Source organism: Streptomyces sp. NPDC053665 (assembly GCF_055585285.1).
This window is the reverse complement of the sequence record NZ_JBVJKK010000003.1, coordinates 784707-841497: the sequence shown is the minus strand read 5'-3', so window position 1 is coordinate 841497 and position 56791 is coordinate 784707. Positions and strand designations below refer to the sequence as shown.

Annotated in this window: 50 protein-coding genes and 1 tRNA gene (2 of these 51 only partly in view); 19 read left to right on the top strand and 32 right to left on the bottom strand. The window is 72.1% G+C overall.

Translation table 11 applies throughout. From position 1 onward, the window contains the following. From atpB to ACZ6ZN_RS16715, 19 genes are all read right to left on the bottom strand, one after another. Positions 1 to 216, bottom strand: the start of a protein-coding gene (gene atpB / locus ACZ6ZN_RS16805) for a F0F1 ATP synthase subunit A (protein ID WP_469646934.1). It extends 552 nt beyond the left edge of the window; only the first 216 of its 768 coding nucleotides appear in the window; its start codon is at positions 214 to 216; the stop codon falls past the left edge of the window. Between the two features lie 273 nt (positions 217 to 489). After that, entirely contained in the window at positions 490 to 927 is a 438-nt protein-coding gene (locus ACZ6ZN_RS16800; protein ID WP_469646799.1) for a hypothetical protein, read from the bottom strand. Between the two features lie 392 nt (positions 928 to 1319). Beyond that, positions 1320 to 1736: a hypothetical protein gene (locus tag ACZ6ZN_RS16795; protein ID WP_469646798.1), complete on the bottom strand. Its 417-nt coding sequence runs from the start codon at positions 1734 to 1736 to the stop codon at positions 1320 to 1322. Between the two features lie 406 nt (positions 1737 to 2142). Continuing rightward, positions 2143 to 3480 (bottom strand): MraY family glycosyltransferase, encoded by a 1338-nt coding sequence (locus tag ACZ6ZN_RS16790; RefSeq protein WP_451876186.1) that lies wholly within the window; start codon positions 3478 to 3480, stop codon positions 2143 to 2145. A 128-nt stretch (positions 3481 to 3608) separates the two neighbouring features. After that, positions 3609 to 4847 carry a serine hydroxymethyltransferase gene (locus ACZ6ZN_RS16785; RefSeq protein WP_469646795.1) on the bottom strand — a complete coding sequence of 413 codons (1239 nt, stop codon included), beginning with the start codon at positions 4845 to 4847 and terminating at the stop codon, positions 3609 to 3611. 193 nt (positions 4848 to 5040) lie between these two features. After that, positions 5041 to 5721 carry an arsenate reductase/protein-tyrosine-phosphatase family protein gene (locus tag ACZ6ZN_RS16780; protein ID WP_451876185.1) on the bottom strand — a complete coding sequence of 227 codons (681 nt, stop codon included), beginning with the start codon at positions 5719 to 5721 and terminating at the stop codon, positions 5041 to 5043. Continuing rightward, positions 5718 to 6365, bottom strand: a complete 648-nt coding sequence (locus ACZ6ZN_RS16775; RefSeq protein WP_369193700.1) for an L-threonylcarbamoyladenylate synthase — start codon at positions 6363 to 6365, stop codon at positions 5718 to 5720. The genes ACZ6ZN_RS16780 and ACZ6ZN_RS16775 overlap by 4 nt, the downstream gene beginning before the upstream one ends. A 61-nt stretch (positions 6366 to 6426) precedes the next feature. Further along, positions 6427 to 7272 carry a peptide chain release factor N(5)-glutamine methyltransferase gene (gene prmC, locus ACZ6ZN_RS16770; protein WP_031117480.1) on the bottom strand — a complete coding sequence of 282 codons (846 nt, stop codon included), beginning with the start codon at positions 7270 to 7272 and terminating at the stop codon, positions 6427 to 6429. A 50-nt stretch (positions 7273 to 7322) separates the two neighbouring features. Next, entirely contained in the window at positions 7323 to 8399 is a 1077-nt protein-coding gene (prfA, locus tag ACZ6ZN_RS16765; RefSeq protein WP_451876184.1) for a peptide chain release factor 1, read from the bottom strand. 105 nt (positions 8400 to 8504) lie between these two features. Then, positions 8505 to 8726 carry a 50S ribosomal protein L31 gene (gene rpmE, locus ACZ6ZN_RS16760; RefSeq protein ID WP_333933958.1) on the bottom strand — a complete coding sequence of 74 codons (222 nt, stop codon included), beginning with the start codon at positions 8724 to 8726 and terminating at the stop codon, positions 8505 to 8507. Between the two features lie 172 nt (positions 8727 to 8898). Beyond that, complete coding sequence (locus ACZ6ZN_RS16755) at positions 8899 to 10035, bottom strand: LCP family protein (RefSeq protein ID WP_469646792.1); 1137 nt, start codon at positions 10033 to 10035, stop codon at positions 8899 to 8901. 205 nt (positions 10036 to 10240) lie between these two features. After that, on the bottom strand, positions 10241 to 12022 hold the full coding sequence (locus ACZ6ZN_RS16750; RefSeq protein ID WP_469646932.1) for a trypsin-like serine protease: 1782 nt from the start codon (positions 12020 to 12022) through the stop codon (positions 10241 to 10243). A 126-nt stretch (positions 12023 to 12148) separates the two neighbouring features. Then, positions 12149 to 14203, bottom strand: a complete 2055-nt coding sequence (gene rho / locus ACZ6ZN_RS16745; protein WP_469646789.1) for a transcription termination factor Rho — start codon at positions 14201 to 14203, stop codon at positions 12149 to 12151. Between the two features lie 402 nt (positions 14204 to 14605). Beyond that, a complete protein-coding gene (thrB, locus tag ACZ6ZN_RS16740; RefSeq protein ID WP_398106546.1) occupies positions 14606 to 15535 on the bottom strand; it encodes a homoserine kinase in 930 nt (309 codons plus the stop codon). Positions 15536 to 15894: 359 nt separating this feature from the next. Next, positions 15895 to 16953: a threonine synthase gene (thrC, locus tag ACZ6ZN_RS16735; RefSeq protein WP_398106547.1), complete on the bottom strand. Its 1059-nt coding sequence runs from the start codon at positions 16951 to 16953 to the stop codon at positions 15895 to 15897. A gap of 6 nt (positions 16954 to 16959) precedes the next feature. After that, on the bottom strand, positions 16960 to 18252 hold the full coding sequence (locus tag ACZ6ZN_RS16730) for a homoserine dehydrogenase (protein WP_398106548.1): 1293 nt from the start codon (positions 18250 to 18252) through the stop codon (positions 16960 to 16962). Between the two features lie 153 nt (positions 18253 to 18405). Then, entirely contained in the window at positions 18406 to 19797 is a 1392-nt protein-coding gene (gene lysA / locus ACZ6ZN_RS16725) for a diaminopimelate decarboxylase (protein ID WP_469646787.1), read from the bottom strand. A 25-nt stretch (positions 19798 to 19822) separates the two neighbouring features. Beyond that, positions 19823 to 20875 (bottom strand): ArgS-related anticodon-binding protein NrtL, encoded by a 1053-nt coding sequence (gene nrtL / locus ACZ6ZN_RS16720; RefSeq protein ID WP_469646783.1) that lies wholly within the window; start codon positions 20873 to 20875, stop codon positions 19823 to 19825. A 203-nt stretch (positions 20876 to 21078) separates the two neighbouring features. Next, entirely contained in the window at positions 21079 to 21669 is a 591-nt protein-coding gene (locus ACZ6ZN_RS16715; protein ID WP_451876204.1) for a response regulator, read from the bottom strand. 176 nt (positions 21670 to 21845) lie between these two features. Here ACZ6ZN_RS16715 and ACZ6ZN_RS16710 point away from each other — a divergent pair. Beyond that, positions 21846 to 21917, top strand: a tRNA-Arg gene (locus ACZ6ZN_RS16710). Between the two features lie 204 nt (positions 21918 to 22121). Here ACZ6ZN_RS16710 and ACZ6ZN_RS16705 read toward each other — a convergent pair. Further along, a complete protein-coding gene (locus ACZ6ZN_RS16705) occupies positions 22122 to 22517 on the bottom strand; it encodes a hypothetical protein (protein WP_469646781.1) in 396 nt (131 codons plus the stop codon). A gap of 127 nt (positions 22518 to 22644) precedes the next feature. On the opposite strand from ACZ6ZN_RS16705, the gene ACZ6ZN_RS16700 reads away from it, so the two are divergent. Then, positions 22645 to 23118 (top strand): Asp23/Gls24 family envelope stress response protein, encoded by a 474-nt coding sequence (locus ACZ6ZN_RS16700; protein WP_469646779.1) that lies wholly within the window; start codon positions 22645 to 22647, stop codon positions 23116 to 23118. A gap of 255 nt (positions 23119 to 23373) precedes the next feature. Here the strand turns inward: ACZ6ZN_RS16700 and ACZ6ZN_RS16695 are convergent, their stop codons facing one another. Together ACZ6ZN_RS16695 and ku are read right to left on the bottom strand one after the other, a co-directional pair. Then, positions 23374 to 24270 (bottom strand): MBL fold metallo-hydrolase, encoded by an 897-nt coding sequence (locus ACZ6ZN_RS16695; protein ID WP_469646776.1) that lies wholly within the window; start codon positions 24268 to 24270, stop codon positions 23374 to 23376. Between the two features lie 98 nt (positions 24271 to 24368). Beyond that, positions 24369 to 25394 (bottom strand): non-homologous end joining protein Ku, encoded by a 1026-nt coding sequence (gene ku, locus ACZ6ZN_RS16690; protein ID WP_451876176.1) that lies wholly within the window; start codon positions 25392 to 25394, stop codon positions 24369 to 24371. Positions 25395 to 25457: 63 nt separating this feature from the next. On the opposite strand from ku, the gene ligD reads away from it, so the two are divergent. Beyond that, the gene (gene ligD, locus ACZ6ZN_RS16685) at positions 25458 to 26339 is read left to right on the top strand and encodes a non-homologous end-joining DNA ligase (RefSeq protein ID WP_469646773.1); all 882 of its coding nucleotides are present in this window, start codon (positions 25458 to 25460) and stop codon (positions 26337 to 26339) included. Positions 26340 to 26392: 53 nt separating this feature from the next. Here ligD and ACZ6ZN_RS16680 read toward each other — a convergent pair whose 3' ends face one another. Beyond that, on the bottom strand, positions 26393 to 27196 hold the full coding sequence (locus ACZ6ZN_RS16680) for a nuclease-related domain-containing protein (RefSeq protein ID WP_469646770.1): 804 nt from the start codon (positions 27194 to 27196) through the stop codon (positions 26393 to 26395). Positions 27197 to 27353: 157 nt separating this feature from the next. Here ACZ6ZN_RS16680 and ACZ6ZN_RS16675 point away from each other — a divergent pair, with 157 nt between their 5' ends. The 9 genes from ACZ6ZN_RS16675 to ACZ6ZN_RS16635 all read left to right on the top strand — a co-directional run bounded on the left by ACZ6ZN_RS16675 (position 27354) and on the right by ACZ6ZN_RS16635 (position 37461). After that, positions 27354 to 27872: a protein-tyrosine phosphatase family protein gene (locus ACZ6ZN_RS16675; RefSeq protein ID WP_398106572.1), complete on the top strand. Its 519-nt coding sequence runs from the start codon at positions 27354 to 27356 to the stop codon at positions 27870 to 27872. 273 nt (positions 27873 to 28145) lie between these two features. Beyond that, positions 28146 to 28961 carry a hypothetical protein gene (locus ACZ6ZN_RS16670; RefSeq protein WP_469646768.1) on the top strand — a complete coding sequence of 272 codons (816 nt, stop codon included), beginning with the start codon at positions 28146 to 28148 and terminating at the stop codon, positions 28959 to 28961. Further along, positions 28958 to 30262, top strand: a complete 1305-nt coding sequence (locus ACZ6ZN_RS16665; protein WP_469646766.1) for an ATP-binding protein — start codon at positions 28958 to 28960, stop codon at positions 30260 to 30262. The genes ACZ6ZN_RS16670 and ACZ6ZN_RS16665 overlap by 4 nt, the downstream gene beginning before the upstream one ends. A 696-nt stretch (positions 30263 to 30958) precedes the next feature. After that, positions 30959 to 32323, top strand: coding sequence for an FtsW/RodA/SpoVE family cell cycle protein (locus tag ACZ6ZN_RS16660; protein WP_469646764.1), 1365 nt, complete (start codon positions 30959 to 30961; stop codon positions 32321 to 32323). Continuing rightward, entirely contained in the window at positions 32320 to 33780 is a 1461-nt protein-coding gene (locus ACZ6ZN_RS16655; RefSeq protein ID WP_469646762.1) for a penicillin-binding transpeptidase domain-containing protein, read from the top strand. The genes ACZ6ZN_RS16660 and ACZ6ZN_RS16655 overlap by 4 nt, the downstream gene beginning before the upstream one ends. 127 nt (positions 33781 to 33907) lie before the next feature. Beyond that, positions 33908 to 34846, top strand: coding sequence for an AurF N-oxygenase family protein (locus tag ACZ6ZN_RS16650; protein WP_398106577.1), 939 nt, complete (start codon positions 33908 to 33910; stop codon positions 34844 to 34846). Between the two features lie 249 nt (positions 34847 to 35095). Continuing rightward, on the top strand, positions 35096 to 35749 hold the full coding sequence (locus ACZ6ZN_RS16645) for a TetR/AcrR family transcriptional regulator (RefSeq protein ID WP_451876171.1): 654 nt from the start codon (positions 35096 to 35098) through the stop codon (positions 35747 to 35749). Positions 35750 to 35759: 10 nt separating this feature from the next. After that, positions 35760 to 36068 (top strand): hypothetical protein, encoded by a 309-nt coding sequence (locus tag ACZ6ZN_RS16640; protein ID WP_398106579.1) that lies wholly within the window; start codon positions 35760 to 35762, stop codon positions 36066 to 36068. A 109-nt stretch (positions 36069 to 36177) separates the two neighbouring features. Continuing rightward, positions 36178 to 37461: a C40 family peptidase gene (locus ACZ6ZN_RS16635; protein WP_469646760.1), complete on the top strand. Its 1284-nt coding sequence runs from the start codon at positions 36178 to 36180 to the stop codon at positions 37459 to 37461. On the opposite strand, the gene ACZ6ZN_RS16630 is transcribed toward ACZ6ZN_RS16635, so the two are convergent. The 5 genes from ACZ6ZN_RS16630 to ACZ6ZN_RS16610 are packed head-to-tail and all read right to left on the bottom strand — an operon-like array spanning position 37425 to position 43118. Beyond that, entirely contained in the window at positions 37425 to 38687 is a 1263-nt protein-coding gene (locus tag ACZ6ZN_RS16630) for a styrene monooxygenase/indole monooxygenase family protein (protein WP_469646757.1), read from the bottom strand. The two genes, ACZ6ZN_RS16635 and ACZ6ZN_RS16630, sit on opposite strands and share 37 nt — an antisense overlap. A 13-nt stretch (positions 38688 to 38700) precedes the next feature. Next, positions 38701 to 39348, bottom strand: a complete 648-nt coding sequence (locus ACZ6ZN_RS16625; protein WP_398106582.1) for a GTP-binding protein — start codon at positions 39346 to 39348, stop codon at positions 38701 to 38703. Continuing rightward, positions 39329 to 39751 carry a DUF742 domain-containing protein gene (locus ACZ6ZN_RS16620; protein ID WP_376328609.1) on the bottom strand — a complete coding sequence of 141 codons (423 nt, stop codon included), beginning with the start codon at positions 39749 to 39751 and terminating at the stop codon, positions 39329 to 39331. The genes ACZ6ZN_RS16625 and ACZ6ZN_RS16620 overlap by 20 nt, the downstream gene beginning before the upstream one ends. Continuing rightward, positions 39748 to 40272, bottom strand: coding sequence for a roadblock/LC7 domain-containing protein (locus ACZ6ZN_RS16615; protein WP_451876168.1), 525 nt, complete (start codon positions 40270 to 40272; stop codon positions 39748 to 39750). The genes ACZ6ZN_RS16620 and ACZ6ZN_RS16615 overlap by 4 nt, the downstream gene beginning before the upstream one ends. After that, positions 40269 to 43118 (bottom strand): sensor histidine kinase, encoded by a 2850-nt coding sequence (locus ACZ6ZN_RS16610; protein WP_469646753.1) that lies wholly within the window; start codon positions 43116 to 43118, stop codon positions 40269 to 40271. Before ACZ6ZN_RS16610 ends, ACZ6ZN_RS16615 begins: the two co-directional genes overlap by 4 nt. A gap of 356 nt (positions 43119 to 43474) precedes the next feature. Here ACZ6ZN_RS16610 and ACZ6ZN_RS16605 point away from each other — a divergent pair, with 356 nt between their 5' ends. Continuing rightward, the gene (locus ACZ6ZN_RS16605) at positions 43475 to 44260 is read left to right on the top strand and encodes a protein phosphatase 2C domain-containing protein (RefSeq protein ID WP_451876166.1); all 786 of its coding nucleotides are present in this window, start codon (positions 43475 to 43477) and stop codon (positions 44258 to 44260) included. A gap of 22 nt (positions 44261 to 44282) precedes the next feature. Here the strand turns inward: ACZ6ZN_RS16605 and ACZ6ZN_RS16600 are convergent, their stop codons facing one another. Beyond that, positions 44283 to 44771 (bottom strand): MarR family winged helix-turn-helix transcriptional regulator, encoded by a 489-nt coding sequence (locus ACZ6ZN_RS16600; protein WP_398106586.1) that lies wholly within the window; start codon positions 44769 to 44771, stop codon positions 44283 to 44285. Positions 44772 to 44945: 174 nt separating this feature from the next. Further along, positions 44946 to 47369: an endopeptidase La gene (lon, locus tag ACZ6ZN_RS16595; protein WP_469646750.1), complete on the bottom strand. Its 2424-nt coding sequence runs from the start codon at positions 47367 to 47369 to the stop codon at positions 44946 to 44948. A 174-nt stretch (positions 47370 to 47543) separates the two neighbouring features. Between lon and ACZ6ZN_RS16590 the strand changes: the two genes are divergently transcribed. Then, positions 47544 to 48203, top strand: a complete 660-nt coding sequence (locus ACZ6ZN_RS16590) for a GNAT family N-acetyltransferase (protein WP_451876164.1) — start codon at positions 47544 to 47546, stop codon at positions 48201 to 48203. Here ACZ6ZN_RS16590 and ACZ6ZN_RS16585 read toward each other — a convergent pair. Beyond that, positions 48194 to 49081, bottom strand: a complete 888-nt coding sequence (locus ACZ6ZN_RS16585) for a rhomboid-like protein (protein ID WP_469646929.1) — start codon at positions 49079 to 49081, stop codon at positions 48194 to 48196. The genes ACZ6ZN_RS16590 and ACZ6ZN_RS16585 overlap by 10 nt on opposite strands. Before the next feature lie 175 nt (positions 49082 to 49256). Here ACZ6ZN_RS16585 and ACZ6ZN_RS16580 point away from each other — a divergent pair, with 175 nt between their 5' ends. The 5 genes from ACZ6ZN_RS16580 to ACZ6ZN_RS16560 all read left to right on the top strand — a co-directional run bounded on the left by ACZ6ZN_RS16580 (position 49257) and on the right by ACZ6ZN_RS16560 (position 56332). Then, the gene (locus ACZ6ZN_RS16580; protein ID WP_398106589.1) at positions 49257 to 49934 is read left to right on the top strand and encodes a spermine/spermidine synthase domain-containing protein; all 678 of its coding nucleotides are present in this window, start codon (positions 49257 to 49259) and stop codon (positions 49932 to 49934) included. Between the two features lie 135 nt (positions 49935 to 50069). Further along, entirely contained in the window at positions 50070 to 50810 is a 741-nt protein-coding gene (locus tag ACZ6ZN_RS16575) for a response regulator transcription factor (protein ID WP_333933999.1), read from the top strand. Beyond that, entirely contained in the window at positions 50807 to 51919 is a 1113-nt protein-coding gene (locus ACZ6ZN_RS16570; RefSeq protein ID WP_398106590.1) for a HAMP domain-containing sensor histidine kinase, read from the top strand. The genes ACZ6ZN_RS16575 and ACZ6ZN_RS16570 overlap by 4 nt, the downstream gene beginning before the upstream one ends. A 281-nt stretch (positions 51920 to 52200) precedes the next feature. Next, on the top strand, positions 52201 to 56067 hold the full coding sequence (locus ACZ6ZN_RS16565) for a multifunctional oxoglutarate decarboxylase/oxoglutarate dehydrogenase thiamine pyrophosphate-binding subunit/dihydrolipoyllysine-residue succinyltransferase subunit (RefSeq protein ID WP_469646748.1): 3867 nt from the start codon (positions 52201 to 52203) through the stop codon (positions 56065 to 56067). 85 nt (positions 56068 to 56152) lie between these two features. Beyond that, the gene (locus tag ACZ6ZN_RS16560) at positions 56153 to 56332 is read left to right on the top strand and encodes a DUF6104 family protein (protein WP_003992906.1); all 180 of its coding nucleotides are present in this window, start codon (positions 56153 to 56155) and stop codon (positions 56330 to 56332) included. A gap of 77 nt (positions 56333 to 56409) precedes the next feature. On the opposite strand, the gene ACZ6ZN_RS16555 is transcribed toward ACZ6ZN_RS16560, so the two are convergent. After that, a protein-coding gene (locus tag ACZ6ZN_RS16555) for a hypothetical protein (protein WP_469646744.1) crosses the window boundary here: on the bottom strand, positions 56410 to 56791 show its end. The gene runs 455 nt beyond the window's last position; the window shows 382 of its 837 coding nt (coding positions 456-837); its start codon lies off the right edge, out of view; it ends in the stop codon at positions 56410 to 56412.

Here is a 56791-nt window from a genome sequence, read left to right as displayed (position 1 = left end):
GCGGACGAAGTCGTAGCCGGCTTCACCGACCATCTGCAGCTTGCCCGGCACCACCTTGGCCTTGCCGAAGGCCGCCCAGAAGAAGGCGATGACAAGGACTGTGGTGATGAGCGCCAGCAGCATCACCTTGTTGAACTCGTACCCCCCGACCGTGGCGATCGGCTTGAAGAGGAACGAGTGCAGGCCCGGTGCCGGAAAACCACACCCGTCGGACATGATCCGACAGCTCCAGTCAAAGGCGAGCTGGGTCTGGTCAGCACTCACCACGGGCTCCTTCGGCATGACGCATGGGTACGGCAACCTCGTTGTGTCGGCGCGGCGCGCAGCCGCGGATCGGCACCGGACTGGTGTTACGGATGTGAGGGCGGCTGAGGGGCATCGAGCCTCGCGTTCGAACAGGCGTCAGCTCAGATGCCCGCGCCCGCGATGCCGCAGTTGGCACCGGACGATAGCAGGAGTTCGGACTGCCCTTTATCGCGCCCCTACTCGTCACGACGACGACCCGGTCTTCTCGGGCTTGTCGCTCTTCTCCGAGTCCGGATCGATGTAGAAGATCTTGGCCTTCATGTGCGCACGGGCCTGTGCGGCCATCCACACGACGGTGGCGACGACGAGCCCGATGGCGAACGCCTTGGCGTTGAAGAGAGATGTGTCCCTGAAGACGGCGACGAAGATGAGGAGAAGCAGCAACTGGGCGACATAGAGCATCAGCCCCATGGCCTGGAACAGCTGCGGAAGCGTTTTCGCCGTCCACTGGAGAACGTAGAGGCCGATTCCCATGAAGAGGATGGCCAGCACCGTACCGACGGCCGCTCCGACGGCTCCCTTGCCTCCGGCCACCACGCCGCTGACAGCGACCGCGACCACGCCGGCAGCGGCTGTGGGCACAGCGCACTGCAGAAGGTTCCGGGCGTCATTGGACGGCATGGCGGCAACTCCGCTTTCGCAGGGGGCAGGGGTGTCGTCATGGACGAGCGTAGTCCCGGGCTGAGTGGAGACCTCACGCCGGTGGACCGTCGCACTGCGGTCCTTCGGCTCTATCCGGGGGGTTCTCGTGAACCGTATCACAAACTATTTGATGCAGTCTTTACCTGAGGGTGTGCGTACAGTCACACATGAGAGTGAACACGCGCGTCTGAGCGGGAACAGCATCCACTTGTCTGGTATTGGGGCACTTTGCACCCCCATCGCCACCCCACGACTTGGCAATGCTCTCGTCAGATTCTTACCTTGCCGAACCGGACGGCAAAGCGGCTGGGGCCGTGCGCGGTGCACTCGCGCACGGCCCCAGCCGTTCACTCACCCTCGAGGGGCGGGAGTCAGGCCTTCTTCAGGTGTCCCTTGACCTTGCCGTCGATGTTGCCGGCCCAGGAGCGGCCTGACTGGACCCTGAAGCAGGTCCCCTTCTTCACCTTCTTGTCGAAGGTGTAGTAGTCGCCGTACTCCTTCTTGAAGTCCTCCCAGCCGGTCAGGGACTTCCAGTCACCCCCGCACGTAATGAGACGCACACCGATGGAGTGGTCGTACTGCTTCTTGGTCAGCGTGAACTGGATCTTGCCGGTCATCGTCGCCTTGAACTTCTCGCTGGACTCCTTCTTCTGCGCGGGCACGGTGCTGATGTGGAACTTGCCCGTCGGCAGCGCCGTGGACGTGGCAGCCGACACCTCCGCCGCACCGACCCCGAGCGTTCCGGCCGTCAGAACGGCTGCGACAGCGGCGCCTGCAAGCTTTCGCATGCTTACTCCCCCTTGTTCTGATTGGTCATGGGCAGTGGGCTGATCTGTCATGTGCACGCCAGCCCGCCCCCGAACGCTGGTTTTCTAACACGCACAGGCGAACCGTCTCAACGCAGCACTGACCGGGAAAGCGATTGCAGCTGCGGAAACGAAGCCGAAACGCGCACCGGCTTCCCTTTGCAGGAGGAACGGCCCGAGCCCTCCCATCCCTGACTGTCGGCCAAGAGATACCGATATGCCCGCATCCTGAGGTCGATCTTGATGACCTCCCTCCGGTTTCGAACAAACGTTTTAGCCATTGTGGAGACGTCCCGCTGAACACCACGGCCCCACGACGCCTCAAGCGCACAGCACAAAGCGCGGCCGCCACTGTGTTCGTGGCGGCCGCGCTCCAGGACTGAGCGGGTCAGGTGCGGGGCGGGTCCAGAGGGTAGGAACGGGCGCCGATGGCCGTAGCCCCGTTGGCGCCCGACACCCCAGAGGCCACCGGGGTGCGGTGGTCCGGGTCGGTGGGGGCCGGTTCGTCCGTGGGCGGCTCCGGGGACGAGGCACCCGGCGCGACCTCCGACACCGCCCCGCGACGCCGGTAGCGCGGCGGCACGAACCGCTCCATCCAGCGCGGCGCACGCGGCGTGAAGCGCGGCAGCAGCAGCAGGATCAGCCCGATCGCGCTGAGGAAGACCACGCCCAGCACGATCCACATGGACGCCGAGTTGACCGAGTAGGCCAGCGCGCCGAAGGCGATCAGCGCCGACCAGAAGTACATGATCAGCACCGCGCGGCTGTGCGAGTGCCCGATCTCCAGCAGCCGGTGGTGCAGATGGCCCCGGTCGGCGGCGAACGGCGACTGCCCGCGCCAGGTGCGGCGCACGATCGCCAGGATCAGGTCGGCGGCCGGCACCGCGATGATCGTCAGCGGCAGCAGCAGCGGGATGTAGACGGGGACCGTCTGGTGCACGGCCTCCTTCTCGGATCCCGCGTACAGGTTCAGCGCGTCCGGGTCGACCTGCCCCGTGATGGAGATCGCGCCGGCGGCCAGAACCAGCCCGATCAGCATGGAGCCCGAGTCGCCCATGAAGATCCGCGCCGGGTGCATGTTGTGCGGCAGGAAGCCCAGGCACATGCCCATCAGGATCGCCGAGAACAGCGTGGCCGGGGCGGCGGCCTCGATGCCGTAGGAGAACCAGATGCGGTAGGCGTACAGGAAGAACGCCGTGGCCGCGATGCAGACCATGCCGGCCGCGAGGCCGTCGAGGCCGTCCACGAAGTTGACCGCGTTGATCGTGATGACGACCAGCGCGACGGTGAGCAGCGTGCCCTGCCACTGCGTGAGCGCGACCGAGCCGACGCCCGGGACCGGCAGCCACAGGATCGTCAGACCCTGCACGACCATCACGCCCGCGGCGATCATCTGACCGCCCAGCTTGATGAGGGCGTCGATCTCGAACTTGTCGTCCAGGACGCCGATCAGCCAGATCAGCGCCGCTCCGGACAGCAGGGCTCTCGGTTCGTTCGACGTCTCGAAGACCTGGTTGAGGTTGGTGAGGTGGTCGGCGACCAGCAGGCCCGCGCACAGGCCGAAGAACATCGCGATCCCGCCGAGCCGCGGAGTGGGTTCCCGGTGCACGTCGCGGGCCCGGATCTCCGGCATCGCGCCCGCCACGATCGCGAACTTCCGCACCGGCCCTGTGAGCAGATACGTCACCGCGGCCGTGATGCAGAGCGTCAGCAGGTATTCACGCACGGGCTTCCCCACAGGTCTCGCTGGCCATCTCAGCCTCACACCCTAGCGATGCGCGCATATGAGTGGGGACTTCCGGGTAGCGACGATGGTTGCACGATCAGCCGCGCACCCGGGCGCGCCCGCCCCGCTCAGCGGGGGTACGGCGGGAATCCACCGGTCAGCTCCCGCACTTCTTCACGAGCCGTCGAGGGATCCGTCACGTTCCGGAGCACCCGCGCGAGCAGCTGCGCGATCCGCGTCATCTCCGTCTCCCCCATGCCCTGGGTGGTGACGGCGGCGGTGCCCAGACGCAGTCCCCGGGCGTCGCCGTGCGGCAGCGCGCAGCAGTCCAGGACCAGCCCGGCCGCGGCCAGCCGGCCCCGGGCGGTGCGGCCGTCGACGCCGAGCGGGGCCGGGTCGGCGGTGATGAGGTGGGTGTCCGTGCCGCCGGTGGTGACCACCAGGCCCTCGGCGGCCAGCCGCGCCGCGAGAACGCGCGCGTTCGCCACCACCTGATGGGCGTACGCGGAGAACGCCGGTGTTGCCGCCTCCCCGAAGGCGACGGCCTTGGCGGCGACGGTGTGCATCTGGGCGCCGCCCTGGGTGAAGGGGAACACGGCCCGGTCGACCCGCTCGGCCAGTTCGGCCCGGCAGAGGATCAGCCCGCCGCGCGGGCCGCGCAGCACCTTGTGCGTGGTGCCGCACACGACGTCCGCGTACGGCACCGGGTTCGGGGCCGCTCCCCCGGCCACCAGCCCCAGCGGGTGCGCGGCGTCCGCGATGAGGTAGGCGCCCACCTCGTCGGCGACCTCGCGGAAGAAGGCGTGGTCCAGGTGGCGGGGGTAGGCGATGGAGCCGCACACGATCGCCTTGGGCCGGCGCGCGCGGGCCAGGGCGCGCACCTGCTCGTGGTCGACGAGCCCCGAGTCGGCCTCCAGCCCGTAGCCGACGAAGTCGAACCAGCGGCCGGAGAAGTTGGCGGGCGACCCGTGCGTGAGGTGGCCGCCGTGCGGCAGGCCCAGCGCCAGGACGGTGTCCCCGGGGCGCAGCAGGGCCGCGTAGGCGGCCAGGACGGCCGAAGAGCCCGAGTGGGGCTGGACGTTGGCGTGATCGGCGCCGAACAGGGCCCTGGCCCGGTCGACGGCGAGGCGTTCGGCGGCGTCGACGATCTCGCAGCCGCCGTGGTGGCGCGCGCCCGGGTAGCCCTCGGCGTACTTGTTGGCCAGGGGTGAGCCGAGCGCGGCCAGCACGGCGGGTGAGCTGAAGTTCTCCGCGGCGATCAGCTGGAGCGTGGTCGCCTGCCGCTCCCGTTCGGCGAGCAAAAGGTCGGCGAGCTCCGGGTCCTGGCGGTGCAGGACGTCGGCCTCGATGGCAGGGGTGACCGTCATGGTGGGCTCCGGGCGGCGTCGCTTTTCTGGGCGGTTCGCCTCCGGGGCGCCTGAGTCGGTCCCGAGGGCCGATCGTGCTCAGCCCTCCGGGCCTCCGCGCGTTCGGCCTCTCAGGGCCGACGCGCCCCTTCGGCTCACGCGCCGGGGTGACGTACGTCCAATGTAGGCCCGGGGCCCCCGGGGCGCTCGGCCGCTACGTCCGTGCGGGAACGCCGGTGAGGGCCGTGACGACCGGGTCGAGCGCCTGGTGTATCTCGTCGCCGATGGAGCGGAAGAACGTCAGCGGCGCCCCGTACGGGTCGTAGACCTCGTCCGCCTCGGCGTCCGGGGCCAGGAGCCAGCCGCGCAGCGCGGCCGCGGCGCGCACCAGAGCACGCGCGCGGGTGACCACGCCCTCCTCCAGCGGGGGCAGGGTCACCGGGTCGATGGCCTTCACCAGGCGGGTGAACTCCTTGAGCGTGAAGGTGCGCAGGCCCGCCGAGTGGCCCATGGAGATGACCTGGGCGCGGTGGTCGCGGGTGGCGGTCAGCACCAGGTCCGCGCGGATCACGTGCTCGTCGAGGAGCTCGCGCCCGGTGAAGCCGGAGGCGTCCGCGCCGAAGTCGGCGAGGACGGTCTCCGCGTGGGCCTCCATGGGCGCGCCCTCGTGACCCCAGGTGCCCGCGCTCTCCACGATGAGGCCGCCGCCGAGCACACCCAGTCGCTCCTCCACGAAGTGGCGGGTCAGCCGCTCGGTGATGGGTGAGCGGCACACGTTGCCGGTGCTGACGTGGAGGATGCGGAAGCTGTCGCGCGGAAGTCCCACGAAGGTCGTCGTGATCTCCGCCGCGCTTTCCCCGTTGCCTATGCCGCGCCCCGTTCCGGGGGACGTCAATTCGCCACCTCGAGGTCGGGTACGACCTTGCGCAGCTCGTCCGCCGAGAGGGCGCCGGCCCGCAGCAGCAGCGGGACCTCGCGGGTGACGTCGACGATGGACGACGGCACGTTGCCCGGGGTCGGGCCGCCGTCGAGGTAGACGGAGACGGAGTCGCCGAGCATCTGCTGCGCGGCGTCGCAGTCCTCCGGCGCCGGGTGGCCCGTGAGGTTCGCCGACGACACGGCCATGGGGCCGACCTCGGTGAGCAGCTCGATGGCGACCGGGTGCAGGGGCATGCGCACGGCGACCGTGCCCCGGGTGTCCCCGAGGTCCCACTGGAGGGACGGCTGGTGCCGGGCGACGAGCGTCAGGGCGCCCGGCCAGAAGGCGTCGACCAGCTCCCAGGCCAGCTCGGAGAAGTCCGTGACGAGGCCGTGCAGCGTGTTCGGGGAGCCGATGAGGACGGGCGTGGGCATGTTGCGGCCCCGGCCCTTGGCGTCCAGCAGGTCGGCGACCGCCTCCGCGGAGAACGCGTCCGCGCCGATGCCGTACACGGTGTCCGTCGGCAGCACCACGAGCTCGCCTCGGCGGACGGCGGACGCTGCCTCGCGCAGACCGGTCACACGGTCGGTCGCGTCGTTGGTGTCGTATCGCCGTGCCATCTTCAGCTGGCCTCCTCGTACACGTACTGCTGGGTCGAAGTTCGCGGGGAACGCGCCGGGCTCACGGCAGTGCCTTGCGGGCCGTGGCGAAGCGCGGACGGTTGTTCAGGTCCGGGTGGTCGGCGGCGTCGGTCCAGCCGCGGTCCTCGGCGAAGATCCACGGCACCTGGCCGCCCTGGGTGTCGGCGTGCTCGACGACGACGACGCCGCCGGGGCGCAGCAGCCGGTGCGCGGTGCGCTCCAGGCCCCGGATCAGGTCCAGGCCGTCCTCGCCGGAGAACAGGGCCATGTCGGGGTCGTAGTCGCGCGCCTCGGGGGCGACGTACTCCCACTCGGTGAGCGGGATGTACGGCGGGTTGGAGATGACCAGGTCGACCTGGCCGTCGAGGTCCGGGAAGGCCGTCAGGGCGTTGCCCTGGCGCAGGTCGACCCTGGACCCCTCGACGTTCTTGCGCGTCCACTGCAGGGCGTCCTCGGACAGCTCGACGGCGTGCACGCGCGAGCGCGGGACCTCCTGGGCGAGGGCGAGCGCGATCGCGCCGGAGCCGGTGCACAGGTCGACGATGCACGGCTCGACGACGTCCATGGCGCGCACGGCGTCTATGGCCCAGCCGACCACCGACTCCGTCTCGGGCCGCGGCACGAACACCCCGGGCCCGACCTGGAGTTCCAGGTAGCGGAAGTAGGCGCGCCCGGTGATGTGCTGGAGGGGCTCGCGGGCCTCGCGGCGGGCGATGACCTCCCAGTACCGGGCGTCGAAGTCGGAGTCCTTGACGGAGTGCAGCTCGCCGCGCTTGACGCCGTGCACGAACGCGGCGAGCTCCTCCGCGTCGGTGCGCGGCGAGGGCACGCCGGCGTCGGCGAGCCGCTGGGTGGCCTGGGCCACCTCCGCGAGCAGCAGGTTCACGCAAGTCCTCCGTAGTGCTCGTACGTGCTCGGGCGCGCGCGCACGTCGTCTTACGCGGCCGCCAGCTTCGCCGCCGAGTCGGCGTCGACACAGGCCTGGATCACCGCGTCGAGGTCGCCGTCCAGGACCTGGTCCAGGTTGTACGCCTTGAAGCCGACGCGGTGGTCCGAGATGCGGTTCTCCGGGTAGTTGTACGTCCGGATCTTCTCGGAGCGGTCGACGGTGCGGACCTGGCTGCGGCGGGCGTCGGCGGCGTTGCGCTCCGCCTCCTCCTGCGCGGCGGCGAGGAGCCTGGAGCGCAGGATACGCAGGGCCTGCTCCTTGTTCTGCAGCTGGCTCTTCTCGTTCTGGCAGGAGGCGACGACCCCGGTGGGCAGGTGCGTGATGCGCACGGCGGAGTCGGTGGTGTTGACGGACTGCCCGCCGGGGCCGGAGGAGCGGTAGACGTCGATGCGCAGATCGTTGGGGTTGATCTCGACGTCGATCTCCTCGGCCTCGGGCGTCACGAGGACACCGGCCGCGGAGGTGTGGATCCGGCCCTGGGACTCGGTGGCGGGCACGCGCTGCACGCGGTGCACACCGCCCTCGTACTTCAGCCGTGCCCACACGCCCTGCCCGGGCTCGGTGGCGCCCTGGCCGCCCTTGGTCTTCACGGCGACCTGGACGTCCTTGTACCCGCCGAGCTCGGACTCGGTGGCGTCGATGATCTCGGTCTTCCAGCCGACGCGCTCGGCGTAGCGCAGGTACATCCGCAGCAGGTCGCCGGCGAACAGGGCCGACTCGTCGCCGCCCGCGCCCGCCTTGATCTCCAGGATGACGTCCTTGTCGTCGCTGGGGTCGCGCGGGACGAGCAGCAGGCGCAGCTTCTCCGTGAGCTCCTCGCGCTGCCGCTCCAGGTCCTTCACCTCGGCCGCGAAGTCGGGGTCGTCGGCGGCCAGTTCGCGCGCGGTCTCGATGTCGTCGCCCGTCTGCGTCCAGGAGCGGTAGGTGGCGACGATGGGGGTGAGCTCGGCGTAACGCTTGTTCAGCTTGCGCGCGTTGGCCTGGTCGGAGTGGACCGACGGGTCGGCGAGCTTCTTCTCCAGGTCGGCGTGCTCGGCGACGAGTTCCTCGACGGCCTCGAACATCTTGGGCTCCTGTGCGGGACGGGGGTGAAGGGCGGGCGACCAAAAACGCCGGTCCCGGAGCACCCGGTGAGGGGGCGCGTCCGCGGACCGGCGAATCGGGGCTCGCTACTTCTTGGAGCCGGCGGCCTTGCCGAAGCGGGCCTCGAAGCGGGCCACGCGGCCACCGGTGTCGAGGATCTTCTGCTTGCCCGTGTAGAACGGGTGGCACTCGGAGCAGACATCGGCGCGGATGGTGCCGGACTCGATGGTGCTGCGGGTGGTGAACGACGCGCCGCAGGTGCAGCTGACCTGCGTCTCGACGTACGCGGGGTGGATGTCGCGCTTCAAGGTGTCTCCTAGGTTCCGGGAGGGCGCCGGGTCGCCGCCGCGGGCTGCGGGGGCGTGAACCGGGGCCGACGTACCAGTCTGCCAGGACTGGGGCCATCCCCCAAAACCGGGGGTTGCCGTTGTTTGTTCCCTGCGGGCCGCCTGCGGCTGCTCGCCCGGTTCCCCGCGCCCCTTACGGGGCGCTCACGACGCCCTTGGCCTCTCCTGAGGCGTTGCCCGTCGTCGCGCTCCTGGGGATCGGCTTGTCGTGCGCGAGGGCCTTCCAGATCTCGTCGGCCTTCTTCTCCCGCAGCAGCACGCGGTTGGGGTCGGCCGGGTCGTAGGCGACCGGCATGGTGACCATGTGCAGGTGGGAGGGGCTGATGCCCTTGAGGCCGTTCGCGAAGGACGCGAGCCGGTTGACCGAGCCGAGGTCGGAGTCGGTCGTCACCGTCCTGGTCGCGGTCTCGGCGAGGTCGAGCAGCTTCTTGGGGTGGGAGAGGACGCCGACGTCCTTGAGCTGGTGGACCAGGGCCTTGATGAACGCCTGCTGGAGCTGGATGCGGCCGAGGTCGGAGCCGTCGCCGACGCCGTGGCGGGTGCGGACCAGGCCGAGGGCCTGCTCCCCGTCGAGTCTGTGCGTGCCGGCCTTGAGCTTCAGGTGGCTGTCGGGGTCGTCGATGGCCTCGGTGGTGGTGATCTCGACCCCGCCGAGGTCGTCGACGAGCTTCTGGAAGCCGGCGAAGTCGACCTCCAGGTAGTGGTCCATGCGCAGGTCCGTGATCGACTCGACGGTCTTCACGGCGCAGGCGGCCCCGCCGGTGGAGTAGGCGGAGTTGAACATCACGCCGCGCGCGGCGGGGTGCTCGCCGCCCTCGGTGTCGGTGCAGGCCGGGCGGTCGATGAGGGTGTCGCGCGGGACGGAGACGACGCTGGCCTTCCGGTGGCCCTTGTACACGTGCACGATCATCGCCGTGTCGGAGCGGGCGCTGCCGTCGTCGGTGCCGCCGCCGATCTTCTTGTTGCCGCCGGCGCGGGTGTCGGAGCCGAGGACGAGGATGTTCTCGGAGCCGTTGTCGGCCTTCTCTGGCCGGTCGGCGCCGAGGGCCTGGTCGATGTCGACGCTCTTGAGGTTGCCGTTGAGCTTGAAGTACAGGTACCCCACTCCGGTGCCGCCCAGGACGACGATGCCCGCCGCCGTCCAGGCCGCGATCACCAGCCCCTTGTGTCGCGTGCGGGGCTTGCGGCGCCGCCCCTTGGCGCGGCTGCGCGTTCCCTCGGTGCCGGTCTCGCCCGGTATGTCCGGGCCCGGTGTGCTCTCGGCAGACATGTGCTCCTCAGCTCGTCTACGGTCCATTACCCCCTGCGGTCAGCGCCAGGCGTGGAGACGAACCTCCTCCTCGCACCATCGTCGCTCCGCCCGGGAGGACGGAGAAACTCGGGAAAGGGTTGCACGACGCACTGTGCCCACCGCGTGCGGCGGTGGGCACAGTGCGTGGTCGTACGTCGCGGGCCGTACCCGCTCACCTGGGCTTTCAGCCGAAGATGTCGTACTGCTGGAAATCGGTGCCGACGGACTTCCTTGTGGCAAAGATCTCGCTGGTCGCCTTGCCGGTGCCGGCGTACAGGTAGAGCGTGCCGCCGGGGGTGCGGGCCAGGAAGTCGGCCTTGCCGTCGCCGGTCACGTCACCGGGTGCGTCGAAGGCGTTGTAGCCGTCCCACGTGCGCACCTTGACCCGGGCCGAGAAGGCGCCCGAGCCGGACTTGCCGGTGCCCTTGTACAGGTACAGGGCGCTGCCGGACTTGGCGCGGGCGATCAGGTCGGTCTTGCCGTCGCCGGTGAAGTCGCCCTTGCCGCGCACGGAGTTGTACTGGTTCCAGCCGGAGCCGACCTGCACGCGGGTGGCGAAGGTGCCGTTGCCCTTGCCCGGGTAGATCCACAGCACGCCGGCGGAGTCCACCGAGAGCAGGTCGGGCAGGTAGTCGCCGGTGACGTCACCGGGGGTGACGATCCGGGTGCGGGTCTTCCAGTTGTCGAAGATCTGCTTGGTGGTCCAGGTACCGCTGGAGACGACGAAGTGCGTCCAGAAGACGTCGCCGTCGCTGCTGCGCCGGTAGACCAGGTCCTGGTACCCGTCGCGGTCGAGGTCGGTCTGCAGGACGACGTTGACGCCGTTCCAGTCGCCCCAGGACTCGCGGGCGGCGAACGACGTGCCCTTGGAGTCCTTGGAGTAGCCGGTCCTGGTGGAGGCGTTGCGCACCCACAGGTCGGCCTTGTGGTCACCGCTGATGTTGGTGTCGTCCAGGCGCGGGTAGGCGGCGCCGACGTAGGAGCTGACCTTGCTGAAGACGCTGTAGGCGCCCCGGGCGACGCAGTCGGTCACGCCCCAGGACACGACACCGACGATCCGGTTGTTCACGACCAGGGGGCCGCCGGAGTCGCCGTTGCAGGCGGTGGTGGTCCCGCTGTCGCTGCCGGTGGCGGGCTTGCCCGCGCAGACCATGTGCCCCTTGACGAAGTCACTGCCGTACGCGCCGGAGCAGGTCGTGTCGGACTGGATGGGCAGCGTGGCGGTCTTCAGGGTGTCGGAGATGTCGTCGCTGGTGGAGCTGGTGCGGCCCCAGCCGTACACCTTGGCGCTGGTGCCGGCCTTGTACGACGTGGTGTCGCCGGACGTCGTCATGCGGATCGGGGTGGCCTTGACCGCGACGGGCAGGGTCAGCACCGCGATGTCGTTGTCGATGGTCGTGGCGCTGTAGGAGGGGTGGTTCCACTGGCGCCAGACACCGGTGACGGTGCCGCCGTGCATGTCGTCGCCGTCGGGCAGCTGGGAGGTGCCGGTGATGACGGCGCCGTTGTTCTTCCAGTCGTAGCCCTTGACGCAGTGCGCGGCGGTGAGGATCTTCGTCGGCGCGACGACGGCGCCGCCGCAGAAGAAGCCGAGGTCGTCGCCGGTGCTGGAGGTGCCCCGGTCGTCGTAGTAGTGGAGCTGCGCCATCCACGGGGCCGTGCTGATGGTGGTCTCGTTGCCACCGATGATCTTCGGGTCGATGCGGCCCTCGACGGTGCCCGCACTGAGCGAGGTCTTGCCCGTCCGGCCGGCGACGTCGTCACCGGCCATGGCGCCGGCGACCCGCTTCTGCAGCTCGGCGAGCGACGGCGAGCTGACGGCCGGCTCGACCGTCGGCCGCGGCAGCGAGGTGGCGGCGCCCGCGGACGTCGTCAGCAGCGTGCTGGCCACGGCGGCCGCGAGGCCGGCGGCGGCGACGGGCAGCGCGAAGCGTATCCGGCGTCTGTGCCGACCGCCCCCGGACATGGGTGTACCCACGTATGTCCCCCCTCGGGATCACAAGTTCGAAGGAAGCGTGATCCTAGCGTGTACACAACCATCACGAAGGGCCGCCCCCCGTGCGGGGAGCGGCCCTTGTGCGCAGTGCCGTCGTCAGTCGCCGTTGCCCGGCGCCGGCGTCGTCTTCTGGATCTGCATCAGGAACTCGACGTTCGACTTCGTCTGCTTCATCTTGTCGAGGAGCAGCTCGATGGCCTGCTGCTGGTCGAGCGCGTGCAGCACCCGGCGCAGCTTCCAGACGACCGCGAGCTCCTCGTTGCCGAGCAGGATCTCCTCCTTGCGGGTGCCGGACGCGTCGACGTCCACCGCCGGGAAGATGCGCTTGTCGGCGAGCTTCCGGTCGAGCTTGAGCTCCATGTTGCCGGTGCCCTTGAACTCCTCGAAGATCACCTCGTCCATGCGGGAGCCGGTGTCGACGAGCGCGGTGGCGAGGATGGTGAGCGAGCCGCCGTCCTCGATGTTGCGCGCGGCACCGAAGAACCGCTTCGGCGGGTACAGCGCCGTCGAGTCGACACCACCGGACAGGATGCGGCCGGAGGCCGGGGCGGCGAGGTTGTACGCACGGCCCAGACGGGTGATCGAGTCGAGCAGCACGACGACGTCGTGACCCAGCTCCACCAGGCGCTTGGCGCGCTCGATGGCGAGCTCGGCGACGGTGGTGTGGTCCTCGGCCGGGCGGTCGAAGGTCGAGGAGATGACCTCGCCCTTGACCGACCGCTGCATGTCGGTGACCTCTTCCGGACGCTCGTCGACGAGGACGACCATCAGGTGGCACTCGGGGTTGTTGTGCGTGATCGCGTTGGCGATCGCCTGCATGATCATGGTCTTGCCGGTCTTCGGCGGGGCCACGATCAGACCGCGCTGGCCCTTGCCGATCGGCGACACGAGGTCGATGATGCGGGTGGTGAGCACGCCCGGGTCCGTCTCCAGGCGGAGGCGGTCCTGCGGGTACAGCGGGGTGAGCTTGTTGAACTCCGGGCGGCCGCGGCCGTGTTCGGGCGCCATGCCGTTGACGGAGTCCAGGCGGACCAGCGCGTTGAACTTCTCGCGGCGCTCGCCCTCCTTGGGCTGGCGGACCGCGCCGGTGATGTGGTCGCCCTTGCGCAGGCCGTTCTTGCGGACCTGGGCGAGGGAGACGTACACGTCGTTCGGGCCGGGCAGGTAGCCGGAGGTCCGGATGAACGCGTAGTTGTCGAGGATGTCGAGGATGCCCGCGACCGGGATCAGGACGTCGTCCTCGTTGATCTGCGGCTCGGTCGCGATGTCGTCGCGGCCACGACGGCCCCGGCGGTCGCGGTAGCGGCCGCGGCGGCCCCGGCGGCCGCCCTCGAAGTCGTCCCCGTCCTCGTCGGCCCGCTGCTGGCCGCGGTCCTGACGGCCGCCGCCCTGCTGGTTCTGCTGCTGGCCGCGGTCCTGACGGCCGCCGCCCTGCTGGTCGTCGCCCTTGCCCCCGCGGCCGCGGTCGCGGTCCCGGCCGCGGTCCCGGTCGCGGTCGCGGCGGTCGCGCCGGCGGCCCTCGCCGCCGTCACCGGCGTCGGACTTGGCGTCGTTGTTGTTCTGCGACTGCTGCGGGGCCGGGGTCTCGGCCTTGCCGTCGTTCTTCGCCTCGGCCGCGACCGTCCCGGAAGCGGAGGCGGGAGCTCCGGCATCGGCGGTGGCGCGGCGGCGACGGCGCTCGGCCGGGGCGTCCTCGCCGCCGGCGGGCTGTCCCGGGATCTCGATCTGCTGCTGGGCCGCGGCCTTGTCGGCCTGGTCCGCGGGGGCCTTCGGGGCCTCCTTCGCGTCCTTCTTCTCGGCCTTGCCGGCACCGTCGGCGTTGTCGCCCGTACGGGCGCGGGAGGTCGCGCGGCGCTTGGGCTTGGTCTCGGCACCCGCGTCGCCCGCGTCGGCCTTGGCGGCCGGGGCGGCGCCGCCGGACGCCTGCGCCTCCTTGATGACCTCGATCAGCTGGCTCTTGCGCATCCGCGCGGTGCCCCTGATGCCGAGGCCGGATGCGACCTGCTGCAGCTCGGCCAGCACCATGCCCTCGAGGCCGGTACCGCGGCGCCGCCGGGAGCCGGCACCGGTGGCAGGCGCGGAGGCGTCCGTGGCGGGCGCGGCAGCGGTCTCCTCGACACGTGCGCCCATCAGATCGGTGGTGTCGCTCACGAAGGGTCCTTCCCTGGAGCGGACGTCGGCCTGTCTGGCTCGGCGACCGGTTGTGCTGTCCGGCTTCGGTCCGTGTGGTGTGAACCGTGCCGGGGCGGTGGTCCGCCTAAGCGGCGGAGGAATCTGGTGATGGCGCTTCCTTGAGTCGTGGCACCCAGTGTCAGTGTCACGCGGCGTGGGAGCACCGGTTCCGGAGCGCGCCCTGCGTTCCGCTCAGTGTCCTCGTACGGCGTACGGTCCGACGTACGGCACACAGTGCGGCTTGGGGGGCTCCCGGAAGAATGTCTGTCCCGGACGGGGACACGAGGCACCTCGCCATGGTGGGGTCGGGTGCAGACTTGAGGTTAACACTACCGGATCCAACAAACATTCCCCCTCTCGAAATCCGGCAACCGTGTGGCGTCAGATGTCGCCGGACGCCGTCAGCGGCAGCACGCTCGCCCCCTGCGCGTCGAGGCCGAGCCGGTTGGCGGCCCATTCGGCGCCGGCCAGGGCCTCGACCTTGTCGGCCGTGTCCGCGTCGGCCAGTGCCATGACCGTGGGCCCCGCACCGGAGATGACCGCGGGGACGCCGTCGCCGCGCAGCCGCTCCACCAGCGCCGCGCTCTCGGGCATGGCCGGGGCGCGGTACTCCTGGTGCAGCCGGTCCTCGGTGGCGGGCAGCAGCAGCTCGGGGCGGCGGGTGAGGGCCTCGACGAGCAGGGCGGCCCGGCCGGCGTTGGCGGCCGCGTCGACGTGCGGAACGCTGCGCGGGAGCAGTCCTCGCGCCGTCTCGGTCAGCACCGGCTTGGCGGGCACGAAAACCACCGGAACGATGGAATCGGCCGGGTCCATCCTGATCGCGCGGGCGGCGCCGCCCTCCATCCAGGACAGGGTGAAGCCGCCCAGCAGGCAGGCCGCGACGTTGTCGGGGTGGCCCTCGATCTCGGTGGCCAGTTCCAGCAGCGCGGTGTCGTCGAGCTTGGCGTCGGCGCCTATGGTCACGGCCCGGGCGGCGACGATCCCGGCGCAGATGGCGGCGGAGGAGGAGCCGAGGCCCCGGCCGTGCGGGATGCGGTTGGCGCAGACGATCTCCAGTCCGCGCGGCTGCCCGCCCAGCAGGTCGAAGGCGGTGCGCAGGGACCGTACGAGGAGGTGCCGCTCGTCGCGCGGGAGCGTCTCGCTGCCCTCACCCGCGATGTCGATGTGCAGCCCGGAGTCGGCCACCCGGACGACGACGTCGTCGTACAAGCCCAGCGCGAGGCCGAGGGCGTCGAAGCCCGGGCCGAGGTTGGCGCTGGTGGCGGGGACGCGCACCCGGACGGCGGCGGCGCGGAACGCTGGACCGGCCATCGCTCGATGACTCTCCTTGAGCTGCGTGATTGTCGAATGACGTTCGATGGACATGCGATGCCGTACGGGAACCCCGGGGGCCGCCGCCGGCCGGGAGGGCCGGCCGCTGCCCGGCCGCGGAGACGGCGCGGCACCGCGCTCCTGCGGAGGCATATGCGGCGGGCGGGTTCAGTACAGCCTATCGAAGGAAGGTTCTGCGGCGACATAGGGCGCACAGCAGGCGCACGATGCGTGTCGCAAGCCCCCTGTGCACCCCCCGCCGGAACCCTTCCCCGGCGGGCGCCGCCTTACGCCGGACCGTGCCGGACGGGCACCGGCGCTCGAAGCGTCGGCGCACGTCACAGCGGGTCCGGGCGCCCTCAGGCGAGACCCAGGCGCTCCGCCGCGGCGGCCGCGTCCACGGGCACGGTGACCGGCTGCGGGGCGCCGGCGACGGCCCAGTCGGGGTCCTTCAGCCCGTTGCCGGTGACCGTGCAGACGATCCGCTGGCCCGGGTCGACCTTGCCCTGCTCGGCGGCCTTCAGCAGACCGGCGACGGACGCGGCGGACGCCGGCTCCACGAAGACACCCTCCTGCGACGCCAACAGCCGGTAGGCCCGCAGGATCTCACGGTCCGTCACCTCGTCGATGAGCCCGCCCGACTCGTCCCGCGCGGCGAGCGCGAAGTTCCACGAGGCCGGGTTGCCGATGCGGATGGCGGTGGCGATGGTCGAGGGGTCCTTGACCACCTCGCCGCGCACGATCGGGGCGCTGCCGGAGGCCTGGAAACCCCACATCCGGGGCTTGCGGGAGGCGATCCCGTCGGCGGCGTACTCCGTGTAGCCCTTCCAGTAGGCCGTGATGTTGCCCGCGTTGCCCACCGGGAGGACGTGGAGGTCGGGCGCGTCGCCCAGCATGTCCACGATCTCGAACGCGGCCGTCTTCTGGCCCTCGATCCGTACCGGGTTGACCGAATTGACCAGTGCCACCGGGTAGTTGTCGCTGAGGCCGCGGGCCAGCGTGAGGCAGTCGTCGAAGTTGCCGTCGACCTGGAGGATCTTCGCGCCGTGGACCAGCGCCTGGCCCATCTTGCCGAGCGCGATCTTGCCCGTCGGCACGAGGACGGCGCACACCATCCCGGCCCGCACGGCGTACGCCGCGGCGGAGGCGGACGTGTTGCCCGTGGAGGCGCAGATGACGGCCTGGGCGCCCTCCTCCTTGGCCCGGGTGATGGCCATGGTCATACCGCGGTCCTTGAAGGAACCGGTCGGGTTCGCGCCCTCCACCTTGAGGTGGACCTCGCAGCCCGTGCGCTCGGAGAGCACCTGCGCGGGCACGAGCGGCGTACCGCCCTCACGGAGCGTCACGACCGGCGTGGTGTCGGAGACCGGCAGCCGGTCCCGGTACTCCTCGATGATTCCGCGCCACTGGTGGGTCATTGCTGGTTACTCTCCTTCAACCCGCATGATGCTGGCGACACCACGCACGGTGTCGAGCTTGCGCAACGCCTCGACGGTGCCGGTGAGGGCGGCGTCGGACGCGCGGTGCGTGACGACGACGAGAGAGGCCTCGCCGTCCTTCCCCGACTGGCGAACCGTATCGATCGAGACCCCGTGCTCGGCGAAGACGGTCGCGACCTGGGCGAGAACGCCCGGTTTGTCGGCCACGTCGAGGCTGATGTGGTAGCGCGTGACCACGTCGCCCATGGGCGACACCGGCAGCGCGGCGTAGGCGGACTCGCCCGGCCCGGTCGCGCCGCCGATCCGGTTGCGGCAGACGGCGACGAGGTCGCCGAGCACGGCCGAGGCCGTGGGTGAACCGCCCGCCCCGGGACCGTAGAACATGAGCTGCCCGGCGGCGTCGGACTCGACGAACACGGCGTTGTAGGCGCCGCGGACGGAGGCCAGCGGGTGGCTCAGCGGGATCATCGCCGGGTGCACGCGCGCGGTGACGGACGCGCCGTCCCCGGCCCGCTCGCAGATGGCGAGCAGCTTGATGGTGCAGCCCATCTCCTTGGCGGAGGCGAAGTCGGCCGCCGTCACCTCGGTCATGCCCTCGCGGTAGACGTCGTCGAGGCGCACACGCGTGTGGAAGGCGATGCCCGCGAGGATGGCGGCCTTCGCGGCGGCGTCGAAACCCTCGACGTCGGCGGTCGGGTCGGCCTCGGCGTACCCCAGGGCGGTGGCCTCGTCGAGGGCCTCCTGGTACCCGGCGCCCGTCGAGTCCATCTTGTCGAGGATGAAGTTGGTGGTCCCGTTGACGATGCCCATCACCCGGTTGATCTTGTCGCCGGCGAGGGACTCGCGCAGCGGCCGGATCAGCGGGATGGCACCGGCGACGGCGGCCTCGTAGTAGAGGTCCTTGCCGTGCTGCTCGGCGACGGCGTGCAGGGCCGCCCCGTCCTGGGCGAGCAGGGCCTTGTTCGCGGAGACGACGGAGGCACCGTGCTCGAAGGCGGTGGTGATGAGCGCCCGGGCGGGCTCGATCCCGCCGATGACCTCGACGACCACGTCGATGTCGCCCCGTTTGACCAGGGCGGTGGCGTCGGTGGTGATGAGCGCGGGGTCGATGCCCTCGCGGACCCGGTCGGGCCGCCGGACCGCCACGCCCGCGAGCTCCACCGGGGCGCCGATGCGGGCCGTGAGGTCGTCGGCGTGCGTCGTCATGATGCGCGCCACCTCTGAGCCGACCACTCCACAGCCCAGCAGCGCCACCTTCAGCGGACGCGTACGCATCATCCGACCTCGTTTCCTCATGACCGTCATCGGTGGATCCAGTCTCACTCACCGGACGGGACTTTCTGCCCGGAGTCCGGATCGTGAGACATCAATTTCATTTTCACAGGGCGGCGGACAGCAGATCTTCCGCCGCCCCGGGCCTGCGCGCCGGGCTCAGCCGACGTCGAGACGCAGCAGGTCCTCCTCCGTCTCGCGGCGGACGATCACCCGGGCCTCGCCGTCGCGCACGGCGACGACCGGCGGGCGCAGCACGTGGTTGTAGTTGCTGGCCATCGACCGGCAGTAGGCGCCCGTGGCGGGCACGGCGACCAGGTCGCCCGGCGCCAGGTCGGCCGGCAGGAACGCGTCCTTGACCACGATGTCCCCGCTCTCGCAGTGCTTGCCGACGACGCGGGACAGCATCGGCTCCGCGTCGGAGGTGCGGGAGACCAGCGCGACGCTGTACTCGGCGTCGTACAGCGCGGTGCGGATGTTGTCCGACATGCCGCCGTCCACCGAGACGTACGTGCGCAGCCCGTCGAGCGGCTTGATGGTGCCGACCTCGTAGAGCGTGAAGGCCGTCGGCCCGACGATGGCCCGCCCCGGCTCGACCGAGATGCGGGGCGTGCGCAGCCTGGCGGCCTCGCACTCGCGCGTGACGATCTCGGTGAGCGCCTTGGCGATCTCGTGCGGCTCGCGCGGGTCGTCGCCGCTGGTGTACGCGATGCCGAGCCCACCGCCGAGGTCGATCTCGGGCAGCTCGACGCCGTGCTCGTCGCGGATGTCCTTCAGCAGCCCGACCACCCGGTGGGCGGCGACCTCGAACCCGGACATGTCGAAGATCTGCGAGCCGATGTGGCTGTGGATGCCGACCAGCTCCAGGCCGTCGAGCTGCAACGCCCGCCGTACGGCCTCGGCGGCCTGCCCGCCGGCCAGCGGGATGCCGAACTTCTGGTCCTCGTGGGCGGTGGCGATGAACTCGTGGGTGTGCGCCTCGACGCCGACGGTGATGCGGATGAGCACCTTCTGCCGCGTGCCCAGGCCCTGCGCGATGTGGGCGACGCGGACGATCTCCTGGAAGGAGTCGAGCACGATGTGGCCCACCCCGGCCTCGACGGCCCGGGTGATCTCGTCGACGGACTTGTTGTTGCCGTGGAAGGCGATGCGCTCGGCGGGCATGCCGGCGGACAGCGCCGTGGCCAGCTCACCGCCGGAGCAGACGTCCACGTTCAGCCCCTCCTCGTGCAGCCAGCGCACCACGGCCCGGGAGAGGAACGCCTTGCCGGCGTAGAACACGTCGGCGCCGGTCCCGAAGGCGGTGCGCCAGGCCCGCGCACGGGCGCGGAAGTCGGCCTCGTCCAGGACGTACGCCGGGGTCCCGACCTCCTCGGCGAGCCGCGTGACGGGGATCCCGCCGACGGTGACGACACCGTCCTCGTCGCGCGTGACCGTCCCGGCCCACACCTTGGGGTCGAGCGCGTTGAGGTCGGCGGGCGGGGCGGAGTAGTGGCCCTCGGGAAGGACATCGGCGTGACGGGGCCCGGCGGGGTGTGCGGAACGGCTCATGGTTTCGTGTGCCTCTTCTTGGCTCTCAGAGGTGTGCGGGTGCGTCGATACCGAGCAGGGACAGGCCGCCGGCCAGCACCGTCCCGGCGGCTTCGGCGAGAGCGAGCCGGGCACGGTGGGCGGCCGAGGGTTTCTCCTCCCCCAGGGGCAGCACGGAGTGCAGCACGGGCAGGGTGGCGTCGGCGACGGCGACGAGGTGCCGGGCGAGCCGGTCGGGAGCGCGGTGCGCGACGGTGGCGGCGAGGACGCGGGGGTGGTCGCGCAGGCCGGCGAGAAGGGAGGGGGCGTCCACCGGGCCGGGATCGGGGCGGAAGCCCAGGTCGGCGGCGTTGCGCAGCAGGGCCCGGGTGCGGGCGTGGGCGTACCGGACGCGGAAGAGGGGGTTGCTCTCCCGCTGCACGAGGTGCTCGCCGGTGACGCGGGGCCGGTCGCGCCCGGCCGGGTACAGCAGGGCCCAGCGGGCGGCGTCGCGGCCGAGGGGGAGGGGGTCGGCGGGGGCGGGTGCGGGGCGGAGGGCGGGGAGGGTGCCGTCGCCGGGGTGCGTCGCGCTGTCGATGTCGCTGTCGCTGTCGAGTCCGAGGGCGGTGGGCCACTGCGGGTCGACGGGACCGTCGCAGGCGACGCGGACGGCGTACCCCTGGCTGCGGGCCACGCGGGCGAGGGCGTCGGCGACGACGACGGCGCGCACCTCGGCGGGACAACGGAGCAGGAGGCGGCCGGACGGGTTCGGTGCGGTGACGTGCCCGTACCGCTGCCCGCACAGCAGGATCTCGGCGACGAGGTCGGCGGAGGTGTCATCGCGCAGACGGAGATTGAGGAACCCCGGTCCGGTGACGACGACATCGGCGACCCGACGCTCCTGGAGCAGACGCGAACGCAGGATGCCGGCGACGCGGTGCGGGGACTCCCCCGCCGCACGGGCCAGCTGCAGCGCGACGGGGGTGGCGTAGTCACCGCACCCTCCGGGCCCGGGCGGCGCGACCACGACCCGCTCGGGCACGGTCACGCACAGCTCCCCCTCGTCGACAGCACGACGCACGGCGTGCAGCACGGTGCGCGAGAGCTCGACGGGGGTCACGGGTCAAGCGTAGGGGAGGAGGGGGGTGGGTAAGCGAACCGGTTTACCGAGGGTCCCGGGATGTGGACGGAGGCGGCGGGCGCGACGGGAGAAGGGCGGAGATCACCCTGAGGCGGAGGCCCCGGACGCCGGCGGACATCACAGCGGTCCGGATGCCCGGAGGGCGCAGCCTCACGTGGTGAGGGGGAGGAAAGAAGAAGGGACTACGACCCGATGGACTGATCCGCGGCGACGGGCGGGACGACGGGCGGATGAGCCACGGCCGACCGATCACCCGTGGCGGACGACTCGACCGCCGCCGGCTGATGGGCGGAGGCGTCACCTTCCTTGCCGACGCCGGAACCACCACCCCGCAGCCGCCCGCCACCCCGGGCACGCTCAACCAACTGCCGCACGAGGAGGACGAGTTCTGCGGGCTCGAAGGGCTTGGGCAGAAAGGCGTCGACACCCACTTCGAGGCCGGACTCGATCTCGTGGTGGCTGCAGGCGCTGACGATGGCGAGGGGGACGTCACGGGTACGCGGGTCGGCCCGCAGCCGAGCGGCGGTGCGGAGCCCGTCGAGCCGGGGCATGACGACATCGAGGGTCACGACGTCGGGGCGCACCTGATGAACGACATCCAGACACTCGGCACCATCGGCAGCGGTCACGACCTCCAGCCCCTCCAGCTCGAGGTTGACCCTGATCAACTGCCGGATGACCTTGTTGTCGTCGACAACAAGCACCCGGCCCGACGCGCCTGGCACAACTCGAGAGTAGGTCGCCCCCGGCCATCGCGTCCGGGTTTTCCCCACTTCCACCCCGCACGGGCGACCGGCACGCCGTGCCGGTCGTGCGGGCCCGTGCGCTGACCCCGCCTAGAGGCGGAACAGGCCTTGCTCCAGGCAGCGCGGAAAGTGGTTCATGACCACCCCGAGGGAGCTGGTAGTGTTCTACCCGTCGCCGCGAGCGAACAGCTCCCGCCCGACACGCCCCCGTAGCTCAGGGGATAGAGCAACGGCCTCCGGAGCCGTGTGCGTAGGTTCGAATCCTGCCGGGGGCACCTTGCATGAGGTGCCCAAAGACCCCGCCATCAGCATTTCAGCTGAGACGGGGTCTTCGCGTATGGGTAGGCCTGTGCGGCTCAAGTGGGTGCAAGTTGTGGCTCCTTGCAGAGGCGTTGACTGGTCAGTGAGGGCACTTACCGCCTCGCCGTCTCTGTTGAGGCCTCGTCCCCGGCCCACCATTCCCCTCCCCCGCGACAAGCTCAGCCGTGCCCCCGTAGTGCCTTGTGTGCGCCGTAGGACTCGAGGAAGGCCTGGATCACGTCCAGGTGGTTCGTGAAGCCGACCGAGCTCCATCGTGTCTTGTTGCCGTTGCGGTGGCGCAGGTCCAGCCACGTGGAGACCAGTGACGACGAGTCCGTCGTGGAGACGCGCAATTTCACCTCCGTCAGGTCGTCGAAGAGGACGATCGCCAAGGGCTTGGCCTCGCTGACGTACTCCACCGAGCCGCCCGTCGTGATCACGAGGAGCGGGTCCGGGTCGTCCGACGTTCCGTGGAAGAAGCCGGAGAGTTTGCCGCGCTTCTTGGTGAACACGCGCCAGTCCTGCGGTACCGGTCCCTTGCGCGCCTGCCACAGGACCGTTCGCGGATCCGTCATGGCCCCTGCCTCCTGGCCTCTCGCGCCCGCCCGGGGTTTCTGCACTTTCGCCCCTTCTGTCCCTCTGTTCTACCGTGGAAGGAAAGACGCTGCTCGTACCCCCTCACCCACCATCGAGGTGACGGTCATGACGGAGACCACTCAGCGCAGCAATGCCGCGACCGGGTCCGGCCCGGGTTCCGCGTCTCGGGGCGGTAAAGGCGCCCCCGAGACCCGTGGGAGCACCGCGATCGCGGACACGGTCGTGGCGAAGATCGCGGGCATGGCGGCCCGGGAGATTCCCGAGATCCACAACCTCGGCGGCGGGATGACCCGGGCCTTCGGTGCCGTGCGTCAGCGCGTGCCCGGCTCGGGCAGCGGTGTGACGCAGGGCGTGAAGGTGGAGGTCGGCGAGCGTCAGGCCGCCGTCGACCTGGACGTCGTCGTCGAGTACGGCGCCGCCATCACCGACACGGCCGCCGACGTGCGGACCAACGTCATCAACGCGGTGGAGCGGATGACCGGGCTGGAGGTCGTGGAGGTGAACATCTCCGTCGACGACGTCCATCTTCCCGACGAGCCCGACGAGGAGGAAGAGGGAGGGGGGAGGCGGGTCGCCTGATCGCCTCGGCGAGCGGTCGGTTCGATGGGTGGTCGGTCCCGCGAGCGGTCGGTTCGGCTAGCGATCGGTTCGGCGCCCGGTCGGTCCCGACCAGAGCCTCGACGGCGCCCGTGCGCACCGTGGGAGGGTGATGGTGCGGCGGGCGTCGGCCTTATGCGACTTACGCCAGGGGGCGTCCAGTTGCGTCCAGTTGCGTCCCGATCTCCAGTCCGGCGTCCGGGCATCCCGGTGCGTCGGGCCGGGCCTCGTGCGGGCTCAGTCTGTGCGTACGCCCGGGGTCACCCCGGCCTCCGCCGGGATCCGGGCCCGTTCCCCGTGGGCGCAGTGGACGATCCTGTCGCCGAGGCCGATCTTCTCCGCCTCCGCCAGGAACTCCGACAGCGGTGAGCGCATCACCGTGTAGTCGCCGTAGTGGACCGGCAGGATCAGGCGGGGGCGCAGGCGGCGGGCGAGTTCGGCGCCCTGGGGGCCGTCCATCGTGACGACGAAGCCGCCCGGCAGGCGGGTGCCGCCGAGGTGGAGCACGGCCAGGTCGGCGGACGGGAAGTGGCGGGTGATCTCGTCGAGGCCGTCGTAGACGAGGGTGTCGCCGGAAATGTAGAGCCGCAGCCGGGGCGGGCCGCCGGCCGGGCCGAACTCGAGCATGCTGCCCATCACCGGCGGCAGCAGGCGGCGCAGCGCGGCGTGACCGGCGTGGCGGCCCGGGAGGGCGGTGACCGTGACCTGCACGCCGTCGCGTTGCAGGGTGAGCGACTTCCACGTGCGCAGCCCCGCGGTGCGTTCGAAGCGGTGCAGGACCTTGAGGCGGCGGGCCGCGTGCGGGGTCGTCAGGATCGGCACCGTGTGATCGAGGTGGCGGCGGGCCCGGCGGTCCCAGTGGTCCCCGTGCAGGTGGGAGAGGACGATCCCGTCCAGGCGCGGGAGTTCGTGGACGTCCAGGGCCGGTTCCGTAACGCGGCGGCTGAGCAGGCCGTAGCCCAGGTAGGCGTACTGGCCCTTGTGCAGGAAGTTCGGGTCGGTGAGCAGGGTGAGGGGGCCGTAGGAGAGCAGCACCGTCGCGTTGCCGATGAAGTGGACGTCGAGTGCGTCGGCCCCTGCCGGTCCTTCGGCAGCCGCGCCGGACCCGGTGTGGTGGTCGGTTGACCGCGGCATGGCGTTCTCCCGTCTTCACGGACGCGGAGGCCCGGACTATCCGTGCCGGCCTCCGCGGGCCCGGTCTCTTCCCGGCGGGGTACCCCTGCCCCGGCCGTTCAGGCCGAGCGCTTGCGCGGGGTCGACTTCTTCGCCGGGGTCTTCTTCGCCGTGCTCTTGGCCGTCGTCTTCTTCGCACTCTGCGTCGACTTCGCGGTGGACTTCTTGGCGGACGAGGCCGCCGTCTTCTTCGCCGCCGTCTTCTTCGCGGTGGACGTCGACTTCTTGCCGCCGGTCTGCTTGGGCGCCGCGCGGGACGTCTTGCGGGCCGGGAGCGGCTTGACCTCGGCGTGGTCGCCGGCCTCCTCTCCGCGGGACTCGCGGGCGGCGCGGACACTGTTCTCCAGGGCCGCCATCAGGTCCAGGACCTTGCCCCCGGTGGCCGGCTCCGGGGCCTGCGGCGGGGCCTCGCCGGCGACCTTCGCGGCGATGACCTCCTCCACGGCCTCGCGGTACTCGTCGTGCAGGTCCTCCAGGTCGACCTCGCCCAGGGTGTCCATCAGCGCGTCGGCGAGGTCCAGCTCCTGGTCGCGGACGGTGACGTCGGCGTCGGGGGCCACGCCCTCGGGGGCGCGCACCTCGTCCGGCCAGAGCAGGCCGTGCATGGCGATGGCGTCGCCGACGACCCGGAGCATGCCGAGGCGTTCCCGGCCGCGCAGGGCGTACTTGGCGATCGCCACCCGGTTGCTGCGCTTGAGGGCCTCGCGCAGCAGGGTGTACGGCTTCGCCGCCGGGGCTCCGCCGGCCTGGAGGTAGTACGCGGCGTCCATCTGGAGCGGGTCGATCCGGTCGGCCGGGACGAAGGCGACGATCTCGATCGTCTTGGCCGTCGGCAGCGGCAGGCTGGAGAGGTCCTCCTCGGTGATCGGGATGATCGTGCCGTCCGCGTCCTCGTACCCCTTGCCGATCTCCCCCTGGGTGACCTCGCGGTCCTCCAGTTCGCAGAACTTGCGGTAGCGGATGCGGCCGCCGTCCTCGCTGTGGATCTGGCGGAACGAGATCGAGTGGTTCTCGGTGGCGTTCACCAGCTTGATCGGAATGCTGACCAGGCCGAAGGAGATGGCGCCGTTCCAGATGGATCTCACGTGCAGCACCCTTCCGGTCACGCTCGGGAGTGTTTGTCACGGTTTGCGTGGGATTCTTATCGTATGGCGCCTATGACAGTGGTGGAGGGGCGACGGCTCGCGCTGAGCAACCTGGAGAAGGTGCTGTATCCCGCCACCGGTTTCACCAAGGGCGAGGTGCTGCACTACTACGCCACCGTCGCCGAGGTCCTGCTGCCCCACCTGCACGACCGGGCGGTGTCCTTCCTGCGGTATCCGGACGGGCCGGACGGGCAGCGGTTCTTCGCGAAGAACGTGCCGCCGGGTACGCCCGAGTGGGTCACCACCGCCGAGGTGCCCCGGGTCGAGGGGCCGTCGCGGATGGTCCTGGTGCAGGACCTGCCGAGCCTGATGTGGGCGGCGAACCTGGTGACCGAGTTCCACACGCACCAGTGGCTCGTCGGCTCGCCGGACGAGGCCGACCGGATCGTCTTCGACCTCGACCCGGGGGCGCCGGCGACCGTGGTGCAGTGCTGTGAGGTCGCGCTGTGGCTGCGCGAGCGGCTCGCGCGGGACGGCTTCGAGACGTACGCGAAGACCTCCGGCTCGAAGGGGCTGCACCTGCTCACGGCGGTGCGGGGGGCGTCCTCCGAGCAGGTCTCGGAGTACGCCAAGGCCCTCGCCGTGGAGGCGGAGAAGGCCATGCCGCGCCTGGCCCTGCACCGGATGACGCGCAGTCTGCGGCCCGGGAAGGTGTTCGTCGACTGGAGCCAGAACGCCGCCCGCAAGACGACCGCGGCGCCCTACACCCTGCGGGCCCGCCCCGAGCCGACCGTCTCGGCGCCGGTGACCTGGGAGGAGGTCGAGGAGTGCCGGGCGCCCGGGCGGCTGGACCTCCGGGCAGGGGACGTACCGCCCCGGGTGCAGGACTTCGGGGACCTGCTCGCGCCGCTGCTGGACCCGGAGCGGGCCGGGGCGTTGCCGTAGAGACGCCCCGGCCGGCAACGGGGCCGGTGCGCCGTGCCGTCACCTCACACCCGTCAGACCCGCGCCCAGGTGTTCCGGTCGCGGGCCATGGCGTGCAGGGCCTCCACGTCCGCCGGCTTGAGGACGCCGCCCTGGCGGGACAGGTCCGGCAGGTCGCCGTCCGCCAGGACCCGCAGCCCGCGCGGCGGGACCGGGACCGACACGGCCGCCGGGCCCACCAGGACGAGGACCGGGCGGACCTCCGCGGTCAGGGCGTAGGAGGCGCGGGCGGCGTCGGAGCGGACGCGGCGCAGCAGGGGTTCGGGGTCGTGGCGGCCCAGCGCCACGAGCGGGTCGGAGACCCGGACGCGCTGCCGGCGGGCGTACAGCGTGTGCACGGCGTACAGGCCGCCGGGGCCGATCAGAAGGTGGTGGACGCGGTCGCCGCCCGGCAGTGGTACGGAGTGCAGGGCGTGCCAGCCCGCCCCGTCGAGGGCGTCCAGGGCGTCGCCCACCGTCTGCTCGGCGGCCAGGGCGCGGCGGCGGGGGTCGGGCCGCAGCCGGTGGGCCGGCCCGGGGTCCCGGTCCAGGGCGACGACAAGGGCCTCGCCGGGACGGTTGGGGGCGAGGTCGTCGTCCGGGTGGAGGGCGAGGCGGGCGAGTTCGGCCGGGGTCGGCACCGGGGGCGGGCCGACCGCCACGGGGCCGGTGAGGAAGGGCTGGAGAACGCGCAGGACCTCGTCCTCGCGGTCCTCGGCGAGCAGGCTGACCCGGGCGGCCTCACGGTCGTACCAGGCGACGTTGCCGCCGTCCGGGAGGCAGACGTAGAGCAGCTGCCGGCCGTGCCTCCAGGTCGGTATGACGCGCAGTCCTCGCATGCACCATCACCCCCGACCATGGGAACAGGCGGGGTGCTGCGGGGGCAAGAACCCGGTTACCTTGGGAAGGAGTTGGGCCCGTCCGGCGACGGGGCGCGGGAAGGCACCGCGCCTGGTCAGCGGGGCGGGCCCCCGGGCGGTGAGGTGGGAGGCGTCGGTGCGTACCCGCGGAAAACCCGATGTTCCGGCTCCGCAGAACGCGTGGAGCGAGGTGGTCCCCGGTCTGTGGATGGGCGGCCACGAGTACGCCGGCGGCTCCGGCCACCGGGAGTTCGCCGTCGTACGGGACGAGTTCGACCTGGTGCAGACGCTGCTGCGGCTGCCCGGCCACGGCCCCGATCCGGGCGTGCGGCACCAGGTCTGGCCGATCCCGGACGGGCCGCTGGACGGCACCCAGCTGGCCGGGGTGATGCGGCTGGCCGAGGCCGCGTGCGAGGCGCTGGACGACGGCCGCAGGGTCCTGGTCCGCTGCTTCCACGGCTACAACCGCTCGGGGCTGGTGGTCGCGCACGTGCTGATGCGCCGGGGCAGTTCGGCCGAGGCGGCCATCCGGCTGATCCGGGACCGCCGCTCGCCCTGGGCGCTGCACAACGACCTGTTCGTCGACTACCTGCGGGCCGGTCTGGCCACGGCCCGACTGCTGGAGGAACTCACCGAGCAGCAGGGCGCGGAGTAGGGCGGCCCCGTCGGACACACAGGTGGCCGAGTGCGCGATACGGCGTGCGGGGTGCGAAGCACGTGCGAGGTGTGGGGTGCGGGGTGCCCACGGCTGTACGGCGTGCGGCGTAGGGCTTGGCTTGCGACGTGCGGTGTGCCGCCGTATCGCCGTGTCGCCGTGCCTGCGGCTCACGGCCGCCCTCGCGCGCAAATGGGACGTCCCCGCGAATAAGGTGTACGCGGCCGGCGGTCGCGTCCGAGCCGCGTGATCACCCACCCCCGCAGGAGTGCAGTGCCCCCCAGCCGCCGCCCCGGTACCCGCAGCCGCCTCGGCCCTTTCGCGTGCCGACCCGGCCGCCCCGCGCGTGCGGCGGCCGTCGCCGTGCTGCTGCTGGCCGGGGCCGTGGGCTGCGGGGACGCCGGTGGTCTCGAGGGCGCGGGGGCGACCCCGACGGCGGCCGGGCCGGTCCGGCTGTGGCCGGGGATGACACCGGCGTCCAGTCCGGCCTTCGAGATCGGCGAGGTCGACACCGAGGTCGTCAAGGGCGTGCGGGTCCCCGGCGACGACCTCCGCAAGGTGGACCCGGTCGGCATCGTCCGGGCCGAGATCGCCGCGCACCCCGGTGACTACGACGGCGCCAAGGCCCCCTACCGCGGCACGAAGGCCCGGATGGCCGACTGCGCGGACGGCGCCGGGCACGGCGACTGCCCGGTCCTCGGCCCGTACTACCGGGACCTGACCGGGGACGGGCGCGACGATCTCGTGCTGGGCTTCCGGCTCCTGCCCGGCAAGACCACGGCCGTGCGCGTCTACACGGTGGTCGGGCACCGGGTCGAACAGGTGATGGCCTGGGAGGACGCGCTCAGCGGCGTGGAGCTGGCCGGGCGCTCCTTGGTGATCCGTTCACCCTCCGAGGTGGCCGGGTACGAGTACCGGCTCCAGTGGACCTGGGACCGGGACCAGGGGGCCATGCTCCTCACGCACGACGAGATGCTGCGCACCGGCTCGCGCAAGCCCCCGCACCGGGCGTCCCCCACACCCACCCCCACGTCGTCCCCCTCGGCCGCCGGGGCACCCTCCGGTTCGTCCGCCGCGAGCAGCGGATGAGAAGGCCCGCACTCCTGCGGCGGCCGGTACTTCGCCGAAGGTCCGGCCTCCCCCGGTGGTCCGGGGCGCTCGCCGTCAAGGCCGCCGCCTTCATCACGGTGATGTGCTGCGCGCTGGCCGCGCTGCTCGGCGTCCTGGTGCACGTGCAGGTGACGAACCAGACCGTCGGTCAGGCCCGCCACCAGGCGTTGCAGCGGCTCACGGACGCGACGCGGCGGTACGAGGCCGGGGACGCCCTGCGGCGGGACGCCGGGCTGGATCCGCGCGGACTGCCGCGCGAGCTGCGGGACCTGGCGGCGTCCGGGGACCGGGGCACGATGGTCGCCGACCGGGACGGGCGGCCGACGATGTGGGCGGCCGGGCCCGCCGACGGGGGCCGCGCCCTGGCCGTGGCGGTGGACTACTCGCAGCAGGCCCGCACGATCGCGGGGCTGGACCGGGCGATCCTGTGGTCCTCGGCGCTGGCGATCGGTGCGACGCTGCTGGTCGGCGCGTTCGCGGTGACGCGGGTGACGCGCCGGCTGCACACCACGGCACAGGTGGCCCGGCGGATCAGCGCGGGTGACCTGGACGCCCGCGTGCACGATCCCCGTACGGAACCGCGGGCCCGGGCCCGGGCCGGGGGCCCGCCGCGTCCGCAGGACGAGGTGGCCGCGGTCGCCGCCGCGCTGGACTCCATGGCCTCCTCGCTCCAGGGCAAACTGCTCGCCGAGCAGCGGTTCACGGCCGATGTCGCGCACGAGTTGCGCACGCCGCTGACCGGACTGCACGCGGCGGCCGAACTGCTGCCGCCCGGCCGGCCGACGGAACTGGTCCGCGACCGGGTGGCGGCGCTGCGCACGCTCACCGAGGACCTGCTGGAGATCTCCCGGCTGGACACCGGCCGTGAGCGGCTGGAACTGGACACCGAGCAGTTGGGGCCGCTGGCCGAACGGGTGGTGCGGGCGGCGGGCGGCGGCACGGAGGTCAGCGTCGTCCGGGACGTGTGCGTGGAGACGGACCGGCGCCGGCTGGAGCGGGTGCTGGGCAATCTCGTGGCCAACGCGCACCAGCACGGAGCAGGGCCGGTGGTCCTGACGGTGGACGGCCCGGTGGTGACCGTGCGCGACCACGGCGAGGGCTTCCCCGACTACCTGGTGGTGCACGGCCCGCAGCGCTTCCGCACGGAGGGCGGTACGCGGGGGCACGGGCTGGGGCTGACCATCGCGGCCGGGCAGGCCGAGGTGCTCGGCGCGCGACTGGAGTTCGGCCACGCCCCGGACGGCGGAGCGGTGGCGACACTGCGGCTCCCGACACAGTGACGACCGCGGGCCGTGCCTGCCGGGGCGGCTTCGGCCGGGGGTGGCGGCGGGCCCAGCCTGCCACCCCCCGGGGGGCTTTGGCTGGGGTGACGATCGCGGGCCGTGCCTGCCTCGGCCGGCTTCAGCCGGGGGCCGACGGCGGGCCTTCCCTGCCGCGGGCGAGTGCTTAGCCTGGGTGACGGCCACCTGGCCGCGCCTGCCGGGACCGGCTTCGGCCGGGGGACGACGACGGGCCCAGCCTGCCACCGGGTGGGAAAGGGGGCTTCAGCCCGGGTGACAGCCCGGCAGTGGGGTTTCCTTGCCACGGGCGGGCTCCAGCCAGGGGACAGCCACGCGCCCCACTCACCATGGAGGCTCCCGCTATGTGCCGCCCTGGCGCGGTGTCAGCCACGGGATCTCTCCTGGCCCAGTGCGATTGGCGGTCCGCCCATGACGCCAGGCCCTCTCCTGGCCCAGCCTGAAGGGCGGTCCGCCAGGGGCGCCCCTAGGGTGGCGCTCAGTCGGCTTCGCCACCCTCACCCCCGCATGGAGGTACCCCTCCCCCATGCCCCTGCGCCCCTACCCAGCCCTCACCGCCCCCGCGTACGACGGGCGGAACGGTCCGGCCACCGTGGGACGGCCCGCTGCTGCCACCTCAGCGCTGACACTCCCTCACCCAAAGACTCACAAGACGCACTGTTTGGGTAGGTTCCGGACATGAGCAAGGCCGGAATTACCGTGGCGACGGCGGATCCTCCCGCGGTCGTCGTCCGCCGCCCTCCCCGGCGCCGGGGCGTCGAACTCTCCCTCATCGTCCTGGCCGTCCTGCTGTCGGTCTACGGCTACTGCGCCGTGGGCCTCGCCCGGCACGGCACCCTGCCGCCCGGCGCGGCCGGTTACGGCGCCGGGCTGGGCGTACTGGCCCTGGTGGCCCATCTGGCCGTACGCCTGCGCGCCCCGTACGCCGACCCCCTGCTGCTGCCGATCGGTGTGCTGCTCAACGGGCTCGGCCTGGTGCTGATCTACCGGCTCGACCTGGAGACCCCGGGCGACCGGGCGGCGCCGGCCCAGCTGGTGTGGTCGACGCTGGGCGTGGCACTGTTCACCCTGGTCGTGCTGATCCTGCGCGACCACCGCGTGCTCCAGCGCTACACGTACGTCTGCGTCGTGGCCGCGCTGGTGCTGCTCACACTGCCGATCCTGTTCCCGGCGGTGAACGGCGCCCGCATCTGGATCCGGGTCGCCGGGTTCTCCATCCAGCCGGGCGAGTTCGCGAAGGTGCTGCTGGCGGTGTTCTTCGCGGCGTACCTGGCGGCCAACCGCAGCGCCCTGGCGTACACCGGCCGCCGCCTGTGGAGGTTGCAGTTCCCCACCGGGCGGGTCCTCGGGCCGATCGTGGCCGTCTGGCTGGTGAGCGTCGGCGTGCTGGTCCTGGAGCGTGACCTCGGGACCTCGCTGCTGTTCTTCGGCCTGTTCGTGGTCCTCCTCTACGTCGCCACCGGCCGCACCGGCTGGATCGCCCTGGGGCTGCTGCTGGCGGGGCTGGGCGCGGTCGCGGTGGGCCGGCTGGAGCCGCACGTGCACAGCAGGATCGAGACGTGGCTGCACCCCTTCGCCTCCGTCGAGGCGGGCGAGGGGGCGAACCAGCTCGCCCAGTCCCTGTTCGCCTTCGCGGAGGGCGGCCTGCTCGGCACCGGCCTGGGTCTCGGCCACTCCGTCCTCATCGGGTTCGCGGTGAAGTCGGACTTCATCCTGGCCACGGCCGGTGAGGAGCTGGGCCTGGCCGGCCTGTCCGCGATCTTCCTGCTGTACGGCCTGCTCGTGGAGCGCGGCTTCCGGGCGGGCCTCGCCCTGCGCGAGCCCTTCGGGCGGCTGCTCGCGGTCGGTCTTGCCTCGCTCGTGGCGTTGCAGGTGTTCGTGATCGCGGGTGGGGTGACCGGGCTGATCCCGCTGACCGGCATGGCGATGCCGTTCCTGGCGCAGGGCGGCTCGTCGGTGGTGACCAACTGGGCGATCGTGGCGCTGCTGGTCCGGGTCAGCGACTCGGCCCGGCGCCAGCAGGAAGGGCAGGAGACCCGGTGACCCGGTACATCAGGCACGCCCGCCTCTTCTGCGCGCTGCTGCTGGTGGCCCTGCTGCTGAACGCGGCCCGGGTCCAGCTGGTGCGGGCCCCGGAGTACGACCGCAGTCCGGCCAACCGCCGCCCCGACATCGCCCGTTACGAACAGCCGCGCGGGGACATCCTGGTCGGCGGCAGGGCCGTCACCGGCTCCCGGGACACGCGGGAGCATCTCCGTTTCGAACGGACCTACACGGACGGGCCGTTGTACGCGCCGGTCACCGGCTTCGCCTCCCAGCTGTACGGGACGACGCTGCTGGAGGACGCCCAGGACGGCGTCCTGTCCGGCTCTGACCCGATGCTCGCGCCGTTCCCGCTGTGGGACGAGTTCACGCGGGCGCGGCCCACCGGCGGGGACGTCGTCACGACCCTCCATCCGGGCGCGCAGCGGGCGGCGTTCAAGGGACTCACCGGGCTGAAGGGGGCCGTCGCGGCGGTCGAACCCGCCACCGGCCGGATCCTGGCCCTGGTGTCGGCCCCGTCCTACGACCCGCAGCCGCTGTCCGGCAACGGACCCGGTACGACCCGGGCCTGGAAGCGGCTGAACGCGGACGAGGACCGGCCGATGCTCAACCGGGCGGTACGGCAGACGTATCCGCCGGGGTCCACCTTCAAGGTCGTCACCGCGGCCGCCGCGCTGGACGCGGGTGTGGTGAGGGACCTGGACGCGCCGACCGACTCCCCCGACCCGTACACGCTCCCCGGCACACGCACCCGGCTGACGAACGCCGCCAAGGGCTGCCGGGACGCGTCCCTGCGCAAGGCGTTCACGCTGTCCTGCAACACGGTGTTCGCCAAGCTCGGCGTGGAGGTGGGGGTGGCGGACATGACGGCCACGGCGCAGGACTTCGGCTTCAACGACCCGGCGCTGCGCGTCCCGTTCGCGGTGGCCCGCTCCACCTTCGACACCGCGCTGGACCGGGCGCAGCTCGGACTGTCGTCGATCGGCCAGTACAACACCCGGGCCACGCCGCTGCAGATGGCGATGGTCGCGGCGGCGGTGGCCAACGGGGGGCAGGTGCGCGAGCCGTACCTGGTGGAGCGCACGACCCGGCCGGGCGGCGGCACGCTCGCGACCGCCGGCTCGCGCGCGGCCCGTCAGGCGATGTACCCCTCGACCGCGGTGCGGCTGCGAGCGCTGATGCGGGAGGTGGTGGACAAGGGCACCGGCCGCCGGGCCGCGATCCGCGGCGCGGAGGTGGGCGGCAAGACCGGCACGGCCCAGCACGGCCGCCGCAACTCCGGCATGCCGTACGCCTGGTTCATCTCCTGGGCGCAGGGCGAGGGGGACCTGGAGCCGCGGGTGGCGGTGGCGGTGGTCGTGGAGGACGCGGAGGCGGAGCGCCGGGAGATCAGCGGGGGCGGCGACGCGGCCCCGATCGCCCGGGCGGTGATGGAGGCGGTCCTCACGTCCCATTAGGCGGCTGTCCGCGGCCCCGCACACGGCGGCCGTGGGTCGACAACTCGTGCACGGGGGATTGACGAGCTTGCTGACAGGCAGTCTCATAAGTGGGGACGGTGACGTGTGCACAACGAGGTGGGCAGCCATGACGACCCTGACGGAAGCCGACGCGCTCGACGGCCTGCGCGACGCACTCGGCCTGCTGAAGGACCGGGAGCAGGTGGCCCAGCGGCTGCTCGACTCCTCCGCCAAGCACTCCTTCGACCCGGACGAGGAGCTGGACTGGGACGCGCCCTTCGAGGAGGGCAAGTGGTTCTGGCCGCCGGAGCTGGTCTCGCTCTACGGCACCCCGCTGTGGAAGCGCATGGGCGAGGAGCAGCGCATCCTGCTCTCCCAGCACGAGGCGGCGGCGCTCGCCTCCCTCGGCATCTGGTTCGAGATCATCCTCATGCAGCTGCTGGTCCGGCACATCTACGACAAGGCGGCGACGAGCGCGCACGTGCGCTACGCGCTCACCGAGATCGAGGACGAGTGCCGCCACTCCAAGATGTTCGCCCGTCTGATCTCCCGCGGCGACACGCCCTGGTACCCGGTCAGCCGCGCCCACCAGCAGCTCGGCCGGCTGTTCAAGACCGTCTCCACCACCCCCGGCTCCTTCACGGCCACCCTCCTCGGTGAGGAGGTCCTCGACTGGATGCAGCGTCTGACGTTCCCCGACGAGCGCGTCCAGACCCTGGTGCGAGGCGTCACGCGCATCCACGTCGTGGAGGAGGCCCGCCACGTCCGCTACGCCCGGGAGGAACTGCGCCGCCAGATGGTGACGGCCCCCCGGTGGTCCCGGGAGTTCACCCGCGTCACCTCCGGCGAGTTCGCCCGGGTGTTCTCGGTGGCGTTCGTGAACCCCGAGGTCTACACGAACGTGGGGCTCGACAAGCGGGAGGCCGTCGCGCAGGTCCGGGCGAGCGGGCACCGCCGCGAGGTCATGCAGACCGGCTCCAAGCGCCTGACGGACTTCCTGGACGACATCGGGGTGTTGCGGGGCGTCGGCCGCCGCCTCTGGAAGTCCTCGGGCCTGCTGGCCTAGCCCCCCCACCGCACCGGCCAGGACAAGGCCCCGCACCCGCCGTCGTACGCAAGGGGACGTGTCGGGGGGTGTCCGCCCGCAGCTGGTTGGCGCGTCGACGGACAGTGAGTCGGTACGCCACCCCATCGCGCCGTTCCGAGGACGGACACCCCCCGACACGGCCCCGACCCCGAACCCACGGTCAGGCGCCACGCACCTCCACCGCAGCCGCGCTACGCAGCCGGCGCCGCCCCGATTACGCTGCTGGACATGACACCAGCCGCCTCCAGTCCCGCCTACCGGCGGCTCAGCGTCGAGGAGCGGCGGAGTCAGCTGCTCTCGTCCGCGCTGGGCCTCTTCGCACACCGCGCCCCCGAGGAGGTCTCGCTGGACGACGTGGCCGAGGCGGCCGGGGTGTCGCGGCCGCTGGTGTACCGCTACTTCCCCGGCGGCAAGCAGCAGCTGTACGAGGCCGCGCTGCGCTCCGCCGCCGACGAGCTCCAGGACTGCTTCGACGAGCCCCGCGAGGGCCCCCTGCTCGCCCGGCTGTCCCGGGCCCTGGACCGCTACCTCACCTTCGTCGACGAGCACGACACCGGCTTCAGCGCCCTCCTCCAGGGCGGCAGCGTCGTGGAGACCTCGCGCACCTCGTCCATCGTCGACGGCGTCCGCCGCACCGCCGCCGAGCACATCCTCAGCCACCTGGGCGCCACCCGTCCCGGGCCGAGCCTGCGCATGACGGTCCGCATGTGGATCACCGCGGTGGAGGCGTCGTCGCTGATGTGGCTCGACGAGGGCAAGCAGCCCCCCGCCGGGGAGCTGCGCGACTGGCTGGTCGAGCAGTTCGTGGCGGTGCTGACGGTGACCGCCCGGCGCGACCCGCAGACCGACGCCCTGGTCCGGGCCCTCGCCGAGGATGTCTGACACTGATCCCGTGAAGAGCGAAGAGACCCCCTTCGAGGGCGGCCCGATGGACGGCAGGGTCCTGCCCGTCCTCCTCGGCATCACCGGCCACCCGCCCAAGACGTACCGCATCCCCGTCCCGGACCCCGCGGGCGGCCCGCCCACGGTCCTGGTCTACCGCCGCGTGCCGCGCGGCCCGGGCAAGGTCGGCCTGACGAACCGCTGGAAGTACGAGTACGCCCCGGAGGGCGTGCCGCCCCGCCGGCTGAACTGGCCGTGGTCGAAGCCGCACAGGCCAGACGCCACGCCGCCGGGCAAGCCGGACGACGCCGACGGGTGACCCCGTTGCGCCGAACCGCGCACACCCGCCGCGCGCTCCCCGCGCGCACACCTGATCCTCACGAGTGTCCGGTGGCCGAAGGGCCGCCCCCGCACCCGGAGGTGATGGCATGTCAGCACGGTTCGTGCGTCTGGTCTGTGTCGCGGCGACGGCGGCGACCACGGCCCTCGCGCCCGTCCCCGCCACCGCGGCCCCCAAGCCGGAACCGGCCGCGGACGTCTCCGTCGCCGAGCTGCTGACGGATCTTCAGAAGCTGTACCGGGAGACGGAGAAGGCGACCGAGGCGTTCAACGCCACCGACGAGAAGCTGAAGGCACAGCGCGCCGAGACGGCCCGGCTGGAGCGCGCCCTCGTCCGCGCGCGGCTCTCCCTGTACGACAGCCGGAGCGCGGCCGGCCGGCTGGCCCGCCAGCAGTACCAGAGCAGCACCGACCTCTCCCCCTACGTACGCCTGCTCCTGGCCCGCGACCCGCAGCACGCGATCGAGCAGGGCCAGGTGATCGGCCGGCTGGCGCGGGAGCGCGCCGGCACGGTCGGGCGCCTGACCGGCGCCGAGCGCACGGCCCGTGCGCTGGCCCGCACGTCCCGCAAGGCACTGGACCGGCAGCTCGTCCTCACCGAGCGGCGCAAGAAGGCCCGGGACGAGGTCCGCGCACGCCTCGCGGAGGTGGAGGAGATGCTCACCTCGCTCAGCCGGGACCAGCTCACGGCCCTGGCCGAGCTGGAGGCGGACGGCATCACGAAGGCGCAGCGGAAGTTCCTGGCCTCCGAGGCCCTCGGCGCGCCCGGCGAGGACGAGCCCACCGCCGATGACGCGGCCACCGACGGCGAGGACGACGGCAAGAACCACGACGGCCGTAAGGGCGACGGCCGGAAGGCCGGTGCCGAGAAGGCCAGCGGTGAAAAGGCCGCCGTGCGCCGTCCGACCGCGGCGGGCGCCCGGGCCGTCCGCTACGCCGTGCGGCAGCTGGGCAAGCCCTACGAGTGGGGCGCGGAGGGCCCGAGGTCCTACGACTGCTCGGGGCTGACCTCGCGCGCCTGGGCCGCGGCCGGGAGGGCCGTGCCCCGGACCAGCCAGGAGCAGTGGAAGCGGCTGGAGCGCGTCCCGCTGAACCGGCTGCGACCCGGTGACCTGGTGGTCTACTTCCCCGAGGCCACGCACGTGGCGGTGTACCTGGGCGACGGCATGGTCGTCCAGGCGCCCCGCCCCGGCGCCGAGGTGAAGGTGTCGCCGATCGCGGCCAACCCGGTCCTGGGCGCCGTGCGCCCGGACCCGGACGGGAAGCCCCTGCGGCGTTACGAGCCTCCGGAGCTCCCCGAGGGGGCCGCGGACGGGCCGGACGAGGGCTACGGGTCCTACGCGGCGCCCGCGCCCGACGCCTCGACCAGGTAGGCCTGGGCCTTGTCCGGGTCGTAGAAGAAGTTCTCGAAGTCGGCCGGGTTGTCGAAGCCGTTGGCGAAGCGGTCGGCGACCGGCTGGATCTCGCCGGCGGCGCCGATGAGGTTCAGGATGTGCTCCGGCGGCGGCGCGAGCATCGCGTTGGTCCACTTGGTGACGTGCTGCGCGGTGTTCCAGTAGCGGTCGAAGGTGGCCCGCATCCACTCCTCGTCGAACGGCCTGTCGCCGTGCTCGACGATCGAGGCGAGGTAGGCGGCGGCGCACTTGGAGGCCGAGTTGGAGCCCTGGCCCGTGATCGGGTCGTTCGCCACCACCACGTCGGCGACGCCCAGCACCAGACCGCCGCCGGGCAGCCGCCCCACGGGGTTGCGGACGGTCGGGGCGTAGCGGCCGGCGAGGGTGCCGCCGGCGTCGGTCAGTTCGACCTTGGTGGCCCGCGCGTACTCCCAGGGGACGTACCGCTCCATGAGTTCCAGGGTCAGGGAGAGGTGCTCCGCGGGGTCCTTGACGCCGGCGAAGACGTCGAGCGGACCGCCGGGTATGCCCTCCCAGAAGAGGATGTCGGCGCGGCCGGAGGTGGTCAGGGTGGGCATCACGAACAGCTCGCCGACGCCCGGCACGAGGTTGCAGCGGACCGCTTCGGTGCCGGGGTGCTCGGGGCGCGGCCCGAGGCCGTGGACGTAGGCGACGGCGAGCGCGCGCTGCGGCTCGCTGTACGGGGAGCGCTCCGCGTCGCGGGCGAACATCTGCACCAGTTCGCCCTTGCCGGCCGCGACGAGCACCAGGTCGTAGGTGCGGGAGAAGTAGTCGAGGTCGCCGACGGCCGCGCCGTGGATGACGAGCTGTCCGCCGCGCTGGGCGAAGGTCTCCATCCAGCCGGCCATCTTCACGCGCTGGTCGACGGACTGCGCGAACCCGTCGAGCCGGCCCAGCCAGTCGATGGCCCGGGCGGCCGCGCCCTCGGCCCAGGAGCCGGGGGCGGCGACCGAGACGCCGAGCCCTTCGATCTTCGGGGCCTGGGACTCCCAGAAGTTCAGCTGGAGGTCACGCTCGTGCTGCAGCGCGGTGTGGAACATGCACTGCGTGGACATGACCCGGCCGGTGCGGATCTCGTCCGCCGTCCGGTTCGACATCAGGGTGACCTCGTACCCCTGGGACTGGAGGCCGAGGGCGATCTGGAGGCCGGACTGACCGGCTCCGACGACGAGTATCTTCCGCATGCGGGGCTGTCTCCTACTCGGGGGTTTCGTCGAGCGCGTGGCCCACCAGGGCCAGGAGGGTCTCGATCACGGAGATCCGGCGACGCGCATCCATGATCATGACAGGTATGTGCCGCGGGATGGTCAGGGCCTCCCGCACGTCCTCCGGCTCGAACAGCTCGCTGCCGTCGAAGTGGTTGACGGCGACCACGTACGGCAGTCCGGAGCTCTCGAAGTAGTCCAGGACCGGGAAGCAGTCCTTCAGCCGCCGGGTGTCGGCCAGGACGACGGCGCCGATCGCTCCGCGCACGATGTCGTCCCACATGAACCAGAACCGCTGCTGGCCCGGCGTGCCGAACAGGTACAGCACCAGGTCGTCGTCGAGCGTGATGCGCCCGAAGTCCATGGCGACGGTGGTGGTGGTCTTGCCCGGCGTGGCGGTGAGGTCGTCGGTGGCCTCGCTCGCCTCGGTCATCAGCGCCTCGGTCTGCAGGGGCGTGATCTCCGAGACGGAGGTGACCAGCGTGGTCTTGCCCACGCCGAAGCCGCCCGCCACCACGATCTTCGTGGCGATCGGGGCCCGGGTGCGGTCCGTCTCCCAGGCGTGCATGCCCTCGTCGGGCTGCGCGAACGGAGAGGAACCGGTGACGCCGTGAGCGGCGTCAGAGACGACGGAGTCCACTCAGCACCCTTTCCAGCAGAGCGCGGTCGGGGCGGCCCGTGCCATGGCCGGTCCCCGTGCCGTACACACGGATCTTTCCCTGGTCCGCGAGGTCGCTGAGGAGCACGCGGACCACGCCGAGCGGCATCTTCAGCAGCGCGGCGATCTCGGCCACCGTACGCATGCGGCGGCACAGTTCGACGATGGCCCTCAGCTCCGGCATCACACGGCTGGAGAGGTGGCCGTTGGTCAGTTCCCTGCGCTCCTCGGCCGCTTCGAGGGCGGCGGTGCTCGCCACGAAGGTCTCGACGAGCAGGACGTGGCCGAAGCGGGTGCGGCCGCCGGTGAGCGAGTACGGGCGCACCCGGGCCGGTTTGCGGTCGCCGCCGCGCACGGGGAGCTGCTGTTTGGGCGTCCTGCTCATCGGGCGTCCTCCGCCGTCTGCGTCTCCTCGAGGGAGGCGCGCAGCTCGCTGCGCAGTTCGGGCGTCAGGACGTGGCCGGCGCGGCCCACGAAGAGCGCCATGTGGTAGGCCACCACGCTCATGTCGCAGTCGGCGGAGCCGTGCACGCCGAGCAGCGAGCCGTCGCTGATCGACATGACGAACAGGCTGCCCTCGTCCATGGCGATCATGGTGTGCTTGACCCCGCCGAAGTCCATCAGCTTGGCGGCGCCGACGGTGAGGCTGCCGATGCCGGAGACGATGGTCGCCAGGTCGGCGGCGGATCCGCGCGGGCCGGTCTGCCGGGTCCCTCGGGTGTGCAGGGCTTCCCGGGCCTCCTTGTTGCGGTCCGCGTCCGAGGACAGCAGGAGCAGTCCGTCGGACGAGACGACCGCGACCGACTGGATGCCGGGGACCTCCTCGACGAGGTTGGTCAGCAGCCAGTGCAGGTTTCGTGCCTCGCTGCTCAGTCCGATCAGTCCGAAGGTACTGGGAGCGGTCAACTGCTTGCCTCCTCGACTGTGCCCCCCGTGGCTTCTTCGGATTCAGCTGGTTCAGACGTGCCGGTGGCGGCCGGCCTCTTGTGCGAGGCCGTCTGCTCGGCGATCTCCGCACTGACGTCCCGGTAGCCGGCCTGGGCGCCCTGGCGGAAGCCGCCGAGGCGTCGGCGCAGGGCCTCGGCGTCGACGGAGCCGCTGCGCTGGCGTGGCGCGGTGGCCGGTGCGGTGATCTTGGGCGTGCGCTTGGGGAGGCCCTTGTCGGTGACGCGCTCGTGTGCGGCGTCGGCCTCCGCCTCGGTTGCGCCCCCGGCGGGTTCGTTCCCGGCCGCACCCCCCGTGCGGCCTTCGTGGTCGTGCGCGGCCGGCCCCTGCGGGGCGTCCCCGGCGGCGGCAGCGGATGTGTGCTGCACGTCGTCCGGCTCGCCCTGCGGCAGGGGGGCCAGCAGCTCCATCGTGGTCTCGGACGGGGTCTCCGCCGGGATCTGCGCCGGGATCCGCGCCCGTTCGGCGCCGGCGGGGTCCGCCGCGCGGTCCGCTCCGGTGGTCCCGGCCGGTTCGGGGTGCTCCGCGGCGGCGGCGCGCTCGCCGGCCTCCGTGCGGCGTACGGCCTTCTCCGCCAGGGCCACCAGCGGGTCACCGCTCTCGGTGCGGCCGTGCAGGACGTTGGAGTTGGCCTCGGCGTCCGCGCCGGGCAGGGAGAAGGAGTGGGCGGCGCCGCCGACGGGCCCGGAGGCCGGGACGGCCCCCGGCGTGGCCGCCGCCAGCAGGGTGCGCGGCAGGACGACGACCGCCGCGACACCGCCCTGCTTCTGCTCGCGCAACTGCATGCGCACGCCGTGGCGGTGGGCGAGGCGGGCCACGACGTACAACCCGAGGCCGAGGCCGTCCTCGCCCTCCTGGTCGTAGGGCGCCTCGGGGTCGAAGTCGGACAGCCGGGCGTTGAGGCGCTCCATGCGGTCCTCGGTCATGCCGATGCCCTCGTCCTGGACGGACAGCATGACCTCGCCGTTCTCCAGGAGCCAGCCGGAGATCTCCACGGGCAGGTCGGGCGGGGAGAACGAGGTGGCGTTCTCCAGGAGTTCGGCCAGCAGGTGGGAGAGGTCGTCGGCGGCGAACCCGGCGATGTGGGCGTGCGGCGGCAGGGCGGCGATGCGGACCCGCTCGTAGCGCTCGATCTCGCTGACCGCGGCGCGCACGACGTCCACGAGCGGTACCGGCCCGGCCGTGTGCTGGACGTGCTCGGTGCCGGCGAGGACCAGGAGGTTCTCGCTGTGGCGGCGCATGACCGTCGCGAAGTGGTCGAGCTTGAACAGCGTGGCCAGGCGGTCCGGGTCCTGCTCGCGCTCCTCCAGGTTCTCGATGACGCCCAGTTGCCGCTCGACCAGGCCGAGGGTGCGCAGTGCGAGGTTGACGAACGTGCCGCCGATGGCGGTGCGCAGCCGCTCCAGATGGGCGGCGGACTCGGCGAGTTCGCCGCGCAGTTGCTCGCGGGCGTCGGCCATCTTCTGCCGCTGTCCCACGAGGTGCTTGCGGTCGGCCTCCAGCGTGGTGATGCGCTCGGTGAGGGCGGCGGCGTGCGCGTGCAGGGCGTTGACGGAGCGGACGACCTGCGCGAACTCGTCGTTGCGGCCGGTGAACCGGACCGGCTCCTCCGCCGCCGGGTCCTCGGCCTCGGCGAGGCGCTTGGAGCCCAGGCGCAGCACGGCCAGCGGCCGGGTGAGGCTGCGGGCCATGCCCGTGGCGACGCCGACGGCGAGCAGCATCAGGGCGCCGAGGACCGCGACGCGGATCTCCAGCGCGGTGACGTCCTCGTCGCGCAGCGCCTCGAGGTCCTTGACGCGCCGGTCGTAGAGGGCCGACTCCACGCCGCGCATCAGGTCGACCCGGGCGGACAGGGCCGTGTCCAGCTTCTTGGTGCTGGTGGCCAGTTCACGGCTCGACAGGGCCGGCTGGTCGGTCAGGGCCGCGAGGTACTTCTCGGCGGAGTTGACCTCGGCGCCGGTGACGGTGCTGTCGAAGGAGGTGCGGGCGGCCTTGGGCGCGGTGGCCCGGAAGTCGGCCAGGGCGGCGTCGGAGCGCAGCCGGGCCTGCTGGGCTGCGGCGCTCAGCAGGCCGCGCTGCCGGGTGTCGGCGTCCGAGGACGTGGAGGTCCGGGTCGGCAGCCCGGTGACGGGGTCGATGACCGTCCCGGTGCTGCGCGGCACGCTCAGCGCGGCGAGCAGCAGCCCGCGGGCCGCCGCGGCCTGCTGCACAGCGGAGTCGAGTTCGGCCAGGGCGTACCCGCCGGAGCCGGCGCGCGGCGGCGTGCGCTGGGCCAGGTCCTCGGCGAGGCGGTGCAGTTCGGTGATGGCGGCGGAGTACGCCTGGTGGGTCTCCAGCGCGCTGCTCTTGCCGGTGAGCGCGGCCCGCCGCACGGCCGCTATGCCGTCCAGTCCGGTCTTCAGGGCCGCCGGCGTGTCCGTGTCGGCGCGCAACTCCTCGACCTGCCGGTCCACTCGGGCGCTGCGCTGCTCGGAGGGGGCCTTGGACTCGGGGCGGCCCGCCGCGATGTAGGCGGTGACGTCGTCGCGTTCGTCGGCCAGGGAGTGGGCGAGGACGAGGGCGTCCCGGGTCTGCTCGGCGAGCGTCACCAACTGCTGCGTGTCGTGCAGTTGCCCGGAGGCGGCCAGGACGGCCGGCGTGCCGGCACCGGCGATGGCCGCGGCGACCACGGCCACGGAGACGATCAGCCGGTTGCGTACATGGGTGGGGCGGCCCTTGCCGGTGGGGGGCGTCGGCTCAGCGCTCTGCTGGGGGGCCGTCTGCTTGCCTGTGCGACGAGGCCGCGTCTTCTGCACCGGTGCTCGCATTCCTGACTCGTGAACCCTTGGGTCCGGGTGACGCTCCGTCAACTGGCGCGTACTCCCGGTACACTTCCCGACCCTCCCAGCGCCGGTGTGCCACGCACGCGCATCACCTGACCCGCCACCCGAAGGAGTGAACATCGGAGGGGAGTTGAGGGGCAAGTTCCACCGGCCTGTGCAGTCGCCCTGCGCGGCGGGCCGGTTGGACGACGGCGACGGGCGGTGGCAATATTCGCCACCACGCCTTCCCGATACCCAGCATTACCCCCCAAACAGGGCGTCTGACCTGCTCGGGTGTGCCCGTCCGGCGGTCGTTGCCGACCTCCGGCGGGCCTTGTGAAGGGCTCGTGCAGACTGGCTCGATGCGTACAGAACTCGCCTCGGAGCCCGGGGACGCGGACCGCCCGAACGAGGACTTCGCCGCTGTCGGACTCCCGGCCTCGGGACAGGGCGGTTCGGTCGTCGTGCTGGACGGGGTCACGCCCCCGACGAGCGGGACGGGCTGTCTGCATTCCGTCCCCTGGTTCACCGCGCGCCTCGGCGGCGCACTGACCGAACTGACCGTTTCACTCCCGGATGTTCCCCTGGCCGACGCGTTGTCCCACGCCATCGCGCGTACCGCCGCCGCACACGCGGCAACCTGTGACCTTTCTCACCCGCGTACACCGCAGGCCACGGTGGTCGTGGCCCGCTGGGACCCGGCCGCGGTGGAGTACCTGGTCCTGTCGGACTCGGCGCTGCTGGTGGAGTCGCCGGACGGGGTGGTGACGCCGGTGCTGGACGACCGGCTGGCCCTGCTCCCCCGCTCGGCCCTGGCGACGGCCGCGCTCGTGGACACGACCCTGCGCAACCAGGAGGGCGGCTTCTTCACCGCCGCGGCCGATCCGTCCGTCGCGGCGCGGGCGGTGACCGGCACCCTGCCCCGCGGCGAGGTGCGCGCCCTCGCCGCCCTGACGGACGGCGCCGGCCGCTGGGTGGAGCGGTTCGGCCAGGGCGACTGGACGGACTGCTTCCGGCTGGTGCGCAAGGAGGGGGCGCAGGCGCTGGTGGACCGCGTGCGGGACCTGGAGCGGTCCGGCGCGGCCCGGACGTCCCCGGGCAGGGGCAAGACGCACGACGACGCGACGGTCGTGTACGCCGAGCTGTAGGCGCCGGGCCCGCCCTCCTGCGCTACTTCTCCATGCCGCGGTTGAGCTGGTGCAGCAGCCGGGCCAGTTCGGTGACCTCGTGGGTGTCCCAGTCGGCGAGGCGGCCGGCGTAGCGGGCGCGGCGGGCCCGGCGGACGCGGCCGACCCGGTCGTGCCCCTCCTGGGTGAGGGCGACCAGCCAGGCCCGTCCGTCGGCGGGGTCGGGCTCGCGGGCGACGAGGCCGAGCTCCTCCAGGGCGCGCAACTGCCGGGACATGGTGGCCTTGCCGACGCCGATGTAGCCGGCCAGTTCGGTGGCCCGCTGCTTGCCGCACTCGTCCAGGCGCACGAGCAGCCCGTAGGCGGACGACTCCAGGTCGGGGTGCACCTCGCGGGCCATCTCGCCCTGGCTGGCCCGGGCGCGCCGCAGCAGCACGGTCAGCTCGCGCTCCAGCGCGAGGAACGCCGGCTGGTCCACACCGCGTGCCGGGCCGGCGTCCCGGCGGTCGTCGTCGTTGCCGTCGTCGTGCACGTGAGCCCTGCCTCGGTCGTCGCCCGGTACCTGAATTCTCCGCCGGCCGCGGGCGTCGCCGCAGCTCGGCAAGTATTCCGCAGCTCACGGCACCCGTGTCCACAGGGTCTACACGGAGTGAAGGCCCGGATCTCCCTCACGGGACCCGGGCCTTCCCTCATCCGATGACCTCCGTCACGCGGCCACCGGAACCTCGGGCGCCGCGCCGCTGGTGGCGGGTGCGAGCGCCAGTTCCAGGACCTGGCGGACGTCGGTGACGGCGTGGACGTCGAGCGTGTCCAGCACCTCCGCCGGGACGTCGTCCAGGTCGGGTTCGTTGCGCTTGGGGATGATCACCGTGGTGACACCGGCCCGGTGCGCGGCGAGCAGCTTCTGCTTCACACCGCCGATCGGCAGCACCCGCCCGGTCAGCGAGACCTCACCGGTCATCGCGACGTCCGTGCGGACCAGCCGGCCGGACAGCAGGGACGCCAGGGCCGTGGTCATCGTGATGCCGGCGCTGGGGCCGTCCTTGGGGACCGCGCCCGCCGGGAAGTGGATGTGCACGCCCCGGTCCTTCAGGTCGGCCACCGGCAGTTCGAGCTCGGCTCCGTGCGAGCGCAGGAAGCTCAGCGCGATCTGCGCGGACTCCTTCATCACGTCGCCCAGCTGACCGGTCAGGGTCAGTCCGGCCGCGCCGGTCTCCGGGTCGGCCAGGGACGCCTCGACGTACAGGACGTCGCCGCCCGCGCCGGTCACTGCGAGCCCGGTCGCCACGCCCGGCACGGCGGTCCGCCGCTCGGCCGGGTCCTGGGCGGACTCGGGCACGTGGTGCGGCCGGCCGATCAGGTCCCGCAGGTCCTCGTCGCGGACGGTGAACGGCAGCTCCCGTTCGCCCAGTTCGTGCTGGGCGGCGATCTTGCGCAGCAGCCGCGCGACGGACCGCTCCAGGGTGCGCACGCCCGCCTCGCGGGTGTACTCGCCGGCCAGCTTGCGCAGGGCGCTCTCGTCGACGGTCACCTCGTCCGCGCCGAGCCCGGCCCGCTCCAGCTGGCGCGGGAGCAGGTGGTCGCGGGCGATGACGACCTTCTCGTCCTCGGTGTAGCCGTCGAGGCGGACGATCTCCATGCGGTCGGCCAGGGCCTCCGGGATCGACTCCAGGACGTTGGCGGTGGCGAGGAAGACCACGTCCGACAGGTCCAGTTCGACCTCCAGGTAGTGGTCCCGGAAGGTGTGGTTCTGCGCCGGGTCGAGCACTTCGAGCAGGGCGGCGGCCGGGTCGCCCCGGAAGTCCGAGCCGACCTTGTCGATCTCGTCGAGGAGCACGACCGGGTTCATCGACCCGGCTTCCTTGATGGCCCGCACGACACGGCCGGGCAGGGCACCGACGTAGGTGCGCCGGTGGCCGCGGATCTCGGCCTCGTCGCGGACGCCGCCGAGGGCGACGCGGACGAACTTGCGGCCCATCGCGTGGGCGACGGACTCGCCGAGGGAGGTCTTGCCGACGCCGGGCGGCCCGACCAGCGCGAGCACGGCACCGCCGCGCCGTCCGCCGATGACGCCCAGCCCCCGGTCGTCGCGCCGTTTGCGCACCGCCAGGTACTCGGTGATGCGCTCCTTGACGTCCTCCAGGCCGGAGTGCTCGGCGTCCAGCACGGCCTTGGCGCCCTGGATGTCGTAGGCGTCCTCGGTGCGCTCGTTCCACGGCATCTCCAGGACCGTGTCGAGCCAGGTGCGGATCCAGGAGCCCTCGGGCGACTGGTCGGAGGAGCGCTCCAGCTTGTCGACCTCCTTCAGGGCGGCCTCGCGGACCTTCTCGGGCAGGTCGGCGGCCTCCACGCGGGCGCGGTAGTCGTCGGACTCCTCGCCCTCCTGCTCGCCGTTGAGCTCGCGCAGCTCCTTGCGCACGGCGTCCAGCTGGCGCCGCAGCAGGAACTCGCGCTGCTGCTTGTCGACGCCCTCCTGGACGTCCTTGGCGATGGTCTCGGCCACGTCCTGCTCGGCGAGGTGGTCGCGCAGCTGCTGGGTGGCGAGCTTGAGCCGGGCCACCGGGTCGGTGGTCTCCAGCAGTTCGACCTTCTGGTCGGTGGTCAGGAACGGCGAGTAGCCGGAGTTGTCGGCCAGCGCCGAGACGTCGTCGATGGCCTGGACCCGGTCGACGACCTGCCAGGCACCGCGCTTGCGCAGCCAGGCGGTGGCGAGGGCCTTGTACTCCTTGACCAGCTCGGCGACCTGCCCGGGCAGCGGCTCGGGGACGGTCTCGTCGACGCTGGTGCCCTCGACCCAGAGGGCCGCGCCGGGACCCGTGGTTCCCGCACCGATCCTCACGCGCCCCCGGCCGCGGATCAGCGCGCCCGGATCGCCGTCGGCCAGCCGGCCCACCTGTTCGACGGTGCCGAGCACACCGGTGTTCGCGTAGGTCCCGTCGATGCGCGGCACCAGGAGTACCCGGGGCTTCCCGGGTGTTGTGCGGGCGGCGGCCTGAGCGGCTTCCACCGCCGCGCGGACCTCGGAGTCGCTCAGGTCCAGCGGGACCACCATGCCGGGCAGCACGACCTCGTCGTCGAGCGGCAGCACGGGCAGGGTGAGCGGTGTGAACGCCGTGGACTCAGCAGCCATGATCTCCCCTTCGGCAGTCAAGTTGAGCTATGCCGACTCAATGCTCGGGGGCGGCCGAATGTTCCCCGGCCCCTGTTCGCTGTCAGCGATCACCTCTCACGCGCCGGAACGCAGAGCCCCTAAGCTGCGGTGAGTAATAGACGTAAACCGCTTTCGGTCGTTACAGGGGGATGCGTGGACGAGACCGTGCAGGCGTGGGTGGAGGGATGGGTCGTGTCGCGCGGGGCGGCCCCGCCCGTGGCCGAGCCGTGGGGCTGGACGATCGACGTGGGCCTGATCGGGCACGCCACCCGGCACGTCCTCGGCACCACGGGCGACGCCCTGGACGAGACGACGGTCCGCAAGGTGGCCGGCGGGGTCACCGGGCACGGCGTGTGGCTCAAGGCGTTCCGGGACCCGGCGGTGGTCTCTGGCTGGCTCGGCCCCGGCTGGTGGATCGATCCGGAGACCGGCTGGCTGATGACCTTGCCGCTGACGGAGGACGACGTCCCGGAGGTTCCCGACGGCTACCGGCTGCGCACCTGGTCGCGCGACGGGGTGACGCGGCTGATGGTGGCCGCGCCCGACGGGTCCCTCGCGGCGCGCGGCCAGATCACGCCGACGGGCGGCACCGCCGTCGCCGACCGGATCGAGACGGCGGCCGCACACCGCCGCAAGGGACTCGGCAGCCTGGTGGTGCGGACGTTGCAGCAGGTCGCGTACCGGCAGGGCGCGCGCACCGGCGTCCTGGCGGGCACACCCGCGGGGCGCGCTCTCTACGAGGCCCTGGGCTGGCAGGTGGTGGCCCCGCTGACCAGCGCCCGGTACGGCCCGCCGCCCGCCGCTCAGCCCTGAGGCGCCGCCCGCCGGGCACCAGCCTCCTGCCGGGCACCCGGAGGAAGCCGCCGGGCCGCGCGCCACCGGCGCACCTGCGGCCAGAGCGCGATCCCGACCACCAGGGCGATCAGATGCCCCCACGCGGTCACGGGGTCGGTGAGGGCGAGCAGGTCCCGCACGAGCACCGCGCCCAGGGCGGCCGGCGACAGCACCCGCAGCCACGGCGGCAGCAGTCCGGCCAGGGCGCCGCAGACCGCCGCGACACCGAAGCTCACGCCGAAGTCCATGCGGTGCAGGGAGGATGCCGGGAGGTCCCCGGCCAGCACTGCGAGGCCCACCGGCACCTCGGTCGCCAGGGTGGCCAGGACATGGCCGAGCAGGAAGACGCCGGCCGTGCGCAGCCCGCCGATCCGCCGCTCCAGCGCGGTCAGCACCAGCACGAAGCCGACGGCGAACGGGGAGGCCGGCCCGCCCGCGATCCATAGCGCGCTGCCGACCAGCACCAACTCCGGCGTCCGCACCAGGTGGGCCACGTCGGTGCTGGAGCCCTGGAGCAGCGCGTGCACCACGGCGGGGTCCGCGAGCGCGGCGATCAGCCCGGTCGCGCAGAGCACGACGGTGTACCAAAAAGTGAACGGGGTCCCGGCGGGCGTGGGCAGCAGCCGCCAGGGCCGCACTCCACCCGCCGCGGCCCGGCGCGGGCCCGCTTCCGGGGTGCGCCGTGCGCCGGTCCCCGCCGCCTCACGCGGGCACCCCTGGCGCGGCACCCCGTCGAGCGGCACGGGCGCCCCTTCGGCGGGCCGGCCGGCCGGTGCCGGTGCGGCCGTCGCCCCTCCGGCGGGCGGGCCGGCCGATTCCGGTGCAGCCGTCCCGTCGGGCGGCGCGGTGCGTTCCACCACGGGCGCTCCCTCCGTCCTGCCCGGCATTCGCCCCGTGTGTCCCAGTGTCCGCGACGGCCCACGCGCGCGTGCTCCCCGCGCACAGGCCCCGCGAGGGCCCTCTTCGTCCCGCCGGCGGCACCCCACGGACAATTCCCCGCACCCGCCGTCCCGGACCTGCCAGGATGATGCGATGCCCACCTCATACGACAGGCCTGACGTTCTGGACCGGCGCGAGGGGCCGCACGGCGAGGTCGTGCTGCGGCGGCACGGCGACCGGCTGGAGATCATCGCCAACGGCACCTTCCTGATGGACACCTCCGACGGCCGCTCGGAGCGGCGCCTGGTCGACGCGGCGCTGGACGCCCTGCCCGGCCGGGACCACCCCGACGTGCTGATCGGCGGGCTCGGCGTCGGCTTCTCCCTCGCACACGCGGCGGCCGATCCGCGCTGGGGCCGGATCACCGTGGTCGAACGCGAGCACGCGATCGTGGAGTGGCACCGCTCCGGCCCGCTCGCGGCCCTGTCCGCCGAGGCGCTCGCGGACCCGCGCACCGACATCGTCGAGGCGGACCTGGTGGCCCACCTCCGTGAGACATCCGCCACGTACGACGCCCTGTGCCTCGACATCGACAACGGACCCGACTGGACGGTCACCGAGGACAACGACGCGCTCTACGGGGAGGCCGGACTGGCGTGCTGCGCCCGGGTGTTGAGGCCCGGCGGAGTGCTCGCCGTCTGGTCCGCGCAGCCGTCTCCGGAATTCGAGGGAACCTTGCGGAATGCCGGGTTCCAACAGGTGCGTACCGAAGAGATCCCCGTTGCCCGGGGCGTTCCGGACGTCGTCCACCTCGGCGTCCGCCCTGGATAGCAATGGCGCGCCGCAGCCCCGTACGCTGCTCCCCTGGCGCCGATCATTCAAGCGTCAATCGCAACCATGCGCAGGCACAGCCAGTCAGAAGGAATCACCCCACTGATTCCGGAAAGCACACCCCAGGGGCGGGCGATGGAGCAGACACACACCTCCCACAACGGTTCCGCGACGGCTGCACCGGGCGCACAGCGCCGGGTGCTGGTCGTCGAGGACGACGCCACGATCGTGGATGCCATCGCGACCCGTCTGCGAGCCGAGGGATTCCTCGTGCAAACCGCCGGCGACGGTCCGTCCGCGGTCGACACCGCCGAGGCGTGGCAGCCCGACCTGCTGATCCTCGACATCATGCTGCCCGGCTTCGACGGCCTGGAGGTCTGCCGTCGCGTGCAGGCCGCCCGCCCGGTGCCGGTGCTGATGCTGACCGCGCGCGACGACGAGACCGACATGCTGGTCGGGCTCGGCGTCGGCGCCGACGACTACATGACCAAGCCGTTCTCGATGCGGGAACTGGCGGCGCGCGTGCACGTGCTGCTGCGCCGGGTGGAGCGGGCCGCCATCGCGGCGGCCACCCCGCGCTCCGGCATCCTGCGCCTGGGCGAGCTGGAGATCGACCACGCCCAGCGCCGGGTCCGGGTGCGCAGTGAGGACGTCCACCTCACGCCCACCGAGTTCGACCTGCTGGTGTGCCTGGCGAACACCCCGCGCGCGGTTCTCTCGCGCGAGCAGCTCCTGGCCGAGGTCTGGGACTGGGCGGACGCCTCGGGCACCCGCACGGTCGACAGCCACATCAAGGCGCTGCGCCGGAAGATCGGCGCCGAGCGGATCCGCACGGTGCACGGCGTGGGCTACGCCCTGGAGACCCCGACGCCATGAGCCGCGGGCCGGCCGCACGGAGGAACCCCCGGGAGCCGGAGCCCTGGGGCAGGGTGAGCCCGTTCTCGATCAAGACCAAGCTGGGCGCGCTCGTCGTCATCTCGGTGCTGATCACGACGGGTCTGTCGGTGATCGCGGTGCACACCAAGACGGAGCTGCGCTTCATCACGGTCTTCTCGATGATCGCCACCCTGCTCATCACGCAGTTCGTGGCCCATTCGCTCACCGCCCCGCTGGACGAGATGACGGCGGTGGCCCGCTCCATCTCCCAGGGCGACTACACCCGCCGCACGCGGGAGAACCGCCGGGACGAGCTCGGCGACCTGGCCGTGACCATCAACGCCATGGCCGACGAGCTGGAGGCGCAGGACAGCCAGCGCAAGGAGCTGGTGGCGAACGTCTCGCACGAGCTGCGCACGCCCATCGCGGGGCTGCGCGCGGTGCTGGAGAACATCGTCGACGGCGTCACGCAGGCCGATCCGGAGACCATGCGCACGGCGCTGAAGCAGACCGAGCGGCTCGGGCGACTGGTGGAGACCCTGCTGGACCTGTCCCGCCTGGACAACGGCGTGGTGCCGCTGAAGAAGCGGCGGTTCGAGGTGTGGCCGTACCTGTCCGGCGTGCTGAAGGAGGCCAACATGGTCGCCTCCGTGCGCGCCGGCATCGCCACCGGCTCGGGCAGTCACACCCGTACGGACGTCCATCTGCACCTCGACGTCCATCCGCCGGAGCTGACCGCCCACGCGGACCCCGAGCGCATCCACCAGGTCGTCGCCAACCTCATCGACAACGCGGTCAAGCACAGCCCGCCGCACGGCCGGGTGACGGTCAAGGCGCGGCGCGGGGCGCTGCCGGAGTCGCTGGAGCTGGAGGTCCTGGACGAGGGTCCGGGCATCCCCAAGTCGGAGTGGCACCGCGTCTTCGAGCGGTTCAACCGCGGCAGCGCCAAGCGCCCGCAGGGGCCGGGCAGCGACGGGGGCACGGGACTGGGGCTGGCGATCGCCCGCTGGGCGGTGGATCTGCATGGCGGCCGGATCGGAGTGGCCGAATCCGAGCGGGGTTGCCGGATTCTTGTCACTCTCCCGGGAGTCACCTCAACGCCAAGTTGACGTAAAGTTCGAACCGGAGTCACAAGATCCACGAGCGTCCTCGCAGACGGACACGTGTGATCAGGCACAGGCCCGCGCCATCGGCGCGCCAGGCCCCGCTCCACCCTTGCCTGCCGAAGCGGAACCACGCTTGTTTCCCGCCATTTCAAGCCCCGAAACACGCTTCAAGATGTGACTTGCACGACGTTGAACGGGCCCGGCCTGACCTTCCCCGTCGGGGAGGCGTAGCCTTGATTCCCGCTGTCCATCATCTTGTGAAGCGGAAGAGGGCGGTTGCCGCCGTGTCGCCACAGTCCCCCAGTAACTCGAGCATCTCGACCGACACCGACCAAGCGGGCAAGAACCCCGCTGCGTCGTTCGGTGCCAACGAGTGGCTCGTCGACGAGATCTATCAGCAGTACCTCCAGGACCCGAATTCGGTAGACCGAGCCTGGTGGGACTTCTTCGCCGACTACAAGCCGGGCGCCGCTGGCGCCCCGGCTCCGGCGGGTACCGCGGCCGCGGGGGCCGCGGGGACCACCACCACCGCTCAGCCGGCGGCTCCGGCCGCTCCCGCCCAGGCCCCCGCGCCTGCGGCCGAGCAGGCCCAGAAGCCCGCCGCCGCTCCGGCCCCCGCCCAGGCGCAGGCTCCCGCGCAGGCCCCGGCCCAGCCGAAGCCCGCCGCACAGGCCCCGGCCCAGGCCGCCGCTCCCGCGAAGGCCGCCCCGGCCCCCGCGAAGCCGGCCGCCGCCAAGCAGGCCGCCCCGGCGAAGAAGGCCGAGCCCGCCGCCGAGGCCCCCTCGGGCCCCGAGCACGTCGTGCTGCGCGGCCCGGCCGCCGCGGTCGCGAAGAACATGAACGCCTCCCTGGAGGTGCCCACGGCCACGTCCGTGCGCGCGGTCCCGGTGAAGCTGCTGTTCGACAACCGCATCGTCATCAACAACCACCTGAAGCGCGCCCGGGGCGGGAAGATCTCCTTCACGCACCTGATCGGCTACGCGATGGTGCAGGCCATCAAGGCCATGCCGTCGATGAACTACTCCTTCGCGGAGAAGGACGGCAAGCCGACCCTGGTCAAGCCGGAGCACGTCAACTTCGGCCTCGCGATCGACCTGGTCAAGCCCAACGGCGACCGCCAGCTCGTGGTCGCGGGCATCAAGAAGGCCGAGACGCTGAACTTCTTCGAGTTCTGGCAGGCCTACGAGGACATCGTCCGCCGCGCCCGTGACGGCAAGCTGGGCATGGACGACTTCACCGGGGTGACGGTCTCCCTGACCAACCCGGGCGGTCTCGGCACCGTGCACTCCGTGCCGCGCCTGATGCCCGGCCAGTCCGTGATCATGGGCGTCGGCTCCATGGACTACCCCGCGGAGTTCCAGGGCACCTCCCAGGACACCCTGAACAAGCTCGGCATCTCGAAGGTCATGACGCTCACGTCGACCTACGACCACCGGGTGATCCAGGGCGCGGCCTCCGGCGAGTTCCTGCGGATCGTCGCGAACCTCCTCCTCGGCGAGAACGGCTTCTACGACGACATCTTCGAGGCGCTGCGCATCCCCTACGAGCCGGTCCGCTGGCTCAAGGACATCGACGCCAGCCACGACGACGACGTCACCAAGGCCGCCCGCGTCTTCGAGCTGATCCACTCCTACCGGGTCCGCGGCCACGTCATGGCCGACACCGACCCGCTGGAGTACCAGCAGCGCAAGCACCCCGACCTGGACATCACCGAGCACGGCCTCACGCTCTGGGACCTGGAGCGCGAGTTCGCCGTCGGCGGCTTCGCCGGCAAGTCGATGATGAAGCTGCGCGACATCCTCGGCGTCCTGCGCGACTCGTACTGCCGCACCACCGGCATCGAGTTCATGCACATCCAGGACCCCAAGCAGCGCAAGTGGATCCAGGACCGCGTCGAGCGCCCGCACTCCAAGCCGGAGCGCGAGGAGCAGCTGCGCATCCTGCGCCGGCTGAACGCGGCCGAGGCCTTCGAGACGTTCCTGCAGACGAAGTACGTCGGCCAGAAGCGCTTCTCCCTGGAGGGCGGCGAGTCCGTCATCCCGCTGCTGGACGCGGTCCTCGACAGCGCCGCGGAGTCCCGCCTGGACGAGGTCGTCGTCGGCATGGCCCACCGCGGCCGTCTGAACGTCCTGGCGAACATCGTCGGCAAGTCCTACGCCCAGATCTTCCGCGAGTTCGAGGGCAACCTCGACCCGAAGTCGATGCACGGCTCCGGCGACGTGAAGTACCACCTGGGCGCCGAGGGCACCTTCACCGGCCTGGACGGCGAGCAGATCAAGGTCTCCCTGGTCGCGAACCCCTCGCACCTGGAGGCGGTGGACCCGGTCCTGGAGGGCGTCTCGCGCGCCAAGCAGGACATCATCAACAAGGGCGGCACGGACTTCACGGTCCTGCCGGTGGCGATCCACGGCGACGCGGCCTTCGCGGGCCAGGGCGTGGTGGCCGAGACCCTGAACATGTCGCAGCTGCGCGGCTACCGCACCGGCGGCACGGTCCACATCGTCATCAACAACCAGGTCGGCTTCACCGCGGCCCCCGAGTCCTCGCGCTCCTCCATGTACGCGACGGACGTGGCCCGCATGATCGAGGCCCCGATCTTCCACGTGAACGGCGACGACCCGGAGGCCGTGGTCCGCGTCGCGCGGCTCGCCTTCGAGTTCCGCCAGGCGTTCAACAAGGACGTGGTGATCGACCTCATCTGCTACCGCCGCCGCGGTCACAACGAGTCGGACAACCCGGCCTTCACCCAGCCGCTGATGTACGACCTGATCGACAAGAAGCGCTCGGTGCGCAAGCTCTACACCGAGTCCCTCATCGGTCGCGGCGACATCACCCTGGAAGAGGCCGAGCAGGCGCTGCAGGACTACCAGGGCCAGCTGGAGAAGGTCTTCACCGAGGTCCGCGAGGCCACCTCGCAGCCGAACACGGTGGAGACGTCCGACCCGCAGGCCGAGTTCCCGGTCGCCGTGAACACCGCGGTGACCACGGAGGTCGTCAAGCGGATCGCCGAGTCGCAGGTCAACATCCCCGACCACATCACCGTCCACCCGCGTCTGCTGCCGCAGCTGCAGCGCCGGGCGTCGATGGTCGAAGACGGCACCATCGACTGGGGCATGGGCGAGACCCTCGCGATCGGTTCCCTCCTGCTGGAGGGCGTGCCGGTCCGCTTGGCCGGCCAGGACTCGCAGCGCGGTACGTTCGGCCAGCGCCACGCGGTCATCATCGACCGCAGCACGGGCGAGGAGTACACGCCGCTGCAGTACCTCTCCGAGGACCAGGCGCGGCTCAACGTCTACAACTCCCTGCTCTCCGAGTACGCGGCGATGGGCTTCGAGTACGGCTACTCGCTGGCCCGCCCCGAGGCGCTCGTGATGTGGGAGGCGCAGTTCGGCGACTTCGTCAACGGCGCGCAGACGGTCGTGGACGAGTTCATCTCGTCGGCCGAGCAGAAGTGGGCACAGACCTCGGGCGTCGTGCTGCTGCTGCCGCACGGCTACGAGGGCCAGGGCCCGGACCACTCCTCGGCCCGCCCCGAGCGCTTCCTCCAGATGTGCGCGCAGAACAACATGACGGTCGCCATGCCGACGTCGCCGTCGAACTACTTCCACCTCCTGCGGTGGCAGGTGCACAACCCGCACCACAAGCCGCTGGTGGTCTTCACGCCGAAGTCGATGCTGCGCCTGAAGGCGGCGGCGGCCAAGGCGGAGGAGTTCACGACCGGCCAGTTCCAGCCGGTCATCGGCGACGCCTCGGTCGACCCGGCCGCCGTGAAGAAGGTCGTCTTCTGCGCCGGCAAGGTCTACTACGACCTGGAGGCCGAGCGTCAGAAGCGCGGTGTGACGGACACGGCGATCATCCGCATCGAGCGCCTGTACCCGCTGCCGGGTACCGAGCTCCAGGCGGAGATCAAGAAGTACCCGAACGCCGAGAAGTACCTGTGGGCCCAGGAGGAGCCGGCGAACCAGGGTGCCTGGCCGTTCATCGCGCTCAACCTGATCGACCACCTGGACCTGGCCGTCGGCGCCGAGGTGCCGCACGGCGAGCGTCTGCGCCGCATCTCGCGTCCGCACTCCTCGTCCCCGGCCGTCGGTTCCGCCAAGCGGCACCAGGCCGAGCAGGAGCAGCTGGTGCGTGAGGTGTTCGAGGCGTAACCGCCCTCGCGCGTCCGCGGCCGGGCCGCATCCCCGGTGGTGGGGGTGCGGCCCGGCCGTTTCGCACCCCCCTATCCTTGACGACATGTACTTCACGGACCGTGGCATCGAGGAACTGGAGAAGCGGCGCGGCGAGGAGGAGGTCACCTTCGAGTGGCTGGCCGAGCAGCTGCGCACGTTCGTGGACCTCAACCCCGACTTCGAGGTCCCGGTGGAACGCCTCGCGACGTGGCTGGCCCGGCTGGACGACGAGGACGACGAGTAGCACCCGCGCGGACTCCTCCGCGCGCCGGCTCCGGCACTCCGGGGCCCCTCCTGTTCCGGAGCCCGGCCGGTCCGGCCTCAGTCGCGCGGGTGGGTCACCCGGTAGGCCAGCCCCGCGGTGCCGTGCGCGAGGAGCAGCGCGCCGGCCGTGACCCAGCCCCAGCGTCCGCCGGGCCGGCGCAGGCCCCGGACCAGCAGGGGGACGCCCGCCGCGATCTGGGCCAGGGCGAGGACGTGCGCCGCGGGGCCGCCCGTCCAGGGCATCCAGGCACCCGGGCGGTTGTGCGTGACGGCGCCGCGCTCCCCCACCGCCTCGCGCAGGCCGGGCCACTCGACTCGGCGGCTGTCCGGCAGGACCGCGACGGCTTCGCGGAGGCGGTCGGCGGGCAGCCCGGGGACGAGTTCCGGGGGCATCGAGACGCCCACGCGCGTGAGGACCGCCAGCAGGCCGCGCAGCCGG

What these genes read in the sequence shown, in the direction of transcription:
- ligD (WP_469646773.1), top strand. Translation starts at nt 25,458, where the DNA reads ATGGCGCCTATGACAGTGGTGGAGGGGCGACGGCTCGCGCTGAGCAAC.
- prfA (WP_451876184.1), bottom strand. Translation starts at nt 8,399, where the DNA reads ATGTTCGAGGCCGTCGAGGAACTCGTCGCCGAGCACGCCGACCTGGAG.
- ACZ6ZN_RS16785 (WP_469646795.1), bottom strand. Translation starts at nt 4,847, where the DNA reads ATGACGGTCACCCCTGCCATCGAGGCCGACGTCCTGCACCGCCAGGAC.
- ACZ6ZN_RS16750 (WP_469646932.1), bottom strand. Translation starts at nt 12,022, where the DNA reads ATGTCCGGGGGCGGTCGGCACAGACGCCGGATACGCTTCGCGCTGCCC.
- ACZ6ZN_RS16800 (WP_469646799.1), bottom strand. Translation starts at nt 927, where the DNA reads ATGCCGTCCAATGACGCCCGGAACCTTCTGCAGTGCGCTGTGCCCACA.
- ACZ6ZN_RS16620 (WP_376328609.1), bottom strand. Translation starts at nt 39,751, where the DNA reads ATGAGCAGGACGCCCAAACAGCAGCTCCCCGTGCGCGGCGGCGACCGC.
- ACZ6ZN_RS16665 (WP_469646766.1), top strand. Translation starts at nt 28,958, where the DNA reads ATGAGAAGGCCCGCACTCCTGCGGCGGCCGGTACTTCGCCGAAGGTCC.
- ACZ6ZN_RS16575 (WP_333933999.1), top strand. Translation starts at nt 50,070, where the DNA reads ATGGAGCAGACACACACCTCCCACAACGGTTCCGCGACGGCTGCACCG.
- ACZ6ZN_RS16580 (WP_398106589.1), top strand. Translation starts at nt 49,257, where the DNA reads ATGCCCACCTCATACGACAGGCCTGACGTTCTGGACCGGCGCGAGGGG.
- ACZ6ZN_RS16635 (WP_469646760.1), top strand. Translation starts at nt 36,178, where the DNA reads ATGTCAGCACGGTTCGTGCGTCTGGTCTGTGTCGCGGCGACGGCGGCG.
- ACZ6ZN_RS16775 (WP_369193700.1), bottom strand. Translation starts at nt 6,365, where the DNA reads ATGGCACGGCGATACGACACCAACGACGCGACCGACCGTGTGACCGGT.
- ACZ6ZN_RS16730 (WP_398106548.1), bottom strand. Translation starts at nt 18,252, where the DNA reads ATGATGCGTACGCGTCCGCTGAAGGTGGCGCTGCTGGGCTGTGGAGTG.
- ACZ6ZN_RS16645 (WP_451876171.1), top strand. Translation starts at nt 35,096, where the DNA reads ATGACACCAGCCGCCTCCAGTCCCGCCTACCGGCGGCTCAGCGTCGAG.
- ACZ6ZN_RS16560 (WP_003992906.1), top strand. Translation starts at nt 56,153, where the DNA reads ATGTACTTCACGGACCGTGGCATCGAGGAACTGGAGAAGCGGCGCGGC.
- ACZ6ZN_RS16700 (WP_469646779.1), top strand. Translation starts at nt 22,645, where the DNA reads ATGACGGAGACCACTCAGCGCAGCAATGCCGCGACCGGGTCCGGCCCG.
- ACZ6ZN_RS16695 (WP_469646776.1), bottom strand. Translation starts at nt 24,270, where the DNA reads ATGCCGCGGTCAACCGACCACCACACCGGGTCCGGCGCGGCTGCCGAA.
- ACZ6ZN_RS16630 (WP_469646757.1), bottom strand. Translation starts at nt 38,687, where the DNA reads ATGCGGAAGATACTCGTCGTCGGAGCCGGTCAGTCCGGCCTCCAGATC.
- ACZ6ZN_RS16755 (WP_469646792.1), bottom strand. Translation starts at nt 10,035, where the DNA reads ATGTCTGCCGAGAGCACACCGGGCCCGGACATACCGGGCGAGACCGGC.
- thrC (WP_398106547.1), bottom strand. Translation starts at nt 16,953, where the DNA reads ATGACCCACCAGTGGCGCGGAATCATCGAGGAGTACCGGGACCGGCTG.
- ACZ6ZN_RS16610 (WP_469646753.1), bottom strand. Translation starts at nt 43,118, where the DNA reads ATGCGAGCACCGGTGCAGAAGACGCGGCCTCGTCGCACAGGCAAGCAG.
- ACZ6ZN_RS16705 (WP_469646781.1), bottom strand. Translation starts at nt 22,517, where the DNA reads ATGACGGATCCGCGAACGGTCCTGTGGCAGGCGCGCAAGGGACCGGTA.
- ACZ6ZN_RS16680 (WP_469646770.1), bottom strand. Translation starts at nt 27,196, where the DNA reads ATGCGAGGACTGCGCGTCATACCGACCTGGAGGCACGGCCGGCAGCTG.
- ACZ6ZN_RS16605 (WP_451876166.1), top strand. Translation starts at nt 43,475, where the DNA reads ATGCGTACAGAACTCGCCTCGGAGCCCGGGGACGCGGACCGCCCGAAC.
- lysA (WP_469646787.1), bottom strand. Translation starts at nt 19,797, where the DNA reads ATGAGCCGTTCCGCACACCCCGCCGGGCCCCGTCACGCCGATGTCCTT.
- lon (WP_469646750.1), bottom strand. Translation starts at nt 47,369, where the DNA reads ATGGCTGCTGAGTCCACGGCGTTCACACCGCTCACCCTGCCCGTGCTG.
- thrB (WP_398106546.1), bottom strand. Translation starts at nt 15,535, where the DNA reads ATGGCCGGTCCAGCGTTCCGCGCCGCCGCCGTCCGGGTGCGCGTCCCC.
- ACZ6ZN_RS16650 (WP_398106577.1), top strand. Translation starts at nt 33,908, where the DNA reads ATGACGACCCTGACGGAAGCCGACGCGCTCGACGGCCTGCGCGACGCA.
- ACZ6ZN_RS16795 (WP_469646798.1), bottom strand. Translation starts at nt 1,736, where the DNA reads ATGCGAAAGCTTGCAGGCGCCGCTGTCGCAGCCGTTCTGACGGCCGGA.
- ACZ6ZN_RS16570 (WP_398106590.1), top strand. Translation starts at nt 50,807, where the DNA reads ATGAGCCGCGGGCCGGCCGCACGGAGGAACCCCCGGGAGCCGGAGCCC.
- ACZ6ZN_RS16660 (WP_469646764.1), top strand. Translation starts at nt 30,959, where the DNA reads ATGAGCAAGGCCGGAATTACCGTGGCGACGGCGGATCCTCCCGCGGTC.